This is a genomic window from Roseateles asaccharophilus (assembly GCF_031458115.1).
Taxonomy (GTDB): Bacteria; Pseudomonadota; Gammaproteobacteria; order Burkholderiales; family Burkholderiaceae_C; genus Pelomonas; species Pelomonas asaccharophilus_A.
On sequence record NZ_JAVDXV010000002.1, the window covers coordinates 170,565 to 222,750 of the forward strand.

The following is a 52,186-nucleotide window of genomic DNA, read 5'->3' on the forward strand; positions in this document are numbered from 1 at the left end:
CATGCGACGGAAGTTCCTGGCTCGGCGCCGCCGACGTCCTTCCGCGCCTATCCGGGCCGGTTGATGGACATCGGCATCAGTCCGGGCGCCTATACGAATCCGGGGCAGTCCATGGCTGCCTGCGACCCCATCAACACGGTCGTCCAAGTCGCCGGCAAGACGCCCAACGGCACCGACGACGTGAAGCGCTGCCGCGCCGTCTACGCGGCCATGCTGGACAACCTGCCGGACAGCACCAAGACCGACCTGTTTGCGCGCGGCACCTTCCGCATTGACGCCGACAACCAGTGGTTCATCGAGGCCTCGGCAGCCCGCAACCACACGACCGGCAGAGCGGCGCCCACGCCCATCGACGGCACCGCGATGAAGGTCACGGCCAACGGGTCATACCCGAGGGCGATGATGCCCATCACCAGCAAATACTTCCCGACCGCGCTGTTGACGCGCCTGGGCTATACGCCGGCCGACTATGTGACGGAAGTGAAAGATGGTGTGAGCTACACCGAAATTGCCTACCGCTCGCTGGACCGTGGCAACCGTGTCAGCGACAACACCAACGAACAGTTCCGCATGGTGGTCGGCGCCAACGGCCTGTTCTCGGGCTGGGACTACGACATCGGCCTGAACATCGCGCAGGCACGCGGCAAGCTGAACTACAGCGGCTACCTGCTGGAAGAACCCTTCCTGGCGGCGATGAGGGCCGGTATCGTCAACCCATTCGGCCCCAATGACGCCGCCGGCGTGGCTGCGCTGGATGCTGCATCGCTGGAAGGCACGGTGCGCCAGTCCAAGGGCACCACCATGGTGCTGGATGCCAAGGCCAGCCGTGAGCTGATGCCCATGGGCGGCGGCATGATGGCGTTGGCCGTCGGTATCGACCTGCGCAAAGAGAAGGCGGACGACAAGCCCACCCACCCCGAGTATTCCAAGGGCTCGCACATCGGCGGTGAAGGTTCCGTGCCGGCCACCTCGGCCAGCCGCAACATCTCGGCGGTCTACAGCGAACTGTCGCTGCCCTTCGCCAAGGGCCTGGAGGCGACCGTGGCCGCGCGCTACGACAAGTACAGCGATTTCGGTGGCAGCTTCAATCCGCGCGTGGCCATTCGCTTCCAGCCCAGCAAGGAAATGCTGTTCCGCGCCAGCGCTGGTACGGGCTTCCGCGCACCGACGCTGTGGGACGTGAACAGCCCTGTCTCCAACACCAACACCGCCGACCCGCAGGTGGATCCGGAATGCCCGCAGGCGCCTGATTCCGCGGGCAACCTGCCTGCGCTGTGCAACACGCAGTTCAACGTGCGCCTGTCCAGCGACAAGAACCTGAAGGCTGAAAAGAGCCGCCAGTTCGCGTTCGGCGCCGTGTTCGAGCCCATCCGCGACCTGAGCATCGCGCTGGACTACTGGAACATCGAGAAACGCGATCAGATCGGGCTCATCAGCGGCGACACGCTCATGGCCGAGCCGGGCCTGTACACCAAGTACAAGTCGCGCGTGAAGCGCTCGCCCACGGGCTTCATTGCCTACATCGAGACGCCGGTCGAGAACCTGGGCAAGCTGAAGACCTCTGGCATCGACATCGACATCCGCTCGGCCTTCCGTCTGGGCGACATGGGTCGTCTGGGTGTCGGCTTCTCGGCCACCCGCACGATGAAGTACGAGCTGCAGAACGGCCGTGACCTGCCGTTCACCGATTACCTGGGCAGGTCGCTGGGCGGTAACCCGCCGGTGCCGGACTGGCAGCACACGCTGTCCTTCGACTGGACGCTGGGTTCCTGGAACGTCGCGCTGGAGAACGTGTTCACCAAGGGCTGGCAGGAGTCGGCCGCCGTGGTCAACACCAACCTGGGCGTCGACGCGCCGTACAACGTGAAGGACACCAGCCGCTGGAACCTGGCCGTCACCTACAAGGGCATCAAGAACCTGCGCATGACGCTGGGCGCCCGTAACGCATTTGATCAGGATCCGCCGTTCGTCGCCTCGTCCAGCTACGGTTCGCATGCCGCGGGCTTCGCCGGTTCGTTCGCCGATCCGCGCGGTCGCTTCATCTACGGCTCGGTGACATATCAGTTCAAGTGATCTGAGGTGGCGCAGAAGGCCCGCCTTGGGCGGGCCTTTTTCGTAACTTAACGGTCAGATCGGCGAAGAAACGCGACGTAATCGCGCCTAAAAACGCTTCCATGAGGCCCGGGTTACCACCAAGGAGGGGGGTGAAACCACGGGGCTAAGATGCCGGGCGTGGCCAGGGTTTGGCCGGAGGTGTGGTTTGTGCACACCTGGTTCGTGGCGAAGAAACGCGTGCCCGACGGCGACTGCCACCGGGCAATTTTTTTGGCCGAACCACCTGTAAAGCTCGCTTTACATGCTCCGGCCGTCTGCGTGTTTTCAACGACTCTGGAACGCGGTTCCGCGATCTAGAATCCACGCCCTTCGGGAGCTAGTCGACGGCAGGAACGCAACTTCCGCCGTCCAAATGGCCGACTTCCTGAGAGTCATTGACTGTGATTTGTAGTTGCAAGAAGGAGCGCGCATGAATTTTGCGCAGGATGAGAAGCAGGGCGCGTCCCGGTTCACGGGCTTCGGTATCGTGGTCCTGATTCACGTTGTGGCCATTTGGGCGCTCGCCAGCGGCCTCGCCAAGGACATCGTGAAGAAGGTGACCGGCCCGATCGAAACCACGATCATCGAAGAGCAGGTCAAGCCGCCGCCGCCGCCCGAAAAGGTTGTGCCGCCCCCGCCGGACATCAAGGCGCCTCCGCCGCCTTTCGTGCCGCCGCCCGAGTTCCAGGTGACCGCACCGGCCCCGCCGGCCCCCGCGATCCAGTCCACCCAGGTGGCACCGCCGGCGACGGAGAACATCCGTCCGGCGCCGGCCCCGGTCCCGGCCGCGCCGCCGGCCCCGGCACCCCGCGTTGGTCCCAAGACCGCCGCGATGGTCTGCACGAAGATGGGCAAGCCCGAGATGCCGTCGGTCAACTGGAGTGGTGAAGCCCTGTACAAGGCGGTCGCCACGGTGAAGGCAGGCCGCGTGACGAGCGTGGAATTCACGTCGCTGCGTGGTGGTGTGGATCGCAAGGCCGCTCGGGCGCTGACGCAGGCCATCCAGCAGACGCTGCTCGACACTTATGAATGCCCCGGCGACCACGTCTTCGAGCAGGAGTTCCAGTTCAAGATCGAATAAGTCGCCCGTTTCGAATTCGGCACCGCGCCACGCGCGGTGCGTTCAAACCAAACATCAAACCAGAATTTTTCCGTAGGAGTTGACTCCATGATTTCTCGCATCACCGGCTTCCTTGCCGCCATCGCCATGGTTGCGACCCTGGCCGTCTCCCCCGCTCAGGCGCAAGACCAGCAGCCGGCTTCGGCTCCTGCCGCCGTTGAGGCTCCTGCTGCTGCCGCTCCGGCCGCCGCTGCCAGCGCCACCGACAACCCCTACAGCCTGGCCAACATCGTTGCCCACGGCAACGTGGTCGACCAGGTCGTGCTGGCCATCCTGGCCATCATGTCCATGGGTTCCTGGTACATCCTGGTCGTCCGCCTGTGGGACACCAGCAAGCTGCAATCGGAAGCCAAGGAAGTCCGCGCCTCCTTCTTCAAGAAGGCCAGCCTGGCTGACGGCGTGAAGGGCCTGAAGGAAGAAAGCGCATTCCGCTACATCGCTTCCACCGCCATCGAGGCTTCGGAACACCATGAAGGCGCGCTGACCGAGAACATCGACCACAGCACCTGGGTGACGATGAACGTTGACCGTGCCGTCAACGAAGTCAACTCCAAGATCTCCGCCGGCCTGGGCTTCCTGGCAACCGTCGGTTCGACCTCTCCCTTCATCGGCCTGTTCGGTACCGTGTGGGGCATTCTGAACGCGCTGACCGCCATCGGTGTTGCCGGCCAGGCTTCCATCGACAAGGTTGCCGGCCCCGTGGGCGCCGCGCTGATCATGACCGCCATCGGTCTGGTCGTCGCCGTTCCGGCCGTGCTGGGCTACAACTGGCTGGTCAATCGCAACAAGACCGTCATGGCTCAAGTCCGCGCCTTCGCGTCCGACCTGCACGGCGTGCTGATGGGCAACCGCGCTGTCGCCAAGCGCTAATCCCTGAGCTGCCGCTCGTAAAGGAGCCAATGCCATGGGCATGAACGTCGGATCCTCTTCCGGCGAGGACGAAGTCAATGCAACCATCAACACCACGCCCCTCGTGGACGTGATGTTGGTGATGCTGATCATCTTCCTCATCACCGTCCCGGTGGTGACACAGACGATTGCGGTCAACCTGCCAAAGGAGACCAACATCATCCGCGTCACCAAGCCGGAGAACATCGAACTCTCGGTCAGCAAGGACGGCGACGTCTACTGGAACACAAAGCTGGTTCCCGACATGGAGGAGCTGGTTCAGCGCCTCGGCAAGGAATCGGTCAAGAACCCGCAGCCCGAAGTGCACGTCCGCGGCGACGACAAGTCTCGTTACGAGTCGGTCGGCCGTGTGATCTACGCAGCGCAACGCGCCGGCATCATGAAGGTCAACTTCGTGACCGAGCCGCCGTCGCGTGGCGGTTGATCCCAGGAGTCAAACATGGGAATGAATGTTGGAAGTTCGTCGGGCAGCGGTGACCCCGAAGTCATGATGGACGTCAATACGACGCCGCTGATCGACGTGATGCTGGTGCTGCTGGTGATGCTGATCATCACCATCCCGATCCAGCTGCACACGATCAACCTGGACATGCCGCCGCCGAGCAATAACCCGCCGACCGAGCCGCCCGTGGTGCACACGGTGCTGATCGACTTCGACGGCACGGTGTACTGGGACGAAACCGCGCTGCCCAACATCGACGCGGTCAACGCGAAGATGCAGGAAATCGGCGCGAAGAACCTCGGCGAACAGCCCGAGGTCCACATCAAGCCGAACAAGCTGGTGGACTACGGCGTCGTTGCAGCGGTCATGGCTTCGGCCCAGCGCAACAACGTCAAGAAGATGGGCATGGTTGGTAACGAGCAATACGTCAAGTGACGTGGGCTCGGGTCAGCTGACGCCGATACTTTGAGGCGCGCTGTCCGCAAGGGCGGCGCGCTTTTGCTTTGCAGGAGAGCAAGTTGAAGACTTTGAAAACCGTGGTGGCCGTCGCCGTTGGCGCATTGGCCCTGACCCTGAATGGCGCACCCGGTGCTGAGTTCGGCTTCAGCCGGGCCAGCGCCCAGGAAAGCGTCCGCAAGGAAGTCGGCGCGCCGCTGACCGAGGCCAGCAAGCTCTACAAGGCTGGCAAGTTCAAGGACGCGCTGGCGAAGCTGCGTGATGCCGAAGCTGTCGGTGGCCGCACCCCCGCCGAGAACAACGCCATCGAAGGCCTGCGTTTCTCCGCTGCCATGGGCGCCGGTGATGCCGACGTGATGTCCCGTTCGTTCGACGTGCTGAAGGGTCTGGGCAGGCTGTCGCAGGCCCAGCAGTTCCAGTACATGGAAGCCATCGCTGGCACCTACCTGCGTGCCAACAATGCGGCCAAGGCGCTGGAATGGGCCAACAAGTACTTCGCGGCCGGCGGCACCAGCGCGACGGTCAAGCAGGTGCAGCAGACAGCCCAGTTCAAGTCGGGTGACGTGACGGCGTTCCTGAAGGACACGCTGGCCGAGGTCCAGGCCGATGAGAAGGCCGGTCGCGCGCCGGCAAAGGAAAAGCTCACCAATCTGCTTTGGGCAGCGCAGAAGAAGGGCGATCCGAACGCGGAAGCGCTCGCGACCGAGAAGCTGCTGAACTACTACCCCGATCCCAAGCTGTGGGCTCAGATCCTCGGCGGCCTGCCGGAGAAGAAGAGTTTCGACAACAACCGCTTCCAGCTGGACCTCTACCGTCTGCGCCTGGCCACGGGCAATATGCGCGAGGCCAACGACTACATGGAGATGGCCCAGCTGGCCGCCCAGGCCGGCTACCCGGCCGAGGGCAAGCAGGTCGTGGAGAAGGGCTTTGCGGCCAACGTGCTGGGTCAAGGCGCCGAAGGTGCCCGCCACAAGCGTCTGGCCGACCTGATGGTCAAGAAGATCGGCGAGGCCAAGGCCAATGCTGCGGCCGCCGAGAAGGCGGCCGACGAAGCCAAGGACGGCAACGAGTTCGTCAAGCTGGGCCTGGCCAATGCCTTCAGCGGCGAGGCCAAGAAGGGCGTCGGCCAGATCGAGCAAGGTATCGCCAAGGGCAACCTGAAGCGCCCCGAGGACGCCAAGCTCTACCTGGGCATGGCGTACCAGCTGGCCGGCGATCACGCCAAGGCCACGGCGGCCTGGCGTTCCGTCAAGGGCACGGACGGCGCCGCCGACCTCGCCCGCCTGTGGATCATCCAGTCCCGCAAGCGCTGATCGACCCGGCGACGAGCCAAACAGAAAGGGCCTGGTGCGAACCAGGCCCTTTTTTCTTGTCGCGGATGACTGTCTTGGTTCGGGGCGAGCACCGGGCCGCTCCCAAGCCGGCCCGCCGGGCGATGTGCTTGCGGTTCAACGCCGCAAGCATCGCCGTCCCCTCGGGGGACCGACCAGACCTGTCCGCGTTCAGCGGTACAGGGCTGGGCGAGGGGCTCACTACTTCGGCGCCATGCGGATCGCGCCATCCAGCCGAATGACTTCGCCGTTCAGCATGTCGTTCGTGATGATCTGGTGGACCAGCTTGGCGTAGTCGTCCGGGCGGCCCAGGCGGCTCGGGAAGGGCACGCTGGCGGCCAGCGCGTCCTGCACCTCCTGCGGCATGCCGAACAGCATGGGCGTGCCGAAGATGCCCGGCGCGATGGTCATGTTGCGGATGCCGTTGCGGGCCAGGTCGCGCGCGATGGGCAGCGTCATGCCCGCCACGCCGGCCTTGGAGGCCGAGTAGGCCGCCTGGCCGATCTGCCCATCGAAGGCGGCGACCGACGCGGTTGAGACCAGCACGCCGCGTTCGCCGGTGCTTTCCGGCTCGTTCTTCGCCATGGCTTCCGCGGCGAGGCGGATCATGTTGAAGGTGCCGATCAGGTTCACGGTGATGGTCTTGGCGAAGCTGGCCAGCGGATGTGCGCCATCCTTGCCCACCGTCTTGATCGCCGGTGCGATGCCGGCGCAGTTGACCAACCCCATCAGCTTGCCGAGGCCAGTGGCGGCCGCGACGGCGGCCTGGCCGTCGGCCTCCTGGCTGACGTCGCACTTGACGAACACACCGCCGAGTTCGGCGGCGATCTGCTGGCCGCGCTCGACCTGCAGGTCCGCGATGACGACCTTGCCGCCGTGGGCAGCCAGCATGCGGGCCGTGCCTTCGCCGAGGCCCGAGGCGCCGCCGGTGACGATGAACACCTTGTCTGCGATTTCCATGGTGAGGATCTCCTGGGTGAGGGGAAGGTTGAACAAGCCCCTCGCGGCCTGCGCATCCCGGCTGCGGGCGCATCGCGGCGTTGCAAATGCTCGCCATGGCAGCCGCCATGGCTGTGCTTTGCGCCTTGCGCTGCATCCCGCACCCGGGCGCGCATGCCCGCAGGGGCTCGTTCAGCCTTCCCGGTTGACGTAAGCGTCAATTGTCGGCCACAAAAAAGCCGCGGGGCTCGCGCCGCGCGGCTTGTCTGGAGGCCGGGCAATCAGGCCAGTGCGGCCAGCGCCTTGCGCGTGATGTCGTCGACCGAGCCCATGCCTTCGATGCGGCGGTACTTGGGCGCGCTGGCATCGCCGGTGGCGGCCCATTGCGAGTAGTAGTCGACCAGCGGACGGGTCTGCGCGGAGTAGACGTCCAGGCGCTTCTTGACAGTCTCTTCCTTGTCGTCGTCGCGCTGCACCAGCGGTTCGCCGGTCTCGTCGTCCTTGCCTTCAACCTTGGGCGGGTTGAACTTGACGTGGTAGGTGCGGCCCGAGGCCGGGTGCGAGCGACGGCCGCTCATGCGCTCGATGATGGCGTCGAAGGGCACGTCGATCTCGAGCACGAAGTCCAGCTTCACGCCGGCGGCCTTCATCGCGTCGGCCTGCGGGATGGTGCGGGGGAAACCGTCGAACAGGAAGCCGCCGGCGCAGTCGGGCTGGGCGATGCGTTCCTTGACCAGCGCGATGATCAGGTCGTCGCTCACCAGGCCGCCGGACTTCATCACGGCGTCCGCCTTCTGACCCAGCTCGGTGCCGGCCTTGACGGCGGCGCGCAGCATGTCGCCGGTCGAAATCTGCGGGATGCCGAATTGCTTGCAGATGAAGGCAGCCTGGGTGCCTTTGCCGGCGCCAGGGGCGCCCAGAAGGATCAATCGCATGGGTCTCCTCGTCCTATTCGCGCTTGAAGAGGACGGTTGAAAAGTCCCGCTTCGGTCAGCGGCGGAGTATCGCACGTGGGCTTTCTGGGGCCTGACGTGCAGAGGGGCCGTCAGCCGGCGATCAGGCGCCTGACGCGCTCCAGATCCTCGGGCGTGTCGACGCCCGGCCCCGGCAGCTGGGCGCTCACATGCACCGCGATGCGCTCGCCGTGCCACAGCACGCGCAACTGCTCCAGCGACTCGATCTGCTCCAGCGGGCTGACCGCCAGCGTCGGGAAGCGGCGCAGGAAGCCGGCGCGGTAGGCATACAGGCCCACATGGCGCAGCGCCTGGTTGGGCTGGCCCGCGCCGTCGCGCCACCAGGCGATGGGCGCACGCGAGAAATACAGCGCCCGGCCGGCCTTGTCGGTGACCAGCTTGACGACGTTGGGGTTCGCAAACTCGGAAGGATCGGTCAACGCGTGGGCCACGGTGGCCATCACGCAGTCGGGCTGGGCTGCGAGCGTCCCGGCGCAGGCGTCGATCATGGCCGGCGCGATCAGCGGCTCATCGCCCTGCACGTTGACGACGGCGGCATCGTCTGTGAGCCCCAATTGCTCGACGGCCTCGGCCAGCCGGTCGCTGCCGGAGGGATGGTCGGCGCGCGTCATCAGCGCCCGCACGCCGTGCGCCGCACAGGCGGCGGCCACTTCGGGGGCGTCGGTCGCGACGACGATCTGGCTCGCGCCGGACTGCGCGGCGCGCTGCGCGACGCGCACGATCATCGGCAGGCCGGCGATGTCCGCCAGCGGCTTGTTGGGCAGCCGGGTGGATGCCAGCCGCGCCGGGATGATGACGGCGAAGCCCATCAGCGCGTCACTCGGCCAGCGGCGCCGGAGCGCTCGCGGTGTCGGGGTCCCAGGGCTTGGCTTCGCTCTCCAGCATCAGCGGAATGCCGTCGCGGATCGGGAAGGCCAGGCGGTCGGCGCGGCAGGCCAGCGCTGGCTCGTCGCCGCGCAGCAAGGTCAGCGGCGACTTGCACAGCGGGCAGACCAGCATTTCGATCAGGCGTGAGTCCATCAGAGCAGAGTGAGTCTTGTCAGTTGAGCGTCGAAGGCCGCCTCGAAGGCCGCACCGGGCGCAAAGTCTAGCGTCACGACCCAGACGGGCGTGCTTCCCACGCGTTCGGGCGGCAGCTTGACGGCGTCCTTCTCGGTCAGCAGCACGCCCGCCGCATCGGTGGGCCAGGGCAGGTCGCTGAAGTCGGCATGGTCGGGCAGTGGCAACAGCGCGAAGGCCAGGCCCTGGGCGGTCAGCATGTCGAAGAAGCGCTGCGGGCGCGCCAGGCCGGCGCAGGCGAGCAGACCCGGCCGGCCGCGCAGCGCATGCAGCGTGTCCAGCGTGGCGGGCTGGCCGGCCCACCAGCCCGCCAGGTTCACCGCGCCCACGAGCCGGCGCTGGGCGACGAAGCCGGGCAGCGGTGTGCTGGGCGCCGGCGCGTTGTAGACCACCAGCTGGTCGCCCTGCAGCGCGGCAGGCGGCTGGCGCAGCGGGCCGGCCGGCAGCAAGCGGCCGTTGCCCAGGCCACGCTCGTCGAACACCAGCAGGCTCAAGCTGCGGGGCAGGCGCCAGTGCTGCAGGCCGTCGTCGCTGACGAGCAGGTCCAGCTCGGGATGGGCCGTCAGCAGTGCGCGTGCGGCCGCCACGCGGTCGCGGCCCACGGCCACCGGCACCTGGCCGCGCAGGTGGATGAGCAGCGGCTCGTCGCCAGCCTCGCGGGCGGTCGAGGCGCGCGTAATCAGGTGGACGCCATCGCCCTCGCGGCCGTAGCCGCGCGACACGACGCCGGTGCGCAGACCGCGCGCCCTCAACAGCTCCAGCAGCGCCAGCGTCGTGGGCGTCTTGCCGGCGCCGCCGACGATCCAGTTGCCGACGACGATGACCGGCACGGGCAGCGTCGCGGTGCGCTTGAGCCTGAGGCGGTAGGCGAGGGCGCGCAGCGCCAGCAGCCCGCGGTACAGCCAGCTCAGCGGCAGCAGCGCGGCGGACAGCGGTCCGCCAGTGAGCCACTCCCTTTGCAGCCGATCAGCGAGCGTCGGTCTGCGCGGCGAAGGTGACACGCGTCAGGCCCACGCGGCGCGCGGCGTCCATCACGTTGATGACGGCCTGGTGCGGCGTGGCGGCGTCGGCCGAGATGATGACCGACGCCTCGGCGTTGCCGCCCGAGGCCTGGCGCAGCGCGCCGATCAGGATGTCGACCGAACGGCCTTCCACGGCCTGCTTGTTGATGACGAAGCGGCCGTCGGCTGCGATTCCCACGATGACCTCCTGTGGCCGGTCCTTCAGCTTCTCCGCGTCGGCCGACGGCAGCGTGATCTGCAGTTCGGTGAACTTGGAGTAGGTGGTCGACAGCATCAGGAAGATCAGGATCACCAGCAGCACGTCGATGAACGGGATCAGGTTGATCTCCGGCGGCTCGCTGTGCGGGGAGCGGAACTTCATGTCGCCGTCCTCAAGCCGTGTAGCGGCGCAGCTGGCCCATCAGGCGGTCGGCCGCGGCTTCCAGTTCCAGCACATATTCCTCGATACGGCCGCGGAAGTAGCGGTGGAACATCAGCGCGGGGATCGCGATCATCAGGCCGAAGGCCGTGTTGTAGAGCGCGATGGAGATGCCGTGCGCCAGCTGGGCCGGGTTGTTGCCGCCGGGCGCCTGGCTGCCGAAGATCTCGATCATGCCCACCACGGTGCCCATCAGGCCCAGCAGCGGCGCAGCCGTCGCGATGGTGCCCAGCGTGTTCATGTAGCGCTCCATGCGGTGCACCGCACGGCGGCCGGCGAACTCGAACACCATTCGCAGCTTGCCTTCGGGCATCTGTGGCTCGGCGGTGACGGCGCGCAGGCCTGAGGCCAGCACCTCACCCAGCAGCGAGTTCTCGGCCAGCCGGTCCACCATCTCGGGGCTGGGCAGTTGCTGCAGGCTGACGCTCATCACGTCGTCCAGCAGGCGCTTGGGCAGGATGCGGCTGGCGCGCAGGCTGGACAGCCTTTCGATGATCAGGGCCAGGGCCACCACGGAGCACAGGAGCAAGGGCCAGATCGGCCAACCGGCGGCTTGTATGATGGAAAACAAGGGCGTCCCCGTCGAAGAAGCGTCGAAAAAGGCGGCCGCTGGCGGCCGGGAAAGTGCGCAGGATTATGACCTCAGGCCCGGCCCCCGCCGCGACTGTCAGGCGCCCGAGAAAGCGTTCCCACAATCCACCGCTGCTGTGGACAACTTTGTGGGCAACAAGGGGGCGCAGCCCGCCAGAGGCCGTCAAATCAAGGCCTTGGACAACTTGCCTCCAATTTGAGCAGCGGAAATCGAATTGAAAAACAAGGCCTTATGTGCTCATGACGGCGCCGTGACAGGCGAGATGAGCCGGAATCGCCCGCCAGCCCAGCATTGGCGCGGCTGTGGACTTCCCGGCCCGCGCCGGCATTGGGTTTGCGCGTGATTGAGGGCCGCGAAGCCGCATCAAATCGGCGTGTCTGGGGCGTGGCCGGTCTCGTCGAGGCCGTGGCGCAGAGCCTGGCCGAGCGTTTCTCGGTGGTCGTCGTGGGCGGCGAGATCGTCGGCTTTACGCGCGCGGCCAGCGGGCATTGCTATTTCACGCTGAAGGATGCCGACGGCCTGGCCGCCAGCCTGCGTTGCGCGATGTTCCGCCGCGCGGCGGCCATGCTGGACTTCAGCCCGGCCGACGGTGCGCTGGTGGAGCTGCGCGGCCGGGTGGCCGTCTACGAGCCGCGCGGCGAGCTGCAATTCGTCGTGGAGGCGATGCGTCGCGCGGGTGCGGGCACGCTGTACGAGCAGTTCCTGAAGCTGCGCGCCCGGCTGGCGGCAGAAGGCCTGTTCGATGAGGACGCCAAGCGGCCGCTACCCGCCCACCCGCGCCGCATCGGTGTCATCACCTCCACGGCCGGCGCTGCGCTTCACGACGTGCTGACCGCGCTGGCGCGCCGCGCGCCGCAGGTGGAGGTGGTGGTCTACCCCAGCCCGGTGCAGGGTGCCGACTCGCCGCCGGCGCTGGTCAACGCGCTGCGGCTGGCCAACGAGCGCGCCGAGGTGGACGTGCTGCTGCTGGTGCGCGGCGGCGGCTCGCTGGAGGACTTGTGGGCCTTCAATGACGAGCGCGTGGTGCGGGCCGTGGCCATGTCGAGCCTGCCGGTCGTCTGCGGCGTGGGCCACGAGATCGATGTGACGCTCTGCGACCTGGCCGCCGACCTGCGCGCGCCCACGCCCACCGCCGCGGCCGAACTGGCTGCGCCGTCGCGCGAAGCCTTGCTGCAGCAGCTGGCCAGCCTGGAGCGCAGCCTGCTGAGGTGTCTGGACCACCGGCTGCAGACCACCGCCCAACGACTGGACCGCCTCGCGCTGCGGCTGTCGCGCCCCAGCGACGCGCTGGCCCGCCAGCGCCGCCTGCTGGACCTGCTGGCCCAGCGCGCCGCGGCGGCGCCAGGGCGGCGCGTCGAACTGCAGCGTCAGCGGCTGGACCATCTCGCGCCCCGCCCCGGCCGCGCGCTGGCCGACACGCTGCGCCGCCAGACCGCGCGCCTGGACGCCTTGCAGGCCCGCCTGCAGGCGCTGGACCCGCAGCACGTGCTGGCGCGCGGCTATGCCTGGCTGGACGACGGGCAGGGCGGGGCGATCACCTCCGTGCACACACTGCTGCCCGGCCACGAGGTGCGCGCCGTGCTGGCCGACGGCAGCGCCGACTTGCGCGTTTTGGGGGTACTGCCTTCGCCGCAAGGGTGATCCCCGCTCCCTACAATCCGACGCCATTCCCTTCCCCCCAACACAGAGGACTCCACGATGGAACACACGCTGCCCCCGCTGCCTTACCCGATCGACTCGCTGGCCCCGCACTACAGCAAGGAAACGCTGGAGTTCCACCACGGCAAGCACCACAACGCCTATGTGGTGAACCTGAACAACCTGCAAAAGGGCACCGAGTTCGAGAGCAAGACGCTGGAAGAGATCGTCAAGACCTCCAGCGGCGGCATCTACAACAACGCCGCGCAGATCTGGAACCACACCTTCTTCTGGAACTGCATGAAGCCGCAAGGCGGCGGTGAGCCCAGCGGCGCGCTGGCCGCGGCCATCAACGCCAAGTGGGGCAGCTACGCCGCCTTCAAGGAAGCCTTCGTCAAGAGCGCCGTGGGCAATTTCGGTTCGGGCTGGACCTGGCTGGTCAAGAAGGCCGACGGTTCGGTCGACATCGTCAACACCGGCGCCGCCGGCACGCCGCTGACCACCGCCGACACCGCGCTGCTGACTGTCGACGTGTGGGAGCACGCCTACTACATCGACTACCGCAACCTGCGCCCCAAGTTCGTCGAGACCTTCCTGTCGAACCTGGTCAACTGGCAGTTCGCCGAAGCCAACTTCGCCTGAGCGGATCGCTGCTGAACGAAGGCCGGCTGATGCCGGCCTTTTTCATTGCGATACCTGGATGACGTGTCGCACCAGCGGGTAGACCTGGTGTTGCCAGCGTCGGCCGCTGAACACGCCATAGTGGCCCACGTTGGGCTGGATGTAGTGGGTGCGCATGTAGAGCTTGAGGCTGCTGGCCAGGTCTTGCGCGGCCAGCGTCTGGCCCACCGAGCAGATGTCGTCGCGCTCGCCCTCGATGGTCAGCAGCGCCGTGCGGCGTATCGCCGCGGGGTTGACCTTGCGGCCCTTGAACATCAGCTCGCCGCGCGGCAGGTCGAAGGTCTGGAACACGCGCTCCACGGTCTCCAGATAGAAGTCGGCCGACAGGTCGGCCACGGCCAGGTATTCCTCGTAGAACTGGCGCGTGGTCTCAGCCTTGTCCAGCTGGTCGGCGACGAGATGCTTGTAGAAGTCCTTGAACGCGTTGGCGTGGCGCTCCTTGTTCATGCTCATGAAGGCCGACAGCTGCACGAAGCCCGGGTAGACGCGCCGGCCCGCGCCCTTGTGGCGCCAGGTCACGTGGCTGATCAGGTTCTGGCGGAACCACTCGATGGGCTTGCTGGTGGCCAGCCGGTTGACCTCGGTGGGGCTGATGCGGCAGTCGATGGGGCCGGCCATCAGCGTCAGGCTGGCGGGCGTGGCGGGGTGGCCGTCCTCGGCCATCAGCGCCGTCGCGGCCAGCGCGCTGACGCAGGGCTGGCAGACCGCCACCAGATGCGCCTCGGGGCCTATTGCGGCCAGGAAGTCCATCAGGTGCTGGGTGTACTCGTCCAGTCCGAAGCGGCCGGCCGCGAGCGGTACGTCGCGCACGTTGTGCCAGTCGGTGATGTAGACGTCGTGGTCCTGCAGCAGCGTGCGCACCGTGTCGCGCAGCAGCGTCGCGAAGTGGCCCGACATGGGCGCGACGACCAGCACCCTGGGCGCGGGCGGCGCGCCCTCGCGGCGAAAGCGCAGCAGGTTCGCGAACGGCGTGCGGGCGGCAACCTCCTCGGTCACCGGCCAGCGTTCGCCGCCGCTGCCCGTCACCTCGGCGATGCGCCAGGGCGGGCGGCGGTGCGTGATGCGCGCGAGCTGGAACACCTGCCAGGCGGCGGACAGTTGCTTGGCCGGCAACCAGGGCTGGGTCGCCAGCGCGGGGTCTTGCAGCAGCGGTAGCCCCAGGCTGGCCGCCGCGTGCAGCGGCCACATCAGGTCGCGATGGGTTTGATAGGTGGCGTACATGGCTGTCTCCGGCCGTCCATGACCCTGCGACGCAAGGACCGAGCCAGCGTGGCACAGGGCTTGCGACGAGACGGGCGCCAGCATTGAGGAGACACTATGCCCGTCGCCGCCACCAAGAAACCCGCCGCACGCAAGACGGCGGTGCGCAAGCCGGCCGCTGTGCCCGTGACGCCGGCCGCCACGCTGACGCTGAGCAGCAAGAACTACTCGTCATGGTCCCTGCGCGGCTGGCTGCTGACGCGCTTTGCCGGCCTGGCCTTCAGCGAGCAGATGGTGTCGCCCGATGACGAGGATGCGAGGAAGGAGCTGCTGCTGCTGGCGCCGTCCATCCGGGTGCCCTGCCTGCGCCACGAAGGCGTCACGGTGTGGAACAACATGGCGATCGCCGAGTACCTGAACGAGACCTATCCCAAGGCCGGGCTGTGGCCCGCGGACCGGGTCGCCCGGGCGCATGCACGGGCCGTCTGCGGCGAGATGAACTCCGGCTTCGCCAACCTGCGCGCAGCCCTGCCCATGAACCTGAAGGGCCACTTCCCCAAGCACAAGATCTGGGCCGGCGCCAAGCCCGACATCGAGCGCATCATCGACATCTGGAGCGAATGCTTGGCCACCTATGGCGGCCCCTACCTGTTCGGCAGGCAGCGCGGTGCCGCCGACGCCTTCTTTGCGCCGGTGACGACGCGCTTTCGCACCTACGACGTGGCCTTGCCCGCGGCCTGCGCGGCCTACTGCGACACCATCCTGGCGATGCCCGAGATGCAGGCGTGGATTGCCGACGCCCGGCAGGAGCCCGAAGAGATCGAGCTGCTGGACATGGACTTCTGAGCCGGGCTCAGAGCGTCAATTCGCTCTGCGGCCAGGTCGACGGCGCCGGCACGTCGCAGGGCGCGGGCGCGTCCACCGTCTTGAAATCGGCCGGCGACACGATCTCCAGGTACTCCATGTCCGGCGAGTAGTCGAACAGGTAGTGCACGATGCCCGGGCGCTGGTGCACGCAGTCGCCGGCCTCCACCAGCGTGACCTGGTCGCCGTACATGAACTTGGCCCAGCCCTTGGTCATCAGCACGATCTGGAAGTCCGCCTCATGGCGGTGCCATCCCGTGCCCTTTTCCGGGGCCATATTCGCCTTCACGAGGTGCGCGATGACGCGCCCGCCCGTCGCGGCGGCGACACCGAGGTCGCGGTAGAGGAAGAAATCTCTCAGGCCATCCGTGCGCCAGGGCGTGTCCCCGGGCTTGACGTGGGAGAACTGCGTGGCGGACGCGTCATTCGCGGCGTCCACGGGTATCGACAGATCCGACATAGAGCCTCCTGTGATGCCAAGGCCCTCATGTCACGCAAATTGCGTTCCTAGTTGAAAGGCTGGCCCTTCAGCTTGGTGCCCGCCTTGATGCCCTTCTTCGCGAACCAGCCCTGGTTCATTTCAAGTGCAAAACGCACCGGCTTGGTCGAGCAGTGCGAGGTTTCGTCCAGCGGCTTCATGTCGGCGATGTTGACGATGCTGCCGTCGTCGGCGATGAAGGCGATGGACAGGGGCAGCAGCGTGTTGCGCATCCAGAAGCATTGCGGCTGCGCGTCTTCGAAGACGAACAGCATGCCGTTGTTGGTCGGCATGGTCTTGCGGTGCATGAGGCCGATGGCGCGCTCGCGGTCGGTCTGGGCTACCTCGGCCTGAATGACGTGCATGCCCGCGGTCAGCGGGATGCTGCGCAGCTGCTGGGCCGAGTCCTGGGCGGATGCCACGCTGGCCAGCAGGGTCAGGGCGGCGAATGCAAGAGCTTTGATGCAGGTCATGGTCGGTTCGCGAGGGTGCGACCAAGATTATCGACGTGAGTGCTGCACCCCCAGGCTTGCCCGCGGCCGAGGCCGACGCGCAGGCCCTCGCCCCCTTCACGACCTGGCCCGACGGCCCGGCCGGCGCGGCGCTGTCGCAACTGCAGGTGTCGGGCATGTACTGCGCGGCCTGTGCGGGCCTCATTGAGCAGACGCTGTTGAAGCTGCCGGGCGTGGCGGCGGCCAGCGTCAACCCGGCGTCGGCGAGGCTGGCGCTGCGCTGGCAGCCGTCGGCGCTGCCGCTGGCCGATGTGCTCGCGGCCTTGCGTGCCATCGGCTATGGCGCCGCGCCCGACACGGCGGCCCCGGCGCGCGAACTGCGCCGCCGCGAGCGCCGGCAGGCGCTGTGGCGCGTGTTCGTCGCGGGCTTCCTGATGATGCAGGTCATGATGCTGGCCACGCCGGCCTATGTGGCCGAGCCGGGCGAGCTGACGGTCGATCTCGACCGCCTGCTGCGCTGGGGCAGCTGGGTGCTGACGCTGCCGGTCCTGGTGTTCTCGGCCGGCCCGTTCTTCAGCGGCGCGTGGCGGCAGCTGCGTGCCAAACGGCTGGGGATGGATGTGCCCGTTGCACTGGGCATCGCGGTCACCTTCATCGCCAGCACCGGCGCGTTGTTCGACCCGACCGGCCCACTGGGCCACGAGGTCTATTTCGATTCGCTGACGATGTTCATCGCGCTGCTGCTGCTGGCGCGCTGGTTCGAGCTGGGCGCGCGGCACCGTGCGGCCGAGGCGCTGGAGGCGGTGGCGGGTTCGTTGCCCACGACCGCCGAGCGATTGAACGGCGACGGCACCAGCGAGCGCGTGGCGCCCGAGGCGCTGCGGCCGGGCGACCGCATCCGCGTCGCGGCCGGCGAGGCGTTCGCGGCGGACGGCACCGTGCTGCGCGGCGAGGGCTTCGTCAACGAGGCGTTGCTGACCGGCGAATCCGCGCCGGTGGCCAAGACGGTGGGCGACGCGGTCGCGGCCGGCAGCATCAACCTCGACGGTCCGTTGGTGATGGATGTGCAGCGCGTGGGTGCCGACACGACGGCGCAAGGCATCGTGCGGCTGATGCAGCAGGCGCAGAGCCAGCGGCCGCTGCTGCCGGGCCTGCTGGAGCATGTGGCCACCTGGTTCACGGTCGGCGTGCTGCTGCTGGCCCTGGGCGCCGCTGCGGCGTGGTGGTGGCTGGAGCCGTCGCGGGCGCTGGCCGTCGCGGTGGCCGTGCTCATCGTGACCTGCCCCTGCGCGCTGACTCTGGCGGCGCCCGCGGCCTGGCTGACCGCCAGCGGCGCGCTGGCGCGCCGCGGCCTGCTGCTGGTGGACCTGTCGGCGCTGGAGCGTCTGTGCGCTGTGGACACCGTCGTGTTCGACAAGACCGGCACGCTCAGCGAGGACCGGCTGCGTCTGCGCCGCCATTGGGCCGAAGGCGCGCAGGCCGACGCGCTGCTGGCCGTGGCGCGCAGCCTGGCGGCGCTGTCCCGCCATCCGCAGGCGCGGTCGCTGGCCGGTGGCGCCGAGGCAGGAGCCTGGACCGATGTGCGCGAGATGGCGGGCCGGGGCATCGAGGCGCGCGACGCCAGCGGCGGGTTGTGGCGGCTGGGCGCGCCGGCCTGGGTGCGCGAGCGGCCCGACCCCGCCGCGCGGCTGGCCTTTGGCAACGGCGACTGCGTGTTGTGGCTGGACCTGGCCGAAGCGCCGCGCGCCGATGCCGCCGACACCGTGGCCGCGCTTCGCCAGGCAGGCCTGCGCGTACGCCTGCTGTCGGGCGACCAGCCGCGGGCCGTCGCCCGCATGGCCGCCGCGCTGGACATCGCGCACTGGCAGGCCGGTGCCACGCCCGCCGCCAAGCTGGCCGCCGTGCGCGCCTGGCAGGCCGACGGCGAGCGTGTGCTGATGGTGGGCGACGGCATCAACGACGCGCCCGTGCTGGCGGCGGCCGACGTGCGCATTGCGATGGGCGAGGGTGCCATGCTGGCGCGCAGCGCGGCGGATGCGCTGCTGGTGTCCAACCGCTTGTCCGTCATCCCGCAGGCGCTGGTGCTGGCGAGGAAGACGCGCCGCGTGCTGCGGCAGAACCTCATCTGGGCTGCGGCCTACAACCTGGCTTGCGTGCCGCTGGCGCTGACCGGCTGGCTGCCGCCGCTGGCCGCCGGCATCGGCATGGCGGCGAGCTCGCTGTTCGTCGTGCTCAATGCGCAGAGGCTCGCCCGCTGATGGACATCCTCTACCTGCTCATCCCGTTCTCCGTCGTGCTGGTGCTGCTGATCGTGGCGGTGTTCGGCTGGGCCGTGAACGATGGCCAGCTGGATGGCTTCGAGCACGAGGCTGAACGCATCCTGGTTGACGAGGATCAAGGCGGCTGAAGACCCATCCACCAAGAATCGTTTCCATCAGACTGAAGGAGTCGCTGATGGCGAACGACAGGGTCCCGGTGAGCGCCGGGACGACGTACGAGGATGGGCCGGTGCGCGCCTTTGCGCTGGCCGCCGTGCTGTGGGGCTTGGTGGGCATGGCGGTGGGCGTGTTCATTGCCGCACAGCTGGCCTGGCCGGAGCTGAACTTCGGCATCTCGTGGCTGAGCTACGGCCGGCTGCGCCCGCTGCACACCAACGCGGTCATCTTCGCGTTCGGCGGCTGCACGCTGATGGCCACCAGCTACCACGTCGTGCAGCGCACCGGCCAGACGCGGCTGTTCGCACCCAAGCTCGCGTGGTTCCACTTCTGGGCCTGGCAGGCCGTCATCGTCGGTGCGGCCATCACGCTGCCGCTGGGCCTCACGCGAGGCAAGGAGTACGCGGAGCTGGAGTGGCCCATCGGCCTCTTGATCACCATCGCCTGGGTGGCCTACGCCATCGTGTTCTTCGGCACGGTGGGGCGGCGCAAGATCCGCCACATCTACGTGGCCAACTGGTTCTTCGGCGGTTTCATCCTCGCGGTGGCGCTGCTGCACGTCGTCAACGCGGCGGTGCTGCCGGTCAGCTTCTGGAAGAGTTATTCCGCCTACGCCGGCGTGCAGGACGCGATGGTGCAGTGGTGGTACGGCCATAACGCGGTGGGCTTCTTCCTCACGGCCGGCTTCCTCGGGATGATGTACTACTACATCCCCAAGCAGGCCGAGCGGCCGGTCTACAGCTACCGTCTGTCCATCGTCCACTTCTGGGCGCTGATCTTCACCTACATGTGGGCGGGCCCGCACCACCTGCACTACACGGCGCTGCCGGACTGGGCGCAGAGCGTGGGCATGCTGTTCAGCCTGGTGCTGCTGGCGCCCAGCTGGGGCGGCATGATCAACGGCGTGATGACGCTCAGCGGCGCCTGGCACAAGCTGCGCGAGAACCCCATCCTCAAGTTCCTCATCGTCGCGTTGTCGTTCTACGGCATGGCCACCTTCGAGGGCCCGCTGATGTCCATCAAGACGGTCAACGCGCTGTCGCACTACACCGACTGGACCGTGGGTCATGTGCACGCCGGCGCGCTGGGCTGGGTGGGCCTGATCTCGATGGGCTCGCTGTACCACCTGATCCCGCGCATGTACGGCCGCACCGAGATGCATTCCAAGAGCGCCATCGAGCTGCACTTCTGGATCGCGACGCTGGGCATCGTGCTCTACATCGCCGCGATGTGGATCGCCGGCGTCATGCAGGGCCTGATGTGGCGCGCGGTGAACCCGGACGGCACGCTGGTCTACACCTTCGTCGAAAGCGTCAAGGCGAGCTGGCCGTTCTATGTGATCCGACTGATCGGCGGGCTGATGTATCTGGCCGGCATGTTGGTGATGGCCTGGAACGTCGTGAAGACCATGCAGGCGGGCAAGCCGCAGCAGGTGCGCATTCCCGCCGTGCTGGCTCACGCTTGAGGAGGCCGACATGAGCCAACAAACAGAAAAGTTCACCGGACACCAGCGCATCGAGACCAGCAACCTGCTGATGATCGTGTTGGTGCTGGCCACCGTCTTCGTCGGCGGCTTCGTCGAGATCGTGCCGCTGTTCTTCCAGCGCTCGACGACGCAGGCCGCGCCCGGCCTCAAGCCCTACACGGCGCTGCAGGTGGCCGGCCGCGACATCTATGTGCGCGAGGGTTGCTACAACTGCCACTCGCAGATGATCCGCCCGCTGCTGGCCGAGACGCTGCGCTACGGCGAGTACTCCAAGGCCGGCGAGTTCGTCTACGACCGCCCCTTCCAGTGGGGCAGCAAGCGCACCGGGCCCGACCTGCACCGCGTGGGCGGCAAGTACAGCGACGACTGGCACCGCATCCACCTGATCAACCCGCGTGATCTGGTGCCCGAGTCCAACATGCCGGCCTACCCCTGGCTGGAGAAGACGCCGGTGGATGCCGCGTCCCTGCCGGCCAAGATGACCGCGCTGCGCACGCTGGGCGCGCCCTACAGCGACGCGGAGATCGAGGACGCGGCGCAGGTCGCCGCCGGCAAGACTGAGCTGGATGCGCTGGTCGCCTATCTGCAGGTGCTGGGCACCGCAGCCAAGAACAAGGAGGCCCGCAATGGGAATCAATGAACTCCGCGTGGCCGTGACGCTGGTGTCGCTGGCCGTCTTCGTGGGCATCGTCGTCTGGGCCTGGCGCGGCCGCTTCGATGCCGCCGCGCAGCTGCCGCTCGAAGGGGATGAGCCATGAGCGACTTCATCAACGAAGGCTGGTCCATCTTCGTCGCCGCCGCCACGGTGCTAGGCCTCGTCGCCTGCATCGCGCTGCTCGTCATCGCCAGCCGCCGCCAGCCCTCGGCGGCCGACAACACCACCGGCCATGTCTGGGACGAAGACCTGCGCGAACTGAACAACCCGCTGCCGCTGTGGTGGATGGGACTGTTCGTGCTGACCGTCGTGTTTTCCGGCGTCTATCTGGCGCTGTACCCCGGCCTGGGCAGCGTCACCGGCTCGCTGGGCTGGAGCAGCACCGGCGAGCATGCGGCCGACCAGGCGCAGGCCCGCGCGGCCATGGCGCCGGTCTATGCCGCCTTCACCGGCATGGCGCCCGAACAGCTGGCGCGCGACCCGCAGGCCCATGCCATCGGCGAGCGGCTGTTCTCCAACAACTGCGCCACCTGCCACGGCGCGGACGCCAAGGGCTCCAAAGGCTTCCCCAACCTGACCGACCAGGACTGGTTGTGGGGCGGCAGCTTCGAGACCATCCGCGAGACCATCACGCTGGGGCGCGCCGGCAACATGCCGCCCATGGCCGCCGCGGTGGGCGGCAGCGACGACGTGCGCAACCTCGCGCACTACGTGCTGTCGCTGTCGGGCAGTCCGCACAACACGCTGTATGCGCAGCTGGGCAAGCCCAAGTTCAGCGCCTGCGCCGCCTGCCACGGCGTCGGTGGCCGGGGCAATCCGGCGCTGGGTGCGCCGAATCTGTCCGACAAGGTCTGGCTGCACGGCTGGGGCGAGGCCGCCGTGGTCGCCATGATCAACGGCGGCAAGCACAACCAGATGCCGGCCCATGGCGAGCGGCTGACGCCGGAGCAGATCCGCGTGCTGTCGGCCTATGTCTGGGGCCTCTCGCAGTGAGCGATTCGGAAGCCGTCATCCGTCTCTACAAATCGGAGGACAAGATCCATCCGCGCGCGGTGGACGGCTTCTTCGCGCGCTGGCGCTGGGCCTGCGTGGCCCTCACACAGCTCGTGTTCTACGGCCTGCCGTGGCTGACGTGGGGAGACCGGCCCGCGGTGCTGTTCGACCTGGCCTCGCGGCGCTTCTACATCTTTGGCCTGGTGCTGTACCCGCAGGACTTCGTCTACCTGACGGCGCTGCTGCTGATCTCCGCCTACTCGCTGTTCCTGTTCACGGCGATCGCCGGCCGCGTGTGGTGCGGCTACGCCTGCCCGCAGACGGTCTACACCGAGATCTTCGTGCGCATCGAGCAGTGGTTCGAGGGAGACCGCCATGCGCGGCTCAGGCTGGACAAGGCCGGCTGGAGCGTCAACAAGTTGTGGCGCAAGGGTGGCAAGCACGGCGTGTGGATCGCGCTGTCGTTGTTCACGGGCCTGAGCTTCGTCGGCTACTTCACGCCCATCCGCGAGTTGATGAGCCTGTCTTTCAGCGGCTGGGAAGCGTTCTGGGTGCTGTTCTACGGCTTCGCCACCTACGGCAACGCGGGCTTCATGCGCGAGCAGGTCTGCAAGTACATGTGCCCCTATGCGCGCTTCCAGAGCGCGATGTTCGACCGCGACACGCTGATCGTCAGCTACGACCCCGCGCGCGGCGAACCGCGTGGCCACAACACGCAGCGGAAAAAGGGCGAGGCGCATGCGCTGGGCGATTGCATTGACTGCAAGCTCTGCGTGCAGGTCTGCCCGACCGGCATCGACATCCGCGAGGGCCTGCAATACGAGTGCATCAGCTGCGCGGCCTGCATCGACGTGTGCGACGGTGTCATGGACAAGATGGGCACATCGCGCGGCCTGATCCGCTACGACACCGAGAACGGCATGGCGCGCGGCTTCTCGCGCGGCCAGCGCCTGCGCCGCGTGCTCAGGCCGCGCGTGCTGGTCTACGGCGCGCTGCTGCTGCTGGTCGGGGGCGCGTTGATGTGGAGCCTGTGGAGCCGCCACGATTTCCGCGTGGACGTGATACGCGACCGCGCGACGTTGGCCCGCCAGGTCGAGGACGGCTGGGTGGAGAACGTCTACCGCCTGCAGCTGATGAACGCGACCGAGCGGCCGCAGCTGCTGCACGTCGAGGCCGACGGCCTTCCCGGTCTGAAGCTCAGCCAGGCCACGCAGGTGGCGCTGGCACCTGCCGAGGCGCGTTGGGTGACCGTCACGCTGCGCCTGCCGCCGCAGAGTTTGTCCGGCCTCAAGCCCGGCGCCCAACCCATGCGCTGGCGCGTCAGCAGCGACGGCGGTGACACCGTCACCGAGAAATCCACCTTCATACTGCCCCGCTGAGGAGGCTCTGCATGACCGCCCCCACCACCCGCTCATCCCCGTGGCGCGAACCCATGGTCTGGCTCGTCGTCTCGGGCCCCGTGGCCGTCATCCTGGCCAGCATCTTCACGGTGTCGCTGGCCATCCGCCACCCCGACCCGCCGCTGTCGGTGCACGCCGCCGGCAGCGCCGCGCCGGCGCACAAGGCGCGCAACCATGCGGCCACCGGCGTCGTTGCGGAGATGAAGAAATGAACGGCCCCCCCGGCCCGTCGCGCGTCGCGCGCTTCGCGATGGCGGTGGCCTGGTCGTCCTTCCTGGCCGCCGGCGTTCTGGAGGCGCTGGTGTTCTCGGTGGTGGACCCGCACGACCTGCGCTGGTTCGGCGCGGCACCGGTCGCGCTGTCGCCTCAGGCCGTCTACACGGTCAGCTTCCTGATCTTCTGGGGTGTCGTCGCCTTGGGCGCCAGCGTGGCGCTGCTGCTGGTCAGCCTGCCGGAGGATGCAAGGCGGCCGGCGCGTCATGCGCCGGGCTGGCCACGTTAGCCACCACACGCGCGCCGCGGTCGTAGGTCCAGTAGGCCCAGGCCCAGTCCATCAGCACGACGAAGCGGTTGCGGAAGCCGATCAGGAAGTACACGTGCGCGAACAGCCAGAACAGCCACGCGAAGTAGCCCGAGAAGCGCAGCGGGCCTGCTGGGGTGCCCAGGTCCACGACGGCGCTGTGCCGGCCAATGGTGGCCAGGTTGCCGTAGTCGCTGTAGCGAAAGGGCTGTGGTGTCTCGCCGCGCAGCGTGCGCCGGATGTTGGCCGCGGCGCAGCGGCCCATCTGCTTGGCGCCGGGTGACACGCCCGGCACCGGCCTGGGCTCCTTGCCCGGCGCATGGCTTTGCGCGGCGGCCAGGTCGCCGATGACCTGGATGCGTGGATGCCCGGCCAGGCTGAGGTCGGGCTGCACCACCACGCGGCCCGCGCGGTCCAGCGTGCAGCCAGTGGTGTTGGCCAGCGTGCGGCCCAGCGGCGACGCCGCCACGCCCGCCGCCCACACCACGCAGCGGCTGGCCAGCCGCTCGGCACCGGCCGCCGTCGTGAAGTCCAGCCCCTGGTCGTCGATGCTCGTCACGCGTGCGCCCAGCCGCACCTCCACGCCCAGCGCGGCAAGCTGCTCGCGGGCGCGCTCGCTCAAGGTCTCGGGCATGGACTGCAGCACACGTGGGCTGCCCTCGACGAGGATGACGCGCGCCTGGCGCGGGTCGATGCGGCGGAACTCGCCCGGCAGCGTGTGGCGCGCGATCTCGGCGAACGTGCCGGCCAGCTCCACGCCGGTGGGGCCACCGCCCACGACGACGAACTGCAGCAGCGCGGCGCGCTTGTCGGCATCGTCCTCGCGTTCGGCCGCCTCGAAGGCCATCAACACGCGGCGGCGGATCTCGAAGGCGTCGTCCAGCGTCTTCAGCCCGGGCGCGAACGGCGCCCAGTCGTCGCGGCCGAAGTAGCTGTGAGTGGCGCCGGCGGCGACGATGAGGTGGTCCCAGCGCAGCTGCGCGCCGTCCTTCAACGTGACCGTTTGTGCCTGGGCGTCAATGGCCGTGACTTCGCCCAGCAGCGTCGTCACATTGCGCTGGCGCCGGAACAGATGGCGTATCGGCGCCGCGATGGACGGCGCCGATAGCCCCGCCGTGGCGACCTGATACAGCAGCGGCTGGAACAGGTGGTGGTTGGTCTTGTCGACGACGGTGATGTCGACATCGACGGTGCGCAGCGCGCGCGCCGCCTCCAGGCCGCCGAATCCGCAGCCGATGATCAGGACTTGAGGACGCATGCGGGCCATCGTAGTCCTGCGTGTTGCGGCGCAGCATGCGTGTCGCGCATAGTCTTGCAAGACCGTTGCATCGTGATGCAAAGCCGGGCGACCTAGGGGCGGCGCCCGCGCGGCCCGCGGCCTAGCATTCGCGCGCCCGTGCGGCTTGCACGATGCCTGTGACGACACGATAGACACACATTCCGCTCCCTTGACCGCCATCCCCGGCGCGCCGCCCGCGCGCGCGGCCGGGCTGCGTGGCCTGTCCTTCCACCAGTGCCTGCTGGCCGCCTTCCTGCTCATCACCGCGCTGCTGGGCGGCGCCGCCGTGCAGGCCATGTTCGCGCTGGAGCATGTGGCCACGCAGGGCCGCCAGGCCTCGCAGGACGCCGCCGGCCTGACCACCCAGGTGCAGCGCCTGGCCGAGCGCACCGTGGCCATGGAACGCAGCGCGCGCCAGTTCCTCGTGCTGGACGACGCCGGCCTGCGCGACCGCTTCCGTGCTGCCTGGCAGGATGCCCAGGCCACGCAGGGCGAGCTGGCCCCGCTGCTGGCCGACGCTGCATCACGCCAGCTGTTCGCCGACTGGGCCGCGCAAGCCGAGTCCGCGTGGGCTGTGCTGCAAGTCCCGGCCCGCGCACGCCCACAGGCGCTGCGCCGCCTGACGCCGCTGTTCGCGCGCCTGCATGCGATCAACGAGGCGCTGACCGCGCAGAGCCAGCAGGCCATGGACAAGCGCAGCGACGCCGTGCTGGCCGAGCTGGAGCAGCAGTGGCGGCTGATCAGCGCGCTGGTTCTGGGCGCCATCGCGCTGGCCGTGCTGCTGGGCTTGAGCTTCGGCCACTGGCTGCTGCGCCCGCTGGTGCACCTGGAGGCGGCCATAGGCCGGCTGGGCGACAACCGTTTCGACCAGCCCGTGCAGGTGCGCGGCCCGGCCGACCTGCGCCGGCTGGGGCGGCAGCTGGAATGGCTGCGCCAGCGGCTGGCCACGCTGGAGTCCGACAAGACCCGCTTTGTGCGCCACATCTCGCATGAGCTGAAGACGCCCATGGCCTCTATCCGCGAGGGCGCGGCGCTGCTGCGCGACGGCGTGGCCGGGCCGCTGACGCCGGATCAGGCGGAGATCGTGCGCATCCTCGGCGACAACACGGCCGCGCTGCAGGGCCAGATCGAGGACTTGCTGCGCTACCAGGCGCTGGCGTCCGACTCGCAGCAACTGCAGCGCCGCGCCGTCGACCTGCCCGCGCTGCTGGCCCGCGTGGTGGATGACCAGCGGCTGCTGTGGCAGGCCAAGGCCTTGCAACTGCGCGTGGAGGCCCAGCCCTGCACCGCGCGGGTAGACGGCGACAAGTTGGCCATCGTGCTGGCCAACCTGCTGGGCAATGCGGTGCGCTTCAGCCCGGCGGGCGGTGTCGTTCGGTGGGTGCTGCAGAACGATGACCGCCTGCTGCGCATCGCCTGCATCGACGAGGGCCCCGGCGTGGCGCCTGAAGACGTCGAGCGCGTCTTTGACCCCTTCTACCAAGGCCGCCACCAGGCGCCCGGCGCGCGCCGCGGCAGCGGCATCGGCCTGTCCATCGTGCGCGAGATCGTGCAGGCGCATGGCGGCAGCTGCCGTCTGCTGCCCGCCGAGCGCGGCGCCCATTTCCTGATCGAGATCCCGCATGAGAAAACTGATTGAGTTGAGCCTGGTGCTGCTGCTGGCGGGCTGCCAGTCGACGCCGCTGCCGCCACCGGCGCCGCCGCCCGCGCCGGTCTGCCCGGAGCCGCCGCCCGCTCCGGAGGCCGCCGAGCTGCGCGCCGTGCTGGCCACCGCCGAGGACCTGCGCAAGGCGCTGATGCTGAGCCAGGGCCGCAACGGCGCCGAACTCGCCCAGGCCGCCGCGCAGCTGGAGGCCATCGCTGCCACGGCCGAACCGCAGACCGATCCGGTGACGGCCCTGGCCGTGCTGCTGTCGGCGCGCGTGGCCGACCAGCGCCGCCAGCAGGACGCCATCGACAAGCTGACGGCCCAACTGCGTGACGCCCAGCGGCGCAACGAGCAGCTCAACGAGAAGCTGGAGGCCTTGAAGGCCATCGAGCAGTCGCTGCCCGGCAAGCCGGGGAGGGCGCCATGAGCACTGCGCAAGCCCACATCCTGCTGGTCGACGACGACACCGACCTGCTGCGCCTGGTCACGATGCGGCTGACCGCAGCCGGCCATGCCGTGCAGGCCGTGGCCAGCGCCGAGGCGGCGCTGGCGCACCTGGCCGTGAAGCTGCCGTCGCTGTTGATCACCGATGTGCGCCTGCCGGGCATGGACGGTCTGGCGCTGTTCGACGAGGTGAGGGCGCATCACCCGTCGCTGCCAGTCATCCTGCTGACCGCGCACGGCAGCATCCCCGATGCGGTGGACGCCACGACGCGCGGCGCGCACGCCTATTTGACCAAGCCCTTCGACGGCAAGGAGCTGCTGGCCAAGGTGCAGCAGGCGCTGCGCGTGAACGCGCCGGGGCCGGCACCATTCGACGGCGATGGCGCCTGGCGCCGCGAGATCATCAGCCGCAGCCCGCGCATGGCCCAGTTGCTGGCCGAGGCGCGGCTGGTGGCCGCGACCGACGCCAGCGTGCTGATCAGCGGCGAGAGCGGTACCGGCAAGGAGCTGCTGGCCCGCGCCATCCATCAGGCCAGTCCGCGCGCGGCCAAGCCGTTCGTTGCGGTGAACTGCGCGGCCATTCCCGAGGCGCTGCTGGAGTCGGAGCTGTTCGGCCACGTGAAGGGCGCGTTCACCGGCGCGCAAGGCCATAGGCAGGGCCTGATCCCGGCGGCGCATGGCGGCACGGTGTTCCTGGACGAGATCGGCGACATGCCGCTGGCGCTGCAGGTCAAGCTGCTGCGCGTGCTGCAGGAGCGCGTGGTGCGGCCGGTGGGCAGCAATGAGGCGGTGGCGGTGGACGTGCGCGTGCTGTCGGCCACGCACCGCGACCTGGAGCTGGCGATGGCCGACGGCCAGTTCCGTCCCGACCTCTACTACCGCCTCAACGTCGTCAAGCTGATGCTGCCGCCGCTGGCCGAGCGGCGCGAGGACATCGCGCTGCTGGCCCAGCATTTCCTCGGCACGCTGGCGGCGCGGCACCGCAAGCCCGTCAAGGGCTTCGCGCCTGATGCGCTGGAGGCGCTGGTGACGGCGCCCTGGCCCGGCAACGCGCGCCAGCTCTACAACGTCGTGGAGCAGGTCTGCGTGCTGGCCACGGCGCCGCTGGTGCCGCTGGCCCAGGTGCAGCGGGCACTGCAGGCGCCGGCCAGCGAGGTGCTGAACTACCAGCACGCCAAGCAGCGCTTCGAGCGCGACTACCTGAACCAGCTGCTCAAGCTCACGTCGGGCCAGGTGGCCGAGGCCGCGCGGCTGGCCGATCGCAACCGCACGGAGTTCTACCGGCTGATGCAAAAGCACGGGCTGGACCCGCAGCTGTTCCGCGACCAAGGCGACCCCCTAGCCGATGCGTCGGATTCTGGCGACAGGAAACCTTCCGCTGAATCAGGCACTTAGCGTTGCCTGGGCGGGACCTGTCGCCGTGCGGCGACAAAAACAGGGGTTGCGGGGCGGTTCGCGCCGGCGATTGCCGTGCGTGCACGGCTAAGTGGTTGATATGCCTAACGAATCCAGAACTGGCACAGCCTTTGCGCTAAGGCTGGGTGTGGTGCCGTCCGGCATCGCGTTTGATTCAGCATCCTCAGGAGATCTGCATGCAACAAACCACCCGCCTCGTCCGTCTGCTGTCCGCCGCCCTGATGGCGACAGCCGGTTCTGCCGCCTTTGCCGCCGACCCCGCGCCAGCCCAGCCCGCGCCTCAACAGGTGGCCCAGGCCCAGCCCGCGGACCCGGCCGTTGCCGCCCAGGCCGCCGCGGTCCTGCAACAGGACAAGGACTTGCAGGCCCTGCCGCTGACCGTCAGCAGCACCGCCGCCGGCGTCATCGTCGTGAAGGGTGCAGCGCCCAGCGCCGACCTGGCACAGAAGGCCATCAAGCTCGTGGCCGCCGTGCCCGGCGTGAAGGAAGTTCGCAACGAGATCAAGGTCGGCTGAAGCGCCAGCCCGCTCTGATCTCGAGGCCCCGCGTGCCCCCCGCGGGGCTTTTTTGTGGAAGCGCTGAGCCCATCCCGCGCGATGCGCGCGAGGGATTGGCTCAGCGTTTCCTTAGCAGCGAGAGTTGTTGACGAGCGCTTGCAGGCCCGCCTGATCCAGGATGCGTAGCTGCCGCTGCTTGACCTCCATCAGCCCGTCGTCCTGGAACTTGGAGAAGGTGCGACTCACGGTCTCCAGCTTCAGGCCCAGGTAGCTGCCGATCTCCTCGCGCGTCATGCGCAGCACCAGGCTGGACGGCGAGAAGCCGCGTGCCTGCAGGCGTTGCGTCAGGTTCAGCAGGAAGGCGGCCAGCCGCTCTTCCGCGCGCATATTGCCCAGCAGCAGCATGACACCGTGGTCGCGCACGATCTCGCGGCTCATGATCTTGTGGAAGGAGTGCTGCAGCGACGTGAACTCGCGCGACAGCTCCTCCAGCTGGCTGTAGGGGATCACGCAGACGGATGAATCCTCCAGCGCGACCGCGTCGCAGTGGTGGTGGTCGCTGCTGATGCCGTCCAGCCCCAGCAGTTCGCCGGCCATCTGGAAGCCGGTGACCTGGTCGCGGCCGTCCTCGCTGCCCACGCAGGTCTTGAAGAAACCGGTGCGCACCGCGTACAGCGCCTGGAAACGCTCGCCGTTGCGGAACAGATGGTCTCCGCGCGGCACGGTGCGGCGCGTGCTGACGAGGCCGTCGAGCTGGTCCAGCTCACCGGCGTTCAGCCCGACGGGCAGGCACAGCTCGCGCAGGTTGCAGCTGGCACAGGCGACCTTGAGCGGCTCGACGGTGTTGGGAACATTGACCATGTCGGAGATTATCGGCATGGTCATCGCGCGGGGCAGGGTGGTCAGCATGAAAAGGATTCTTCGCCGGATGACCCGCGCTGTCCTTGACCTGGATCAAGGCCTGCCGCCGCCGCCGCCGGCACCATGCCGCCATGGCTGCTGTGACCGACCGCCCTTTCGATGCCGACCTGCTTGACGCCAACATGAGGCGCCACGACGTGGCCGGCCCGCGCTACACGTCCTACCCCACGGCCGACCGCTTCGTGGAGGCCCACCAGGGCGCCCAGCACCTGCAGGCGCTGGCGCAGCGCGGCACGGCCCAGCCGCTGTCGGTCTACGTGCACATCCCGTTCTGCGAGCAGCTCTGCTACTACTGCGCCTGCAACAAGATCATCACCAAGCACCACGAACGCGCCCAGCCCTACCTGCTGGCGCTGGAGTGCGAGATGGACCTGGTGGCACAGGCGGTGGGAGGCCAGGCGCCGGTGTCGCAACTGCACCTGGGCGGCGGCTCGCCCACCTTCCTGTCCGACGCGGAGCTTGGCGCACTGATGGCCGCGCTGCGCCAGCGCTTCCGGCTGCTGCCGGGCGCGGAGCTGTCCATCGAGGTGGACCCGCGCACGGTGGACGCCGCACGGCTGGCGCACCTGAAGGCGCTGGGCTTCAACCGGCTCTCCTTCGGCGTGCAGGACTTCGACGCCGCCGTGCAGAAGGCCGTGCACCGCGTGCAGCCGCTGGAATCCGTCGCCGCGCTGATGCAGGCGGCGCGCGATCTGGGCTTCGCCTCCGTCAGCGTGGACCTGATCTACGGCCTGCCGCTGCAGACGCCCGCCAGCTTCGCCCGCACGATCGAACAGGTGTCGCGGCTGCGGCCCGATCGCATTGCGATGTATGCCTATGCCCACCTGCCGCAGCGCTTCAAGCCGCAGCGGCGCATCGTGGCGGAGCTGCTGCCGCCGGCGGGCGACAAACTGGCCATGCTGTCCGGCGCCATCAGCGCGCTGCTGGGCGAGGGCTACAGCTACATCGGCATGGACCACTTCGCGCTGCCCGACGACCCGCTGGCCGTGGCCAAGCGGCAAGGGCTGCTGCATCGCGGCTTCCAGGGCTACTCCACGCAGCCGGACTGCGACCTGGTCGGGTTGGGTGTCAGCGCGATCAGCCGCGTGGGCGCCACCTATGCGCAGAACGCGAAGACGCTGGAGGAGTACGAAGACGCGCTGGGCCAGCAGCAGCTGCCGGTGCAGCGCGGCCTGGCGCTGACACGCGACGACCTGCTGCGCCGCGCGGTCATCATGGCGCTGATGTGCCAGGGGCGCGTGGAGTACGAGTCCATCGCGGCGTCCTACCTCGTCGACATGCCGCGCTACTTCGCGCCGGAGCTGGCGCGGCTGGCACAGCTGGCGGGGCAGGGGCTGGTGGTGCTGGAGATGGGCGCCATCCAGGTCACGCCGCTGGGCTGGTACTTCGTGCGTGCGATTGCGATGGTCTTCGACCGCTATCTGCAGTCCGACGCGAGCCGCGAGCGCTTCTCCAAGATCATCTGATGGATGCCGCGCTGGTGGCCTCCGCCACGCTGATGGGCCTGGCCGGCATGCCGCACTGCACGGCCATGTGCAGCGCGCCCTGTGCGTTGGCCGGCGGCCGGCGGCCCGTGAAGCTGCTGGCCGGCCGCGTGCTGGGCTATGCGCTGGGCGGCGCGGCGGCGGCGGCCTCCGCGGAGGCGCTGGCGCGTGCCTCGCAGGGCGCCACGCTGCTGCAGCCTGCCTGGGCGCTGCTGCAGTCGGCGCTGCTGCTGCTGGGCTTGACGCTGCTGGTGCGCGGCCGCATGCCGCTGTGGCTGAGCGCCGTGCCGCGACAGGCGCAGCCGCGGCATGTGTTCTTCAAGGGCACGGCCTGGGTGGCCATGCCTTGCGGCCTGCTGCATGCGGCGCTGCTGCTGGCGAGCCTGTCCGGCTCGGTGGCCGGCGGCGCGGCGGCCATGGGTGGCTTCGCGCTGGCCAGCACGCCCGGGCTGCTCATGGCGCCGCTGTGGCGGGCCAAGCTGCTCAAGCGCGGCGAGGGCGGTGATGTGCTGGCCCTGCGCCTGGCCGGCCTCGCACTCGCGGCGGGCGCGGGCTGGGGGCTGGCCCACGGTGTGTGGCAGCGAGTGCTGCTGGCCTGCTGACCCCGCCATAAACTCGCCGGGTTTTTGGAATTCCCGGAGCCCTCCAGTCATGTCCCACATCACGGTGCCCGCAGGCGGCCAGAAGATAACCGTCAACGCCGACCTGTCGCTGAACGTGCCCGACCAGCCCATCATCCCGTTCATTGAGGGCGATGGCGTCGGCGTGGACGTCACGCCCGTCATGCTGAAGGTCGTCGACGCGGCCGTCGAGAAGGCCTATGGCGGCGCGAAGAAGATCCACTGGATGGAGGTCTATGCCGGTGAGAAGTGCACCCGCGTCTATGGTGCCGACGTGTGGCTGCCCGACGAGACCATCCAGGCCGTGAAGGACCACCCGGTCTCCATCAAGGGGCCGCTGACGACGCCGGTGGGCGGCGGCATCCGCTCGCTGAACGTGACGCTGCGCCAAGAGCTGGACCTGTACGTCTGCCTGCGGCCCGTGCGCTATTTCGACGGCGTGCCCAGCCCGGTGAAGGAGCCACACAAGGTCGACATGGTCATCTTCCGCGAGAACTCGGAGGACATCTACGCCGGCATCGAGTACGAGGCCGGCAGCGACAAGGCCAGGAAGCTCATCGCCTTCCTGCGCGACGAGCTGGGCGCGAAGAAGCTGCGCTTCCCCGAAAGCTCTGGCCTGGGCGTCAAGCCCGTGTCGCGCGAAGGCACGGAGCGGCTGGTGCGCAAGGCCATCCAGTACGCGATCGACCACGACAAGCCCAGCGTCACGCTGGTGCACAAGGGCAACATCATGAAGTTCACGGAAGGCGCCTTCCGTGACTGGGGCTATGCGCTGGCGCAGAAGGAGTTCGGCGCCGAGCCCATCGACGGCGGCCCGTGGTGCCGCCTGAAGAACCCGCGCACGGGCAAGATCATCACGATCAAGGACGTCATCGCCGACGCCTTCCTGCAGCAGATCATCCTGCGCCCGGTGGAGTACAGCGTCATCGCGACGCTGAACCTGAACGGCGACTACATCTCCGACGCGCTGGCCGCGCAGGTGGGCGGCATCGGCATCGCGCCGGGCGCCAACATGAGCGACTCGGTCGCGATGTTCGAAGCCACCCATGGCACCGCGCCCAAGTACGCCGGCAAGGACTACGTGAACCCCGGCTCCTCCATCCTCTCCGCCGAGATGATGCTGCGCCACATGGGCTGGACGGCGGCTGCCGACCTCATCATCAGCGCGATGGAAAAGGCCATCCTGAGCAAGAAGGTCACCTATGACTTCGCGCGGCTGATGGACGGCGCGACGCAGGTGTCGTGCTCGGGGTTCGGCGACGTCATGATTGCCCAGATGGAATGACCCAAAAAAAACCCCGGCGCGTAGGGCCGGGGCGGGGCGCCTCGTGGTGCTTCACGCGGCGCCGATGGTCGGCGGTTGCAGGAGCTAACGCCTGGGACAAACTGTAAGCCTTGAAGCTGGCTGAGGGCTTGCTGTTTGATGAAGGCAATCATGCAGTAGTGGGCATTTCCGGCCCGCCAACGGAAACGGGGCGCCGCTGGCGCCCCGTTGTCATGGGAAGGCTGGGATTACGCCAGTGTCTTCAGCACGGCGTTGAACGTGGCGCTGGGGCGCATGACGACGTCCAGCTTGGCGGTGTCCGGCAGGAAGTAGCCGCCGATGTCCACCGGCTTGCCCTGCACGGCCTTCAGCTCGTCGGCGATCTTGGCTTCGTTGGCGGTCAGGCTCTCGGCCACGGCCTTGAACTTGGCGGCCAGCTCGGCGTCTTCCGTCTGTGCGGCCAGCGCCTGGGCCCAGTACAGCGTCAGGTAGAAGTGGCTGCCGCGATTGTCGATCTCGCCGGTCTTGGGGCTGGGGCCCTTGCCGTTGTCCATCAGCTTGCCGGTGGCGGCGTCCAGCGCCTTGGCCAGCAGCTTGGCCTTGGCGTTGCCGGTCTTCAGGCCCAGTTCCTCCAGGCTCACGGCCAGCGCCAGGAACTCGCCCAGCGAGTCCCAGCGCAGGTGGTTTTCTTCCACCAGCTGCTGCACGTGCTTCGGCGCAGAGCCACCGGCACCCGTTTCGTACATGCCGCCGCCGGCCATCAGCGGCACGATGGACAGCATCTTGGCCGAGGTGCCCAGCTCCATGATGGGGAACAGATCGGTCAGGTAGTCGCGCAGGATGTTGCCGGTGGCGCTGATGGTGTCCAGACCGCGGATGACGCGCTCCAGCGTGTAACGCATCGCACGCACCTGGCTCATGATCTGGATGTCCAGGCCGGTGGTGTCGTGCTCATGCAGGTACATCTTGACCTTGCGGATCAGCTGCGCCTCGTGCGGGCGGTAGCTGTCCAGCCAGAAGACCACCGGCATGCCGGAGTTGCGCGCACGGTTGACGGCCAGCTTGACCCAGTCGCGGATGGCGGCGTCCTTGCACTGGCACATGCGCCAGATGTCGCCCTTCTCGACGTTCTGGCTCAGCAGCACCTCGCCCGTTTCCAGGTCGGTGATGTTGGCGATGCCGTCTTCGGTGATTTCAAACGTCTTGTCGTGCGAGCCGTACTCCTCGGCCTGCTGGGCCATCAGGCCCACGTTGGGCACCGTGCCCATGGTCTTGGGGTCGAACGCGCCGTGCCACTTGCAGAAGTTGATGATCTCCTGATAGATGCGGGCGAAGGTCGACTCGGGCATCACGGCCTTCACGTCCTTCAGGCGGCCGTCGGCACCGTACATCTTGCCGCCGCTGCGGATCATGGCGGGCATGGAGGCGTCCACGATGATGTCGTTGGGCGAGTGGAAGTTGGTGATGCCCTTGGCCGAGTCCACCATGGCCAGCTCGGGGCGGTGCTCGTGGCAGGCGTGCAGGTCGCGCTTGATCTCTTCCTGCTTGCTGGCGGGCAGCGTGGCGATCTTGGTGTACAGATCGACCATGCCGTTGTTGACGTTGACGCCCAGTTCGTCGAACAGCTTGCCGTGCTTCTCGAAGGCCTCGCGGTAGAAGATGCGCACGCAGTGGCCGAACACGATGGGGTGGCTCACCTTCATCATGGTGGCCTTCACGTGCAGCGAGAACATCACGCCGGTCTTGCGCGCGTCCTCGATCTCCTTTTCATAGAAGGCCAGCAGCGCCTTCTTGCTCATGAACATGGAGTCGACGACTTCGCGGTCCAGCAGCGAGACCTTTTGCTTCAGCACGATGGTCTTGCCGCTCTTGGTGATCAGCTCCATCTTCACGTCACGGGCGCGGTCCATCGTCATGGACTTTTCGCCGTGATAGAAGTCGCCGTCATGCATGTGCGACACGTGCGAGCGCGAGGCCTGGCTCCACTCGTCCATGCGGTGCGGGTTCTTGCGGGCGTATTCCTTGACGGCCTTGGGCGCGCGGCGGTCGGAGTTGCCTTCGCGCAGCACCGGGTTCACGGCCGAGCCGATGCACTTGTTGTAGCGGGCGCGGATGTCCTTCTCTTCGTCCGTCTCGGGCTTTTCGGGGAAGTTCGGGATCTTGTAGCCCTTGTCCTGCAGCTCCTTGATGGCGGCCTTCAATTGAGCCACGGAGGCGCTGATGTTGGGCAGCTTGATGATGTTGGCTTCGGGCTTCAGCGTCAGCTTGCCCAATGCGGCCAGGTTGTCGGGCACGCGCTGCTCTTCGCTCAGCAGCTCGGGGAACTGGCCCAGGATGCGGCCGGCCACGGAGATGTCGCTGGTGACCACGTCGATGCCGGCTTGAGCGGCAAAGCGCTGGACGACCGGCAGCAGCGAGGCGGTGGCCAGGCGGGGGGCTTCATCGGTCAGGGTGTAGACGATCTTGGGCGTTTCGGCGGTCATGAGAGTGTTCCGTTGAATGTCGAATCTCGGCAGCGTGTGGCGGCCTTGCGGCTGCGCGCAAGGTGTGAACTCTAGCAAGCCGGTTCGCTGCGGCGGTGAGTGAGCCTTCGCCGAGCCTGCAGACGGCCCGCTCCAACGCAAAAGCCCCGTGGGCCGTCAGGCCACGGGGCTCGGGGATCAGGCCTTCGTGGCCCGGTGTGGGGGTCAGGAGGCCAGCGGCTGGACGTCCAGGCCGCGGGCGGCTTCCATCGGCGTGATGTTCTGCGCCAGCTGACCCTTGGGGCCCTGCACCAGCTCGAACTGCACCTGGCTGCCTTGCTTCAGCGTCCGGAAACCTTCCATCTGGATCGCCGAAAAATGGGCGAAGACATCATCGCCGCCGGCATCCGGCTCGATGAATCCAAAGCCCTTGGCATCGTTGAACCACTTGACTTTGCCCAGCGCCATCGTTTTGTCTCCATTGTTGTGGCACCTCCCGGGGAGGCGGACAGGATTCTGGTAGCGCAAAAAAAAGCGTCAATTCGGGACCTTCCCGGCCGGGTTCACCCGAGGATGCTTGCAATTTGGGCGTCCGTCGCCAACTGCCCGCGGTCGGCGGGGGAATACCCCCGCTCGATAGAATCAACTCATGCCTGTGCACCCCGTTTCTCCACCGCGAAATCAGTCGGCTCCGCCCCCGCCCACGCCTCCTTTGAAGCCGGGCCGGGACGAGGGGGACGGGGCGGTCGTCGTCGAGCGCCAGACCCAGAAGACGGAGCCGCCGCGGCTCTACCAGGTCCTGCTGCTGAACGACGATTTCACGCCGATGGAGTTTGTTGTCATGGTTCTGCAGGAATTTTTCCGCCATGACCTCGATACGGCGACGCAGATCATGCTCAAAATCCACCATGAGGGTCGCGGGGTTTGCGGTGTGTTCACCAAGGACGTCGCCGCGACCAAGGTGGAGCTGGTACTGGCCGCCTCACGGCGCGCCGGCCACCCCCTGCAGTGCATTATGGAGGCCGCATGATTGCGCAAGAGCTTGAAGTCAGTTTGCACATGGCGTTCGTCGAAGCGCGCCAGCAGCGGCACGAATTCATCACCGTCGAGCACCTGCTGCTCGCGCTGCTCGACAACCCCAGCGCCGCGGAGGTGCTACGCGCCTGCGCCGCCAACCTCGATGACCTGCGCAAGAGCCTGACGCAGTTCATCAAGGAAAACACGCCCATGGTGGGCGGCAGCGACGAGGTGGACACCCAGCCCACGCTGGGCTTCCAGCGCGTCATCCAGCGCGCCATCATGCACGTGCAGAGCACGGGCAGCGGCAAGAAGGAGGTCACCGGCGCCAACGTGCTGGTGGCCATCTTCGGCGAGAAGGATTCGCACGCCGTCTACTACCTGCACCAGCAGGGCGTCACGCGGCTGGATGTCGTCAACTTCATCGCCCACGGCATCAAGAAGACCGACCCCGAGCCGCCCAAATCTCCCGAAGGCCAGAACCCTGGCAATCAAGAGAACGAGCGCGAGGAAGGCGAGGGCGGTGCCAGCAAGGCATCGCCGCTGGAGCAATACACGCAGAACCTGAACCAGCACGCCAAGGACGGGAAGATCGATCCGCTGATCGGCCGCGAGTCCGAGGTGGAGCGCGTGGTGCAGGTGCTGTGCCGGCGCCGCAAGAACAACCCGCTGCTGGTCGGTGAGGCCGGCGTGGGCAAGACGGCCATCGCCGAAGGCCTGGCCTGGCGCATCACCGAAGGCGAGGTGCCCGAGGTGCTGGCCGATGCCATCGTCTACTCGCTGGACATGGGCGCGCTGCTGGCGGGCACCAAGTACCGGGGCGACTTCGAGCAGCGCCTGAAGGCGGTTCTGAAGGCGCTGAAGGACCAGCCCAACGCCGTGCTGTTCATCGACGAGATCCACACGTTGATCGGCGCCGGCGCGGCGTCGGGCGGCACGCTGGACGCCAGCAACCTGCTGAAGCCGGCGCTGAGCTCCGGCGCGATGAAGTGCATCGGCGCGACGACGTTCACCGAGTACCGCGGCATCTTCGAGAAGGACGCCGCGCTGAGCCGCCGCTTCCAGAAGGTCGACGTCGCCGAGCCGTCGGTCGAGCAGACCATCGAGATCTTGAAGGGGCTGAAGAGCCGCTTTGAGGAGCACCATTCGGTGAAATACGCGCTGGGCGCGCTGCAGGCCGCGGCCGAACTGTCGGCCAAGTACATCAACGACCGCCACCTGCCAGACAAGGCCATCGACGTCATCGACGAGGCCGGCGCCGCGCAGCGCATCCTGCCCAAGAGCAAGCAGAAGAAGACCATCACGCGCACAGAGGTCGAAGACATCGTCGCGAAGATCGCGCGCATCCCGCCCGCGTCGGTCAACAGCGATGACCGCAGCAAGCTCAAGACGCTGGACCGCGACCTGAAGAGCGTCGTGTTCGGCCAAGACCCGGCCATCGACGCGCTGGCCGCCGCCATCAAGATGGCGCGTTCCGGCCTGGGCCGGCCCGACAAGCCCATCGGCAGCTTCCTGTTCAGCGGCCCCACGGGCGTCGGCAAGACCGAGGTCGCCAAGCAGCTGGCCTACATCCTGGGCATCGAGCTGCAGCGCTTCGACATGTCCGAATACATGGAGCGCCACGCGGTCAGCCGCCTGATCGGCGCGCCTCCGGGCTATGTGGGCTTCGACCAGGGCGGCCTGCTGACCGAGGCCGTCACGAAGAAGCCGCACGCGGTGCTGCTGCTGGACGAGATCGAGAAGGCCCACCCGGATGTCTTCAACGTGCTGCTGCAGGTCATGGACCACGGCACGCTGACCGACAACAACGGACGCAAGGCCGACTTCCGCAACGTCATCATCATCATGACGACCAACGCGGGCGCCGAGGCGCTGAACAAGTCCACCATCGGCTTCACGACCCAGCGCCAGCAGGGCGACGAGATGGCCGACATCAAGCGCCTGTTCACGCCGGAGTTCCGCAACCGGCTGGATGCCATCGTGTCCTTCCGCCCGCTGGACGAGGAAATCATCCTGCGCGTGGTCGACAAGTTCCTGCTGCAGCTGGAGAGCCAACTGGCCGAGAAGAAGGTCGAGGTCAGCTTCTCCGACGCGTTGCGCAAGCATCTCGCCAAGAAGGGCTTCGATCCGCTGATGGGCGCACGGCCGATGCAGCGCCTGATCCAGGACACCATCCGCCGCGCGCTGGCCGACGAGCTGCTGTTCGGCAAGCTGGTGGACGGCGGCCGCCTCAGCGTGGACGTGGACGACAAGGGCGAGACGGTGCTGGACATCCAGCCGCACCAGAAGCCGACCAAGGACGGCAAGCCCAAGGCGGAACCCGCCACGGCTTAGCCCACCCCCTACCGGCTTCGCCGGCCCCCTCAAGGGGGCGCCGTCAGTGGCCCGGCAAAGCCGGTTCCACGACGGCCGCTTGGGAAGGCACTACGTGCTCGGCGCCGGGTCTTGCTTGAAGAAGCCGGCCAGCAGTTCGTACATCGCCGGTTCCTCGGCGCGCATCGCGGCCGGGGCAACGAAGAAGGCCTCGACGGCGACGGCGAAGAACTCCTCGACGGCTTCGCCGCCGTAGGGGTCGATCAGCGTGTGCTCGCCGGCGTCGAGGCGCTGGCAGAACTTCTCCCACTCGGCATCGATGGTGGCGATCCAACGCTCGCGATCGCCGCTGTCCATCGGCGGCACGCCGTCGGCCAGGCCGTCGCGCATGTCGATGACGTGGGCGAACTCGTGCACCACCACGTTGAACACCTCGTCCGCGCCGAAATGCGCCGGATCGTGGCCGACGGCGATGGCGTTCCAGGCCAGCATCAGCGGGCCGCCTTCCATCGCCTCGCCGGCCAGCTCCTCGTCGTACTCGTGCACGACGCCGTTCTCGTCCTCGTAGCGCCGCTGCGCGACGACCTCGCCGGCGTGCATGACGATGCCGACGAAGCCGTCGTACCAGGACAGGCCCAGCCGCAGCACCGGCAGGCAGGCCTGGGCCGCGACGGCCACGGCCACCTCGTCGGTGACCTCGAAGCCGTCCACGCCGTGGAATTCCTTCGTGGACAGGAACAGGCTGCACAGCCGGCGCAGCTCGGCGAGGTCGTCCTCGCTGCGCTGGGCCAGGAAGGGGTAGCGCAGCAGCGTCAGCTGCCAGAGCGCGTCAGGAATCGCGTAGCGTTCGACGGCGCGCTGCTCGCGCCAGTTCTGGATGGCCTTGAGGATCACAGCGGCAGGCGTTGCAGGCCGGCGGCCGACAGGCGTATCACGTCGCCGCGCGGCGGCAGGGCGTCCAGGTCCCAGTCGGACAGCACGACGCGACGCATGCCGTCGCCCAGGTCGTGCTCGGCGGGGCGGTGCGTGTGGCCGTGGATCAGCGTCGCCGCACCGGCCTCGCGCAGCAGGCCGCGACAGGCCTCGGCGTCAAGGTCGGTGGCCATCAGTTGCGCCGCTTGCGAGGCACGGCTTTGCGCGCGCGCCTGGCGGCCGAAAGCCTGGCGTGCGTCCAATCGTTTGGACAGGAAATCGGCTTGCCAGGCCGTGGAGCGGCTGGTAGCGCGCCAGGCCTGGTAGTTCGCATCCGCCACGCACTGCGCATCGCCATGCGCGAGCAGCCAACGCCGGCCGAACGCGTCCAGCACGGTGGGGTCGGGCAGGGCGGTCATGCCGGCGTCCGCCAGCAGGTCGGCTCCGACGAGGAAGTCGCGGTTGCCGGCCATGAAGAACAGGTCGAGCCGCTGGCTGGCGTCGCGCAGCATCGCGACAACGCCGGCCTCGAAGGGCTCGTGGCGGGCATCGTCGCCCACCCAGACCTCGAAGATGTCGCCCAGCAGCAGCACGGCGTCGGCCGTGGTCTGGGCGAGGTGCTGTTCAAGCCGGGCCAGCGTGCCCGGCGTGTCCGGCCCCAGGTGCAGGTCGGACAGCAGGTCGACCTGCTGCCACCGCCCAGGGGCCGTCAGCGTGTGGATCAAACCTCGATGGCCTTCTCGATGACCACGGCCTCGACCGGCACGTCGTCATGGAAGCCGGAACGGCTGGTCTTGACCTTCTCGATCTTGTCGACGACGTCCTGGCCCTCGACGACCTTGCCGAACACGGCATAGCCCCAGCCCGACGGGCTCTCGGACTTGAAGTCCAGGAAGCCGTTGTTGGTCGTGTTGATGAAGAACTGCGCGGTGGCCGAGTGCGGAGCGTTGGTGCGCGCCATGGCCAGCGTGTAGTGGGCGTTCTTCAGGCCGTTGTTGGCCTCGTTCTGGATCGGGGCCTCGGTGGGCTTTTGCTTCATGCCCTGCTCGAAGCCGCCGCCCTGGATCATGAAGCCCTTGATGACGCGGTGGAACACCGTGCCGTCGTAGTGGCCGGCGCGCACGTACTGCAGGAAGTTGGCGACGGACAGCGGCGCTGCGGCGGCGTCCAGCTCGATGAGGATGTCGCCGTGGTTGGTGGTGAGTTTGACTTGGCTCATTTGGGTGTGGGCTCGATGAGAGCCTTGTTGATGACGATGGCTTTGACGGGCAGGTGCTGGTGCACGTCGTAGGGGGCAACCTCGGCCATGCGGATCTTGTCCACGACCTCCATGCCCTCGATGACTTGCCCGAACACGGCATAGCCGGTGGCCGGATTGTCGGGCTCGCCGTCCAGCGGCCGGTTGTCGGCGACGTTGATGAAGAACTGCGACGACGCCGAATGCGGATGGTTGGTGCGCGCCATCGCGATGCTGCCGCGCACATTGGTCAGGCCATTGTGCGATTCCAGCGGGATGGGCGCCTTGGTCGGGCGCGGGTGGGGCGACTTGGCAGGCCGGTCGTTCAGCTTGCGGTCGTAGCCGCCGCTCTGGATCATGAAGCCGTCGATGACGCGGTGGAACACGACGCCGTTGTAGTGTCCGGCCTTCACGTACTGGATGAAGTTGGCCACCGTCTTGGGCGCCTTTTCGGCGTCCAGCGCGATGCGGATGTCGCCTTCGGTGGTCTGCAGCTTGACCGTCTGGGCGGTGGCGCTGCCCAGCATCAGCAGGCCGGCGAGCAGGAGGGGGAGGGTCTTGGTCATGGTGGCGTTCAGCGGGTGCGCAGTTCGCGCGTCAGTGACAGCGTGCGGTTGATCTTGCCGGCCAGCGCCTCGCTGGGCGCGATGGCGGCCTTCTGTGCGCGCTGGTAGGCGCGCAGCGCCAGCCGCACCAGCACGTCGCCAAGGTTCTCTTGAGCCTGTGCATGTTCCGGCTGCAGGCGCAGCGCCTGCTCCAGCGCCGATTGGGCGGCATCGAGGTCGCCCGCGGCGGCGTGCAGCACGGCCAGGTTGTTGAAGGGGTCGGCCAGGTCGGGGAAGTCCTGGGTCAGCCGCGTGAAGATCGTCAGGGCCTTGGCGGTCTCGCCCAGTTCCATGCGCATGACGCCCAGTGCGAAGCGCAGCTGAAGGTCGTCCGGTGCACGGGTCAGGGCCTGCTCGACCAGTTCGACGGCTTGGGTCTTCTGGCCGGCCAGCCACAGGCGCTGCGCGCTGGCCAGATCGGTCGCGAAGGCAGGAGCAGCGGCCAGCGCCAACAGCAGCGCGAGGGAGGGGAGGATCAGGCGCATGAGGGTTGTAGCGGGGAGCGGCCTCGGGGGTGACCGCTATACTGAAATCATTCTATGAGCCCCGCCTGGCCGGTCCCGGTGCGGGGCTTCTTGTTGGTGGCGCTGCCCCACGTTTCTGCTTCACATGTCCCTGCGCGTCTACAACTCCCTCAGTCGCAATCTCGAAGACTTTCAGCCGCTCGTGCCTGGCCAGGTGCGCATGTATGTGTGCGGCATCACGGTCTACGACTTGTGCCACATGGGGCACCTGCGCATGAACATGGCGTTCGACGTCATTTACCGCTGGCTGCGCGCCAGCGGCCTGAGCGTCACCTATGTTCGCAACGTGACGGACATCGACGACAAGATCATCAAGCGCGCCGTCGAGCGTGGCATCACGATCCGCCAGCTCACCGAGGAGATGACGGCCGCGATGCATGAGGACTTCGCCGCCGTGGGCCTGCTGCGCCCCGATCACGAGCCGCGCGCGACCGAGTACGTGCCGCAGATGCTGTCGCTGATCGAGCGCCTGGAAGAACGCGGCCTGGCCTATCGCGCCGAAGGCGGCGACGTGAACTACGCGGTGCGCAAGTTCGACGGCTACGGCAAGTTGAGTGGCAAAAGCGTCGACGACCTGCGCGCCGGCGAGCGCGTGGCCGTGGACGACGGCAAGCTGGACCCGCTGGACTTCGTGCTATGGAAGGCCGCCAAGGCCGAGGAACCCGCCGATGCCAAGTGGGCCGCGCCGTTCGGCGAAGGCCGCCCGGGCTGGCACATCGAGTGCTCGGCGATGAGCTGTGCGCTGCTGGGCGAGAGCTTCGACATCCACGGCGGCGGTGCCGACCTGCAGTTCCCGCACCACGAGAACGAGATCGCGCAGAGCCAGGGTGCCGGCTACGACTTCGCGACCTACTGGCTGCACAACGGCTTCCTGAATGTTGACGGCGAGAAGATGTCCAAGAGCCTGGGCAACTTCTTCACCATCCGCGACGTGCTGCAGAAGTTCGACGGCGAGACGCTGCGCTTCTTCATGCTGCGCACGCACTACCGCCGGCCGTTCAATTTCAGCGACTCGCACCTGGAAGACGCGCGCACCGCGCTGACGCGCCTCTACACCGCGCTGGATGCCGTGCCGCCCGCCGACGTCGCCATCGACTGGACCGAGCCCAGCGCCGCCGCCTTCAAGACAGCGATGGATGAGGACTTCGGTACGCCGGGCGCCGTGGCCGTGCTGTTCGACCTGGTCAACGAGGTCAACCGCGACCGCTCGCCGCAACGGGCCGGCTTGCTGAAGGCGCTCGCTGGCGTGCTGGGCATCCTGCAGCAGGCCCCGCGTGCCTACTTGCAAGGCGGCTCCGGCGGTGATGAGTCGGCCTGGATCGAAGAACGCATTGCCGCCCGCGCGGCCGCCAAGGCGGCCAAGGACTTTGCCGGCGCCGACGCGATCCGTGCCGAACTGTCGGCCAAGGGCATCACGCTGAAGGACGGTGCCGGCGGCACGACCTGGGTGAAGAGCTGATGGCTCCTGCCGACGTGATCCCTCCCTACTGGGACGAGGCCTGCAAGCATCTGGTCAAGCGCGACCGGGTCATGAAGAAGCTCATCCCGCAGTTCGGCGAGGCCCGACTTCAAAGCCGCGGCGACGCGTTCGCGACGCTGGCGCGGTCCATCGTGGGCCAGCAGATTTCCGTGAAGGCGGCGCAGTCCGTCTGGGGGCGCTGGGTCGAGCTGATGCCCAAGCTGCAGCCGGCGGCCGTTCTGGCGCTGGCCGTGGACGAGCAACGGGCGGCCGGCCTGTCGGCGCGCAAGGTCGAGTACCTGCGCGACCTGGCCGAACATTTCGACTCCGGGCGGGTGCATGTGCGCCAATGGGCGCAGATGGACGACGAAGCCATCATTGAAGAACTGGTCGCGATCCGCGGCATCGGTCGCTGGACGGCCGAGATGTTCTTGATTTTTCACCTGATGCGCCCCAACGTGATGCCCCTGGACGACGTGGGCCTGTTGAAGGGCATCAGCCTGAACTATTTCTCCGGCGAGCCGGTGTCCCGGGCCGAAGCGCGCGAAGTCGGCGACGCCTGGGCCCCCTACCGTTCGGTAGCCGTTTGGTACATTTGGCGCAGCCTCGACCCACTCCCCGTGGACTACTGATGAGCAAAAAACACTTCCTGGAGTTCGAGCAGCCCATTGCCGAACTCGAGACCAAGATCGAAGAGCTGCGCTACGTGCAGAGCGAGTCGGCCGTCGACATCTCCGAGGAGATCGACCGTCTCTCCAAGAAAAGCCAGCAGCTGACCAAGGAGGTCTACTCCAACGTCGCGCCCTGGCAGGTCTACCAGATCGCCCGCCATCCGCAGCGCCCGCAGACGCTGGACTACTGCTCGGAAGTCTTCACCGAGTTCCAGGAACTGCACGGTGACCGCCACTTCGCGGACGACGCCGCCATCGTCGGCGGCATTGCGCGCTTCAACGGCCAGGCCTGCATGGTCATCGGCCACCAGCGCGGCGGTGACGCCAAGGAGCGCACGCTGCGCAACTTCGGCATGCCTCGCCCCGAGGGCTACCGCAAGGCGCTGCGCCTGATGAAGTTGGCCGAGAAGTTCGGCCTGCCGGTGTTCACCTTCATCGACACCATGGGGGCCTACCCTGGCATCGGTGCCGAAGAGCGCGGCCAGTCCGAGGCCATCGGCCGCAACATCCTCGAGATGGCGCAGCTGGAGGTGCCGATCATCGCGACGGTCATCGGCGAAGGCGGCTCCGGTGGCGCGCTGGCCATCGGCGTGGCCGACCAGGTGCTGATGCTGCAGTTCGCCGCCTATTCCGTCATCTCCCCCGAAGGCTGCGCGTCCATCCTGTGGAAGAGCAGCGAGCGCGCGTCCGACGCCGCCGAGGCGCTGGGCATCACGGCGCATCGCCTGAAGGCGCTGAACCTGATCGACAAGATCGTCAGCGAGCCGGTCGGTGGCGCGCATCGCGACCCCAAGCAGATGGCGTCCAACCTCAAGCGCGCGCTGTCGGACTCGCTGCGCCAGGTCAGCGACCTGAAGACCCGCGAGCTGCTGGACCGCCGCTACGAGCGCGTCCAGGCCTATGGCCGATTCGGCGACACCAAGAACCGCTGATACCGTAGCTGTCGCCTTCAGCGGCGGCCTCGATTCGACCGCGCTGCTGCATGCCACCATCCGCGCGGCGGTGGATGAGCAGCGGGTTCTTGCCTTTCATGTGCACCATGGCCTGCTCCCCGAGGCCGATGGCTGGGCCGCGCATTGCGAAGCCGTCGCGCAGGAGCTGGGCGCGGGTTTCGCATGCACCCGGCTGGACGGTGCGCCGGGGCGCGGCGACAGCGTCGAAGCCTGGGCCCGCGACGGGCGGCATCGTGCACTGCACGACATGACGCTGGCGGCCGGTGCCGACCTGCTGCTGCTGGCCCACCATAGACAAGACCAGGCCGAGACCTTCCTGCTGCAGGCCATGCGCGGTGCCGGCAGTGCCGGGCTGGCCGCGATGCCGCGTGCGCAATGGCGCGACGGCATCTGCTGGGCACGTCCCTGGCTGGACCAGCCGCGTGCGTTGATCCACGCCTATGCGCTGCAGCATGGGCTGCGCTGGATCGAGGATCCGAGCAATGGCGATGCCCGCTATGCCCGCAATCGCCTGCGCCAATCACTGTGGCCGGCTTTCCCGGCGGCGGAGGCGGGGCTGGCCCAGGCGGCGCGATGGGCGCAGCAGGCGCATGACCTGGCGACGGAAGTGGCGGCCGAAGATCTCGCCGGCATCGCAACACCGGAGCGCCTGGACCTGACCCGGCTGGCTTCGCTGTCGCCGGCCCGTGCCCGCAATGCGCTGCGCGCCTGGCTGGCCGGCCACATGCAGGCGCCCGCCAGCCTCGTGGAGCGATTGCTGAGCGAATGGCGGCCGGGTCTGACGGCGTCGTGGCCGGCGCCGGGCGGCGAGGTGCATGCTTATCGCGATGGCCTGTTCTGGGCGGCTGCCAGCCCGCAGCCGTCGCAGGCTGAGGTCGTCGACCTCGCCCGGCCGGGCCTGCACTTCCAGCCCCGATGGGGCGGTGCCTGGCTGGTGGAGGCCGCCAACCCAGGAATTGCTGCTCAGCGCCTGACAAGGTTGACTCAACGCGGCCGCAGAGGCGGCGAGCAGTTCCAGCGCGCGTTCGGCACGGTGGCGCGCAGCCTGAAGAAGGCGTGTCAGGAGGCCGGGCTGCCACCTTGGCGGCGCAGCGGCCCGCTGCTGTTCGACGCCGCCGGCCAACTGGTCGCCGTCGCCGGGCTGGGCATGGATGCCCGTGCCTTCGCCGATCAAGATGAGCCAGGCCTGTCTGTACGCTGGCTGGAGGACTCAGCCTTGCTTCAGAGCGAAGGCGCGGCGCCTAAGCCCGCATAAAATCAGGGGTTTGCGAGCATGCCGTCCCGGCGGCTCCGTCTTCAGCCTTCGCTCAATCTCATGGCTCTGATCGTCCACAAGTACGGCGGCACCTCGATGGGTTCCACCGATCGCATCCGCAACGTCGCCAAGCGCGTCGCCAAATGGGTGCGCGCCGGCCACCAACTGGTGGTCGTGCCCTCGGCGATGAGCGGCGAGACCAACCGCCTGCTGGGCCTGGCCAAGGAACTGTCTCCCGCCACGTCGTCGCCCGAGGTCATGCGCGAGCTGGACATGATCGCGGCGACCGGTGAGCAGGTGTCGGTGGGCCTGCTGGCCATCGCGCTGCAGGCCGAAGGCGTGCCCTCGGTCAGCTACACGGGCTGGCAGGTGCCGGTCGCGACCGACTCTTCCTACACCAAGGCCCGCATCGAGAGCATCGATGACAAGCGTGTGCGCGAGGACCTCGCCGCCGGCAAGGTCGTCGTGGTGGCGGGCTTCCAGGGCATCGACGCCGACAACAACATCACGACGCTGGGCCGTGGCGGCTCCGACACCTCGGCCGTCGCCATCGCCGCCGCGATGAAGGCCGACGAGTGCCTGATCTACACCGACGTGGACGGCGTCTACACGACGGACCCGCGCGTGGTGCCCGAGGCGCGCCGCCTCAGCTCCATCACCTTCGAGGAAATGCTGGAGATGGCGTCGCTTGGCTCCAAGATCCTGCAGATCCGCTCGGTGGAGTTCGCCGGCAAGTACCGCGTGCCGCTGCGCGTGCTGTCCAGCTTCACCGCCTGGGACATCGACATCAATGAAGAAGCCGCTTCCGGCACGCTGATCACTTTCGAAGAGGACGAGAACATGGAACAAGCCGTCGTTTCGGGCATTGCCTTCAACCGTGACGAGGCCAAGGTGACGCTGCTGGGCGTGCCCGACAAGCCCGGCATCGCCTTCCAGATCCTGGGCCCGGTGGCCGAGGCCAACATCGACATCGACGTCATCATCCAGAACGTCTCCCACGACGGGAAGACCGACTTCTCGTTCACCGTGCACCGCAACGACTACCAGCGCACGATGGACCTGCTGAAGAACACCGTGGGCCCGGCGACCAACGCCAGCCAGGTGCTGGGCGACCCCAAGATCTGCAAGGTCTCCATCGTCGGCATCGGCATGCGCTCGCACGTGGGCGTGGCCAGCAAGATGTTCCGCGCGCTGTCGGAAGAGGGCATCAACATCCAGATGATCTCCACCAGCGAGATCAAGACCAGCGTCGTCATCGACGAGAAGTACATGGAACTGGCCGTGCGCGCGCTGCACAAGGCCTTCGACCTGGATCAGGAAGCCGCCTGAGCTTTCTTTTCCGGAGAGCCCGCGCAGTTGGTATAGAATGCGCGGCTGTGCTGGAGTCGTGACCGAGTGGCCGAAGGTGCTCCCCTGCTAAGGGAGTATGTGGGCAAAACCTGCATCGAGGGTTCGAATCCCTCCGACTCCGCCAGCACACTCCCTCCCCAAGGTGCACTGAGGTGCAATTGAGGTGCAGGGTTCGGGTGCTGCAAGTCATTGAATTGACTGACTTTTCTCCCTGAAACACACTCCCCAAGGTGCACCGAACGTGCATCACCGTGCGCCAAGCACGCGCCAACTTCTGGCGGACTGGCTGGCGGACAGAAGGGGAAACGGGGAATGGCTACCACCTCCCGCCGGACGGCGGCAAGGCTTCACCTGCTGACTGCCAAGCAGGTTCAACACGCGCCGGAAGGCGATCTCTCTGACGGCGGCGGTCTGCTGCTGCGGGTGCGCGGGTCCTCCGCGTCCTGGGTGTTCCGATTCACTGCGCCGAGTGGCAAGCGCCGCGAGATGGGCCTCGGCGTCTGCCATCGGGGTAGCCCTGGACAGGCCGGTGACAGCCTCACAGGCGCCCGCGATGCGGCCCACAAGGGGCGCGAGCTGCTCCGCAGCGGCATCGACCCGCTGAAGCAGAAGGAAGACGCCCGCCAGGCCGAGCGTGAGGCCGAGCTGGCCCGCAAGGCTGACAAGGCGCGCGACCGGCGGACGCTGGCCCGCTGCGCCCGCGACTACCACGAGCGGGCTATCGAGCCCCGTCTCAGCTCCAAGCACTCGGCGCAGTGGATCGCGAGCCTGGAGAACCATGTCCCGGCCGCGCTATGGCACAAGCCCATTGCCGACGTCACCGCCCCCGAACTGCTGGCCGCCCTGGCCGAGGTCAAGCCTCATGAGCGCGCCCGGAATCTGCCGGCCGAGCGAGTGCACGAGACGCTGACGCGGATCCGCCAGCGCCTCGACGCGGTGTTTGAGGACGCGATCTTCCACCGCTACTGCGACGGCAACCCGGCCGCCGCCATCCGGCGCAAGCTGCGCGAGGCGATGCCGCGCCAAAAGCCGGGCCAGTTCGCAGCGCTGCCATTCCAAGATGCCCCTGCCTTCCTCGCCCAGTTGCGCGATGCACAGGGCACTGCTGCGCGCTGCCTGGAGTTTGCGGTGTTGTGTGCCGCGCGCACCTCCGAAGCTCTGCTTGCGACCTGGTCCGAGTTCGACCTCGAGGCGGGCGTCTGGACGGTCCCGGCCGAGCGCATGAAGGGTGAGGAGGAGCACGTCGTGTTCCTGTCGGAGCGCGCCATTGCGATCCTGCAAGGCCAGGCCGGCCTGCACGCCTCTCTGGTGTTCCCTTCGACGGTGCTGGAGGACAAGCCGATGAGCAACATGGCCATGCTGGCGGTGCTCGACCGGCTGCAGATGCGCGGCTGCACGACCGTGCACGGGCTGTGCCGCTCGACTTTCAGCACCTGGGCAAACGAGACCGCGGCGGCACGGCCAGACGTCATCGAGGCGTGCCTCGCCCACAAGGAGCAGGACAAGGTGAGGGCGGCCTACAACCGGGCCCAGTTCAACTTGGAGCGGCGCGCGCTACTGGCCGCGTGGGCTGCGTATCTGGAGCGGCCGGCGGCCCAGGTGTTGACGTTCGAGCGCGCTGCCTAGACGAATATACGGCTACAAAAATTCCTTGCAATCGGAAAATAAGCGGCTACGATAATGTCCATGGACAAGAAGCAGCCGGCACAGAAAACCCGCGGACGCCCCGCCATCCAGGCAGGGCAAGACACGGTGCCGATCACGATCCGCATGACGGCGCAGCAACGCGACAAGCTGCAGCGCCTGGGCGGTGCACAGTGGGTCCGTTCGAAGATCGACAAGGCCCGCGACCCGGAGGCAAAAGCATGAGCACCCGTCGCAGCACTCGCAGCCTCATCTTCCCGGCCGTCTGGTTGGGTTGCGCCCCCGGCCTCGTTGCCATGAGCGTGCTGTTCAAGCTCGGTATGCCCGCTGGCCTTGCCGCCCTGTGCGGCCTGCCGGCAGGCATCGCGGCCGCGATGTTGCTGCTGAAGAAGATCTGACCCCTGGCGCTAGGTACCGGCTGGCCAAGACGATGGATCGCGTGAAGGACCCGCAATGAGCTACTTCGAGTTCCTGGACAAGTGGATGATGCTGTCGGCCTTCGCCAAGGCGCTGGCCTGCATCGTTCCCGCGTTCGTGATCGTCCGGCTGGCGACCGGTGCAAAGCCGGCGGACGTCGCTCGCCATGTCGGCATTGCGCTGTTGACCGTCGGCGTGCCAGCGCTGCTCTTCGCGATCCTCGGTTCTGGCATCTACCTTGGCCAGCACCTCGGTTTCGGCAAGGCGTGGGGCGTGCTTGTCGGCCTGGTCGCCATGCTGGGCACGCCGCTGCTGATCGCGCGCATCGGACATCGCCCGCGCCGCGTCGCGCATTGAATCCGGCGCCTCAGCGGTCCTGAGGCAAAGCGGCCGAGCGCAGGGGGTAGGAGCCCTGTGCCCGACCTGACCACAACGCACACACCGTGAAAGGACCGTGCACCATGGCTACCCAGACTGTACCCACCGCGCCCCTGGCCGGCGCCGAAGCTTGCCGCGTCATGCTGGCGAGCCTTGCTGCGCTCCAGCGCGTCAAGGTTGAGCCCAATCCGAGCGTCGTAGACGGGCAGGACGACGGCAACCGCTACGACTACTGCGGCGCAGACCGCGCCATCGCCTCAGCCCTCGACAGCTTTGGCAACAACGTCGGCTTTCGACACGCCCTTTCGCACTACCTGCTTTCCATCATGATGGACGGCATCGTGCCTGACCCTTCAGCGCTGCGAGCCGATGCGATGCTCACCGACAACGGGTATCGCCCCCGCGGCGCTCTGCCGGATGCGCCGGGGCGGGCCGATGGTGCACTCAGCTTGGATGATGAGCAGGTTGGCGCGGGCTTATCTGCCACCTGGGAAATTGAGGCTCTTTGCGAGAGCGGTCGCGACATGGCGGCCCGCTTGGGCGCGATGGACGACGCGGCGGCGATGCGCACCGAACTGAAGTTGCGCGGCCTGTTCGTGCGCATCGAGCAGCTGAGCATGGCCCTGATGTCCCTGCTCGACGAGGACATCGACACCGCGCACTTGCAGCGCAAGGTGTTTGGTCGCGAGCTGGCGAAGGAGGTGGCCCATGCCTGACCTCATCGATCAAGCCAGCGCGGTGACCGCGATCCACAACGCCATCCGCGTCACCGGGCCCGATGCCGTCGTTTTCAACCCTGCTGCGAGCCCGGTCGACCTGCTCGCTTATGCGCAGGGACAGATGACTATCCTGAGCGAGATGCTGCTGGCGCTGCAGGACGCCGACGAAACGGCCCTGCCATACGCACTTCGTTCCGTGCTCGAACTTGCTACGGCCGCGGTCGAGCTTGCTGCTTCGCGGCTGCTGAAGGAGGCTCGTCATGGCTAGCCCAGCCTTGCGGCTCGTCGGCGGCCGGGACTTCAGGCCTTGCCAAAGGCCACAGCAGGTGCTCCCCGGCGCAACGAAAGCGGGTGGGTGGCCGTTCACGCCAGAGCTCCTGGCCGCATTGCAGAACGCTGATCCCAAGACACTGAAGCGCGCGCAGACCGCGGTGATGATCGCGCTGGATTGGGACATGGCCCCAACGGAGCCGCTATGAGCGCCGCCCCAATGCTCCGCCGCCCAATCATGGGTGGCGTCTTCGGTCAGGGCGAGTTCG

At 67.8% G+C, this 52,186-nt stretch carries 59 protein-coding genes and 1 tRNA gene (2 of these 60 only partly in view); 41 read left to right on the plus strand and 19 right to left on the minus strand.

Annotated features, from left to right (window positions below):
* The 6 genes from J2X21_RS05265 to J2X21_RS05290 form a co-directional block, all read left to right on the plus strand.
* Positions 1-2,073: the 3' portion of a TonB-dependent receptor plug domain-containing protein gene (locus J2X21_RS05265; protein ID WP_310325796.1), read on the plus strand. It extends 681 nt beyond the left edge of the window; only the last 2,073 of its 2,754 coding nucleotides appear in the window; its start codon lies beyond the left edge, outside the window; it ends in the stop codon at positions 2,071-2,073.
* Between the two features lie 451 nt (positions 2,074-2,524).
* The gene (locus tag J2X21_RS05270) at positions 2,525-3,175 is read left to right on the plus strand and encodes an ABC transporter substrate-binding protein (protein WP_310325798.1); all 651 of its coding nucleotides are present in this window, start codon (positions 2,525-2,527) and stop codon (positions 3,173-3,175) included.
* An 87-nt stretch (positions 3,176-3,262) separates the two neighbouring features.
* On the plus strand, positions 3,263-4,084 hold the full coding sequence (locus tag J2X21_RS05275) for a MotA/TolQ/ExbB proton channel family protein (RefSeq protein WP_310325800.1): 822 nt from the start codon (positions 3,263-3,265) through the stop codon (positions 4,082-4,084).
* Between the two features lie 34 nt (positions 4,085-4,118).
* Positions 4,119-4,547 (plus strand): ExbD/TolR family protein, encoded by a 429-nt coding sequence (locus J2X21_RS05280; RefSeq protein ID WP_310325802.1) that lies wholly within the window; start codon positions 4,119-4,121, stop codon positions 4,545-4,547.
* Between the two features lie 15 nt (positions 4,548-4,562).
* Positions 4,563-5,000, plus strand: a complete 438-nt coding sequence (locus J2X21_RS05285; RefSeq protein ID WP_310325807.1) for an ExbD/TolR family protein — start codon at positions 4,563-4,565, stop codon at positions 4,998-5,000.
* A gap of 83 nt (positions 5,001-5,083) precedes the next feature.
* Positions 5,084-6,334, plus strand: coding sequence for a hypothetical protein (locus tag J2X21_RS05290; protein WP_310325810.1), 1,251 nt, complete (start codon positions 5,084-5,086; stop codon positions 6,332-6,334).
* 219 nt (positions 6,335-6,553) lie between these two features.
* On the opposite strand, the gene J2X21_RS05295 is transcribed toward J2X21_RS05290, so the two are convergent.
* The 7 genes from J2X21_RS05295 to J2X21_RS05325 all read right to left on the minus strand — a co-directional run bounded on the left by J2X21_RS05295 (position 6,554) and on the right by J2X21_RS05325 (position 11,335).
* Positions 6,554-7,312: a 3-hydroxyacyl-CoA dehydrogenase gene (locus J2X21_RS05295; protein WP_310325813.1), complete on the minus strand. Its 759-nt coding sequence runs from the start codon at positions 7,310-7,312 to the stop codon at positions 6,554-6,556.
* A gap of 260 nt (positions 7,313-7,572) precedes the next feature.
* Complete coding sequence (gene adk / locus J2X21_RS05300; RefSeq protein ID WP_310325816.1) at positions 7,573-8,226, minus strand: adenylate kinase; 654 nt, start codon at positions 8,224-8,226, stop codon at positions 7,573-7,575.
* A gap of 110 nt (positions 8,227-8,336) precedes the next feature.
* Entirely contained in the window at positions 8,337-9,074 is a 738-nt protein-coding gene (gene kdsB / locus J2X21_RS05305; protein WP_310325819.1) for a 3-deoxy-manno-octulosonate cytidylyltransferase, read from the minus strand.
* Between the two features lie 7 nt (positions 9,075-9,081).
* A complete protein-coding gene (locus J2X21_RS05310; RefSeq protein WP_310325821.1) occupies positions 9,082-9,285 on the minus strand; it encodes a Trm112 family protein in 204 nt (67 codons plus the stop codon).
* A complete protein-coding gene (gene lpxK, locus J2X21_RS05315; RefSeq protein WP_310325823.1) occupies positions 9,285-10,325 on the minus strand; it encodes a tetraacyldisaccharide 4'-kinase in 1,041 nt (346 codons plus the stop codon). The genes J2X21_RS05310 and lpxK overlap by 1 nt, the downstream gene beginning before the upstream one ends.
* Positions 10,291-10,707 carry an ExbD/TolR family protein gene (locus J2X21_RS05320; protein ID WP_310325826.1) on the minus strand — a complete coding sequence of 139 codons (417 nt, stop codon included), beginning with the start codon at positions 10,705-10,707 and terminating at the stop codon, positions 10,291-10,293. The genes lpxK and J2X21_RS05320 overlap by 35 nt, the downstream gene beginning before the upstream one ends.
* Positions 10,708-10,717: 10 nt before the next feature.
* A complete protein-coding gene (locus tag J2X21_RS05325; protein ID WP_310325829.1) occupies positions 10,718-11,335 on the minus strand; it encodes a MotA/TolQ/ExbB proton channel family protein in 618 nt (205 codons plus the stop codon).
* On the opposite strand from J2X21_RS05325, the gene J2X21_RS05330 reads away from it, so the two are divergent.
* The 3 genes from J2X21_RS05330 to J2X21_RS05340 all read left to right on the plus strand — a co-directional run bounded on the left by J2X21_RS05330 (position 11,322) and on the right by J2X21_RS05340 (position 13,636).
* Positions 11,322-11,555: a hypothetical protein gene (locus J2X21_RS05330; RefSeq protein WP_310325832.1), complete on the plus strand. Its 234-nt coding sequence runs from the start codon at positions 11,322-11,324 to the stop codon at positions 11,553-11,555. The two genes, J2X21_RS05325 and J2X21_RS05330, sit on opposite strands and share 14 nt — an antisense overlap.
* Before the next feature lie 140 nt (positions 11,556-11,695).
* On the plus strand, positions 11,696-12,997 hold the full coding sequence (gene xseA, locus J2X21_RS05335) for an exodeoxyribonuclease VII large subunit (protein ID WP_310325833.1): 1,302 nt from the start codon (positions 11,696-11,698) through the stop codon (positions 12,995-12,997).
* 57 nt (positions 12,998-13,054) lie between these two features.
* A complete protein-coding gene (locus J2X21_RS05340) occupies positions 13,055-13,636 on the plus strand; it encodes a superoxide dismutase (protein ID WP_310325836.1) in 582 nt (193 codons plus the stop codon).
* A 42-nt stretch (positions 13,637-13,678) separates the two neighbouring features.
* Here the strand turns inward: J2X21_RS05340 and J2X21_RS05345 are convergent, their stop codons facing one another.
* On the minus strand, positions 13,679-14,896 hold the full coding sequence (locus J2X21_RS05345; protein ID WP_310325838.1) for a polyhydroxyalkanoate depolymerase: 1,218 nt from the start codon (positions 14,894-14,896) through the stop codon (positions 13,679-13,681).
* Positions 14,897-14,992: 96 nt separating this feature from the next.
* Here J2X21_RS05345 and J2X21_RS05350 point away from each other — a divergent pair, with 96 nt between their 5' ends.
* The gene (locus tag J2X21_RS05350; RefSeq protein WP_310325840.1) at positions 14,993-15,721 is read left to right on the plus strand and encodes a glutathione S-transferase family protein; all 729 of its coding nucleotides are present in this window, start codon (positions 14,993-14,995) and stop codon (positions 15,719-15,721) included.
* Between the two features lie 7 nt (positions 15,722-15,728).
* On the opposite strand, the gene J2X21_RS05355 is transcribed toward J2X21_RS05350, so the two are convergent.
* Complete coding sequence (locus tag J2X21_RS05355; RefSeq protein ID WP_310325843.1) at positions 15,729-16,199, minus strand: cupin domain-containing protein; 471 nt, start codon at positions 16,197-16,199, stop codon at positions 15,729-15,731.
* Between the two features lie 47 nt (positions 16,200-16,246).
* Positions 16,247-16,690, minus strand: a complete 444-nt coding sequence (locus J2X21_RS05360; protein ID WP_310325846.1) for a DUF192 domain-containing protein — start codon at positions 16,688-16,690, stop codon at positions 16,247-16,249.
* Positions 16,691-16,725: 35 nt separating this feature from the next.
* Between J2X21_RS05360 and J2X21_RS05365 the strand changes: the two genes are divergently transcribed.
* Genes J2X21_RS05365 through J2X21_RS05405 form a run of 9 tightly spaced genes read left to right on the plus strand, consistent with a single transcriptional unit; the run spans position 16,726 to position 24,140 of the window.
* Complete coding sequence (locus J2X21_RS05365; RefSeq protein ID WP_310325847.1) at positions 16,726-18,927, plus strand: heavy metal translocating P-type ATPase; 2,202 nt, start codon at positions 16,726-16,728, stop codon at positions 18,925-18,927.
* On the plus strand, positions 18,927-19,076 hold the full coding sequence (gene ccoS / locus J2X21_RS05370; RefSeq protein WP_310325849.1) for a cbb3-type cytochrome oxidase assembly protein CcoS: 150 nt from the start codon (positions 18,927-18,929) through the stop codon (positions 19,074-19,076). The genes J2X21_RS05365 and ccoS overlap by 1 nt, the downstream gene beginning before the upstream one ends.
* 47 nt (positions 19,077-19,123) lie before the next feature.
* Positions 19,124-20,569 (plus strand): cytochrome-c oxidase, cbb3-type subunit I, encoded by a 1,446-nt coding sequence (gene ccoN, locus J2X21_RS05375; protein WP_310325851.1) that lies wholly within the window; start codon positions 19,124-19,126, stop codon positions 20,567-20,569.
* A gap of 10 nt (positions 20,570-20,579) precedes the next feature.
* A complete protein-coding gene (ccoO, locus tag J2X21_RS05380; RefSeq protein WP_310325853.1) occupies positions 20,580-21,230 on the plus strand; it encodes a cytochrome-c oxidase, cbb3-type subunit II in 651 nt (216 codons plus the stop codon).
* A complete protein-coding gene (locus J2X21_RS05385) occupies positions 21,217-21,348 on the plus strand; it encodes a cbb3-type cytochrome oxidase subunit 3 (RefSeq protein ID WP_310325856.1) in 132 nt (43 codons plus the stop codon). Before ccoO ends, J2X21_RS05385 begins: the two co-directional genes overlap by 14 nt.
* Complete coding sequence (gene ccoP / locus J2X21_RS05390; protein ID WP_310325859.1) at positions 21,345-22,238, plus strand: cytochrome-c oxidase, cbb3-type subunit III; 894 nt, start codon at positions 21,345-21,347, stop codon at positions 22,236-22,238. The genes J2X21_RS05385 and ccoP overlap by 4 nt, the downstream gene beginning before the upstream one ends.
* Positions 22,220-23,617: a cytochrome c oxidase accessory protein CcoG gene (gene ccoG, locus J2X21_RS05395; RefSeq protein ID WP_310327211.1), complete on the plus strand. Its 1,398-nt coding sequence runs from the start codon at positions 22,220-22,222 to the stop codon at positions 23,615-23,617. Before ccoP ends, ccoG begins: the two co-directional genes overlap by 19 nt.
* 11 nt (positions 23,618-23,628) lie before the next feature.
* Positions 23,629-23,850: a hypothetical protein gene (locus J2X21_RS05400; RefSeq protein ID WP_310325862.1), complete on the plus strand. Its 222-nt coding sequence runs from the start codon at positions 23,629-23,631 to the stop codon at positions 23,848-23,850.
* Complete coding sequence (locus J2X21_RS05405) at positions 23,847-24,140, plus strand: hypothetical protein (RefSeq protein ID WP_310325863.1); 294 nt, start codon at positions 23,847-23,849, stop codon at positions 24,138-24,140. The genes J2X21_RS05400 and J2X21_RS05405 overlap by 4 nt, the downstream gene beginning before the upstream one ends.
* Here the strand turns inward: J2X21_RS05405 and J2X21_RS05410 are convergent.
* Entirely contained in the window at positions 24,082-25,416 is a 1,335-nt protein-coding gene (locus J2X21_RS05410; protein ID WP_310325866.1) for an NAD(P)/FAD-dependent oxidoreductase, read from the minus strand. The genes J2X21_RS05405 and J2X21_RS05410 overlap by 59 nt on opposite strands.
* Positions 25,417-25,606: 190 nt before the next feature.
* On the opposite strand from J2X21_RS05410, the gene J2X21_RS05415 reads away from it, so the two are divergent.
* From J2X21_RS05415 to J2X21_RS05430, 4 genes are all read left to right on the plus strand, one after another.
* Positions 25,607-27,076 carry a sensor histidine kinase gene (locus J2X21_RS05415; RefSeq protein WP_310325869.1) on the plus strand — a complete coding sequence of 490 codons (1,470 nt, stop codon included), beginning with the start codon at positions 25,607-25,609 and terminating at the stop codon, positions 27,074-27,076.
* Positions 27,060-27,512 (plus strand): hypothetical protein, encoded by a 453-nt coding sequence (locus tag J2X21_RS05420; RefSeq protein ID WP_310325871.1) that lies wholly within the window; start codon positions 27,060-27,062, stop codon positions 27,510-27,512. Before J2X21_RS05415 ends, J2X21_RS05420 begins: the two co-directional genes overlap by 17 nt.
* Positions 27,509-28,924: a sigma 54-interacting transcriptional regulator gene (locus J2X21_RS05425; protein ID WP_310325874.1), complete on the plus strand. Its 1,416-nt coding sequence runs from the start codon at positions 27,509-27,511 to the stop codon at positions 28,922-28,924. The genes J2X21_RS05420 and J2X21_RS05425 overlap by 4 nt, the downstream gene beginning before the upstream one ends.
* 197 nt (positions 28,925-29,121) lie before the next feature.
* On the plus strand, positions 29,122-29,460 hold the full coding sequence (locus tag J2X21_RS05430) for a BON domain-containing protein (RefSeq protein ID WP_310325878.1): 339 nt from the start codon (positions 29,122-29,124) through the stop codon (positions 29,458-29,460).
* Positions 29,461-29,571: 111 nt separating this feature from the next.
* Here the strand turns inward: J2X21_RS05430 and fnr are convergent, their stop codons facing one another.
* On the minus strand, positions 29,572-30,303 hold the full coding sequence (fnr, locus tag J2X21_RS05435; protein WP_310327213.1) for a fumarate/nitrate reduction transcriptional regulator Fnr: 732 nt from the start codon (positions 30,301-30,303) through the stop codon (positions 29,572-29,574).
* A 131-nt stretch (positions 30,304-30,434) separates the two neighbouring features.
* Between fnr and hemN the strand changes: the two genes are divergently transcribed.
* The 3 genes from hemN to icd are packed head-to-tail and all read left to right on the plus strand — an operon-like array spanning position 30,435 to position 33,752.
* The gene (hemN, locus tag J2X21_RS05440) at positions 30,435-31,829 is read left to right on the plus strand and encodes an oxygen-independent coproporphyrinogen III oxidase (RefSeq protein ID WP_310325880.1); all 1,395 of its coding nucleotides are present in this window, start codon (positions 30,435-30,437) and stop codon (positions 31,827-31,829) included.
* Positions 31,829-32,449 (plus strand): urease accessory protein UreH domain-containing protein, encoded by a 621-nt coding sequence (locus J2X21_RS05445; RefSeq protein ID WP_310325882.1) that lies wholly within the window; start codon positions 31,829-31,831, stop codon positions 32,447-32,449. The genes hemN and J2X21_RS05445 overlap by 1 nt, the downstream gene beginning before the upstream one ends.
* A gap of 49 nt (positions 32,450-32,498) precedes the next feature.
* On the plus strand, positions 32,499-33,752 hold the full coding sequence (gene icd / locus J2X21_RS05450) for an NADP-dependent isocitrate dehydrogenase (RefSeq protein WP_310325885.1): 1,254 nt from the start codon (positions 32,499-32,501) through the stop codon (positions 33,750-33,752).
* A 227-nt stretch (positions 33,753-33,979) separates the two neighbouring features.
* Here icd and J2X21_RS05455 read toward each other — a convergent pair whose 3' ends face one another.
* Together J2X21_RS05455 and J2X21_RS05460 are read right to left on the minus strand one after the other, a co-directional pair.
* Positions 33,980-36,214, minus strand: coding sequence for an NADP-dependent isocitrate dehydrogenase (locus J2X21_RS05455; RefSeq protein ID WP_310325887.1), 2,235 nt, complete (start codon positions 36,212-36,214; stop codon positions 33,980-33,982).
* Positions 36,215-36,418: 204 nt separating this feature from the next.
* On the minus strand, positions 36,419-36,661 hold the full coding sequence (locus J2X21_RS05460) for a cold shock domain-containing protein (protein ID WP_310325889.1): 243 nt from the start codon (positions 36,659-36,661) through the stop codon (positions 36,419-36,421).
* Positions 36,662-36,842: 181 nt separating this feature from the next.
* On the opposite strand from J2X21_RS05460, the gene clpS reads away from it, so the two are divergent.
* Both clpS and clpA read left to right on the plus strand, forming a co-directional pair.
* Positions 36,843-37,223 (plus strand): ATP-dependent Clp protease adapter ClpS, encoded by a 381-nt coding sequence (gene clpS / locus J2X21_RS05465; RefSeq protein ID WP_310325890.1) that lies wholly within the window; start codon positions 36,843-36,845, stop codon positions 37,221-37,223.
* The gene (gene clpA / locus J2X21_RS05470; protein ID WP_310325893.1) at positions 37,220-39,544 is read left to right on the plus strand and encodes an ATP-dependent Clp protease ATP-binding subunit ClpA; all 2,325 of its coding nucleotides are present in this window, start codon (positions 37,220-37,222) and stop codon (positions 39,542-39,544) included. The genes clpS and clpA overlap by 4 nt, the downstream gene beginning before the upstream one ends.
* 90 nt (positions 39,545-39,634) lie before the next feature.
* Here the strand turns inward: clpA and J2X21_RS05475 are convergent, their stop codons facing one another.
* From J2X21_RS05475 to J2X21_RS05495, 5 genes are read right to left on the minus strand one after another with little or no spacing between them, the layout of a single operon-like run.
* Positions 39,635-40,417 carry a M90 family metallopeptidase gene (locus tag J2X21_RS05475; RefSeq protein ID WP_310325895.1) on the minus strand — a complete coding sequence of 261 codons (783 nt, stop codon included), beginning with the start codon at positions 40,415-40,417 and terminating at the stop codon, positions 39,635-39,637.
* Positions 40,414-41,160 (minus strand): UDP-2,3-diacylglucosamine diphosphatase, encoded by a 747-nt coding sequence (locus J2X21_RS05480; RefSeq protein WP_310325897.1) that lies wholly within the window; start codon positions 41,158-41,160, stop codon positions 40,414-40,416. Before J2X21_RS05480 ends, J2X21_RS05475 begins: the two co-directional genes overlap by 4 nt.
* Positions 41,157-41,654, minus strand: coding sequence for a peptidylprolyl isomerase (locus J2X21_RS05485; RefSeq protein WP_310325900.1), 498 nt, complete (start codon positions 41,652-41,654; stop codon positions 41,157-41,159). Before J2X21_RS05485 ends, J2X21_RS05480 begins: the two co-directional genes overlap by 4 nt.
* A complete protein-coding gene (locus J2X21_RS05490; protein ID WP_310327214.1) occupies positions 41,651-42,199 on the minus strand; it encodes a peptidylprolyl isomerase in 549 nt (182 codons plus the stop codon). Before J2X21_RS05490 ends, J2X21_RS05485 begins: the two co-directional genes overlap by 4 nt.
* A gap of 47 nt (positions 42,200-42,246) precedes the next feature.
* Positions 42,247-42,762, minus strand: a complete 516-nt coding sequence (locus J2X21_RS05495) for a tetratricopeptide repeat protein (RefSeq protein WP_310325902.1) — start codon at positions 42,760-42,762, stop codon at positions 42,247-42,249.
* A gap of 124 nt (positions 42,763-42,886) precedes the next feature.
* Here J2X21_RS05495 and cysS point away from each other — a divergent pair, with 124 nt between their 5' ends.
* The 13 genes from cysS to J2X21_RS05560 form a co-directional block, all read left to right on the plus strand.
* Positions 42,887-44,260 carry a cysteine--tRNA ligase gene (gene cysS / locus J2X21_RS05500; protein ID WP_310325906.1) on the plus strand — a complete coding sequence of 458 codons (1,374 nt, stop codon included), beginning with the start codon at positions 42,887-42,889 and terminating at the stop codon, positions 44,258-44,260.
* Entirely contained in the window at positions 44,260-44,892 is a 633-nt protein-coding gene (locus J2X21_RS05505; RefSeq protein ID WP_310325908.1) for a DNA-3-methyladenine glycosylase family protein, read from the plus strand. The genes cysS and J2X21_RS05505 overlap by 1 nt, the downstream gene beginning before the upstream one ends.
* Positions 44,892-45,863, plus strand: coding sequence for an acetyl-CoA carboxylase carboxyltransferase subunit alpha (locus J2X21_RS05510; RefSeq protein ID WP_310325911.1), 972 nt, complete (start codon positions 44,892-44,894; stop codon positions 45,861-45,863). Before J2X21_RS05505 ends, J2X21_RS05510 begins: the two co-directional genes overlap by 1 nt.
* A complete protein-coding gene (gene tilS, locus J2X21_RS05515) occupies positions 45,832-47,139 on the plus strand; it encodes a tRNA lysidine(34) synthetase TilS (RefSeq protein ID WP_310325912.1) in 1,308 nt (435 codons plus the stop codon). The genes J2X21_RS05510 and tilS overlap by 32 nt, the downstream gene beginning before the upstream one ends.
* Positions 47,140-47,199: 60 nt before the next feature.
* Positions 47,200-48,468: an aspartate kinase gene (locus J2X21_RS05520; RefSeq protein ID WP_310325914.1), complete on the plus strand. Its 1,269-nt coding sequence runs from the start codon at positions 47,200-47,202 to the stop codon at positions 48,466-48,468.
* Between the two features lie 52 nt (positions 48,469-48,520).
* Positions 48,521-48,613 (plus strand) — tRNA-Ser (locus J2X21_RS05525).
* A 188-nt stretch (positions 48,614-48,801) separates the two neighbouring features.
* Complete coding sequence (locus tag J2X21_RS05530; RefSeq protein WP_310325915.1) at positions 48,802-50,115, plus strand: tyrosine-type recombinase/integrase; 1,314 nt, start codon at positions 48,802-48,804, stop codon at positions 50,113-50,115.
* A 60-nt stretch (positions 50,116-50,175) separates the two neighbouring features.
* Entirely contained in the window at positions 50,176-50,358 is a 183-nt protein-coding gene (locus J2X21_RS05535; protein WP_310325917.1) for a hypothetical protein, read from the plus strand.
* Positions 50,355-50,531, plus strand: coding sequence for a hypothetical protein (locus J2X21_RS05540; protein ID WP_310325918.1), 177 nt, complete (start codon positions 50,355-50,357; stop codon positions 50,529-50,531). Before J2X21_RS05535 ends, J2X21_RS05540 begins: the two co-directional genes overlap by 4 nt.
* Positions 50,532-50,586: 55 nt before the next feature.
* Positions 50,587-50,907, plus strand: a complete 321-nt coding sequence (locus tag J2X21_RS05545) for a hypothetical protein (RefSeq protein ID WP_310325920.1) — start codon at positions 50,587-50,589, stop codon at positions 50,905-50,907.
* Between the two features lie 104 nt (positions 50,908-51,011).
* Entirely contained in the window at positions 51,012-51,644 is a 633-nt protein-coding gene (locus J2X21_RS05550) for a hypothetical protein (protein WP_310325922.1), read from the plus strand.
* On the plus strand, positions 51,637-51,915 hold the full coding sequence (locus J2X21_RS05555; protein ID WP_310325924.1) for a hypothetical protein: 279 nt from the start codon (positions 51,637-51,639) through the stop codon (positions 51,913-51,915). Before J2X21_RS05550 ends, J2X21_RS05555 begins: the two co-directional genes overlap by 8 nt.
* Positions 51,916-52,122: 207 nt before the next feature.
* Positions 52,123-52,186, plus strand: partial view of an HNH endonuclease gene (locus J2X21_RS05560; protein WP_310325927.1) — the start only. It continues 458 nt past the right edge of the window; the window shows 64 of its 522 coding nt (coding positions 1-64); the start codon lies at positions 52,123-52,125; its stop codon lies beyond the right edge, outside the window.

What these genes read in the sequence shown, in the direction of transcription:
- J2X21_RS05270 (WP_310325798.1), top strand. Translation starts at nt 2,525, where the DNA reads ATGAATTTTGCGCAGGATGAGAAGCAGGGCGCGTCCCGGTTCACGGGC.
- J2X21_RS05275 (WP_310325800.1), top strand. Translation starts at nt 3,263, where the DNA reads ATGATTTCTCGCATCACCGGCTTCCTTGCCGCCATCGCCATGGTTGCG.
- J2X21_RS05280 (WP_310325802.1), top strand. Translation starts at nt 4,119, where the DNA reads ATGGGCATGAACGTCGGATCCTCTTCCGGCGAGGACGAAGTCAATGCA.
- J2X21_RS05285 (WP_310325807.1), top strand. Translation starts at nt 4,563, where the DNA reads ATGGGAATGAATGTTGGAAGTTCGTCGGGCAGCGGTGACCCCGAAGTC.
- J2X21_RS05295 (WP_310325813.1), bottom strand. Translation starts at nt 7,312, where the DNA reads ATGGAAATCGCAGACAAGGTGTTCATCGTCACCGGCGGCGCCTCGGGC.
- adk (WP_310325816.1), bottom strand. Translation starts at nt 8,226, where the DNA reads ATGCGATTGATCCTTCTGGGCGCCCCTGGCGCCGGCAAAGGCACCCAG.
- kdsB (WP_310325819.1), bottom strand. Translation starts at nt 9,074, where the DNA reads ATGGGCTTCGCCGTCATCATCCCGGCGCGGCTGGCATCCACCCGGCTG.
- J2X21_RS05310 (WP_310325821.1), bottom strand. Translation starts at nt 9,285, where the DNA reads ATGGACTCACGCCTGATCGAAATGCTGGTCTGCCCGCTGTGCAAGTCG.
- J2X21_RS05320 (WP_310325826.1), bottom strand. Translation starts at nt 10,707, where the DNA reads ATGAAGTTCCGCTCCCCGCACAGCGAGCCGCCGGAGATCAACCTGATC.
- J2X21_RS05330 (WP_310325832.1), top strand. Translation starts at nt 11,322, where the DNA reads ATGATGGAAAACAAGGGCGTCCCCGTCGAAGAAGCGTCGAAAAAGGCG.
- J2X21_RS05340 (WP_310325836.1), top strand. Translation starts at nt 13,055, where the DNA reads ATGGAACACACGCTGCCCCCGCTGCCTTACCCGATCGACTCGCTGGCC.
- J2X21_RS05345 (WP_310325838.1), bottom strand. Translation starts at nt 14,896, where the DNA reads ATGTACGCCACCTATCAAACCCATCGCGACCTGATGTGGCCGCTGCAC.
- J2X21_RS05350 (WP_310325840.1), top strand. Translation starts at nt 14,993, where the DNA reads ATGCCCGTCGCCGCCACCAAGAAACCCGCCGCACGCAAGACGGCGGTG.
- J2X21_RS05355 (WP_310325843.1), bottom strand. Translation starts at nt 16,199, where the DNA reads ATGTCGGATCTGTCGATACCCGTGGACGCCGCGAATGACGCGTCCGCC.
- J2X21_RS05360 (WP_310325846.1), bottom strand. Translation starts at nt 16,690, where the DNA reads ATGACCTGCATCAAAGCTCTTGCATTCGCCGCCCTGACCCTGCTGGCC.
- ccoS (WP_310325849.1), top strand. Translation starts at nt 18,927, where the DNA reads ATGGACATCCTCTACCTGCTCATCCCGTTCTCCGTCGTGCTGGTGCTG.
- ccoN (WP_310325851.1), top strand. Translation starts at nt 19,124, where the DNA reads ATGGCGAACGACAGGGTCCCGGTGAGCGCCGGGACGACGTACGAGGAT.
- ccoO (WP_310325853.1), top strand. Translation starts at nt 20,580, where the DNA reads ATGAGCCAACAAACAGAAAAGTTCACCGGACACCAGCGCATCGAGACC.
- J2X21_RS05385 (WP_310325856.1), top strand. Translation starts at nt 21,217, where the DNA reads ATGGGAATCAATGAACTCCGCGTGGCCGTGACGCTGGTGTCGCTGGCC.
- ccoP (WP_310325859.1), top strand. Translation starts at nt 21,345, where the DNA reads ATGAGCGACTTCATCAACGAAGGCTGGTCCATCTTCGTCGCCGCCGCC.
- J2X21_RS05400 (WP_310325862.1), top strand. Translation starts at nt 23,629, where the DNA reads ATGACCGCCCCCACCACCCGCTCATCCCCGTGGCGCGAACCCATGGTC.
- J2X21_RS05405 (WP_310325863.1), top strand. Translation starts at nt 23,847, where the DNA reads ATGAACGGCCCCCCCGGCCCGTCGCGCGTCGCGCGCTTCGCGATGGCG.
- J2X21_RS05410 (WP_310325866.1), bottom strand. Translation starts at nt 25,416, where the DNA reads ATGCGTCCTCAAGTCCTGATCATCGGCTGCGGATTCGGCGGCCTGGAG.
- J2X21_RS05420 (WP_310325871.1), top strand. Translation starts at nt 27,060, where the DNA reads ATGAGAAAACTGATTGAGTTGAGCCTGGTGCTGCTGCTGGCGGGCTGC.
- J2X21_RS05425 (WP_310325874.1), top strand. Translation starts at nt 27,509, where the DNA reads ATGAGCACTGCGCAAGCCCACATCCTGCTGGTCGACGACGACACCGAC.
- J2X21_RS05430 (WP_310325878.1), top strand. Translation starts at nt 29,122, where the DNA reads ATGCAACAAACCACCCGCCTCGTCCGTCTGCTGTCCGCCGCCCTGATG.
- fnr (WP_310327213.1), bottom strand. Translation starts at nt 30,303, where the DNA reads ATGGTCAATGTTCCCAACACCGTCGAGCCGCTCAAGGTCGCCTGTGCC.
- hemN (WP_310325880.1), top strand. Translation starts at nt 30,435, where the DNA reads ATGGCTGCTGTGACCGACCGCCCTTTCGATGCCGACCTGCTTGACGCC.
- J2X21_RS05445 (WP_310325882.1), top strand. Translation starts at nt 31,829, where the DNA reads ATGGATGCCGCGCTGGTGGCCTCCGCCACGCTGATGGGCCTGGCCGGC.
- icd (WP_310325885.1), top strand. Translation starts at nt 32,499, where the DNA reads ATGTCCCACATCACGGTGCCCGCAGGCGGCCAGAAGATAACCGTCAAC.
- J2X21_RS05455 (WP_310325887.1), bottom strand. Translation starts at nt 36,214, where the DNA reads ATGACCGCCGAAACGCCCAAGATCGTCTACACCCTGACCGATGAAGCC.
- J2X21_RS05460 (WP_310325889.1), bottom strand. Translation starts at nt 36,661, where the DNA reads ATGGCGCTGGGCAAAGTCAAGTGGTTCAACGATGCCAAGGGCTTTGGA.
- clpS (WP_310325890.1), top strand. Translation starts at nt 36,843, where the DNA reads ATGCCTGTGCACCCCGTTTCTCCACCGCGAAATCAGTCGGCTCCGCCC.
- clpA (WP_310325893.1), top strand. Translation starts at nt 37,220, where the DNA reads ATGATTGCGCAAGAGCTTGAAGTCAGTTTGCACATGGCGTTCGTCGAA.
- J2X21_RS05485 (WP_310325900.1), bottom strand. Translation starts at nt 41,654, where the DNA reads ATGAGCCAAGTCAAACTCACCACCAACCACGGCGACATCCTCATCGAG.
- J2X21_RS05490 (WP_310327214.1), bottom strand. Translation starts at nt 42,199, where the DNA reads ATGCTGGGCAGCGCCACCGCCCAGACGGTCAAGCTGCAGACCACCGAA.
- J2X21_RS05495 (WP_310325902.1), bottom strand. Translation starts at nt 42,762, where the DNA reads ATGCGCCTGATCCTCCCCTCCCTCGCGCTGCTGTTGGCGCTGGCCGCT.
- cysS (WP_310325906.1), top strand. Translation starts at nt 42,887, where the DNA reads ATGTCCCTGCGCGTCTACAACTCCCTCAGTCGCAATCTCGAAGACTTT.
- J2X21_RS05505 (WP_310325908.1), top strand. Translation starts at nt 44,260, where the DNA reads ATGGCTCCTGCCGACGTGATCCCTCCCTACTGGGACGAGGCCTGCAAG.
- J2X21_RS05510 (WP_310325911.1), top strand. Translation starts at nt 44,892, where the DNA reads ATGAGCAAAAAACACTTCCTGGAGTTCGAGCAGCCCATTGCCGAACTC.
- tilS (WP_310325912.1), top strand. Translation starts at nt 45,832, where the DNA reads ATGGCCGATTCGGCGACACCAAGAACCGCTGATACCGTAGCTGTCGCC.
- J2X21_RS05520 (WP_310325914.1), top strand. Translation starts at nt 47,200, where the DNA reads ATGGCTCTGATCGTCCACAAGTACGGCGGCACCTCGATGGGTTCCACC.
- J2X21_RS05530 (WP_310325915.1), top strand. Translation starts at nt 48,802, where the DNA reads ATGGCTACCACCTCCCGCCGGACGGCGGCAAGGCTTCACCTGCTGACT.
- J2X21_RS05535 (WP_310325917.1), top strand. Translation starts at nt 50,176, where the DNA reads ATGGACAAGAAGCAGCCGGCACAGAAAACCCGCGGACGCCCCGCCATC.
- J2X21_RS05540 (WP_310325918.1), top strand. Translation starts at nt 50,355, where the DNA reads ATGAGCACCCGTCGCAGCACTCGCAGCCTCATCTTCCCGGCCGTCTGG.
- J2X21_RS05545 (WP_310325920.1), top strand. Translation starts at nt 50,587, where the DNA reads ATGAGCTACTTCGAGTTCCTGGACAAGTGGATGATGCTGTCGGCCTTC.
- J2X21_RS05550 (WP_310325922.1), top strand. Translation starts at nt 51,012, where the DNA reads ATGGCTACCCAGACTGTACCCACCGCGCCCCTGGCCGGCGCCGAAGCT.
- J2X21_RS05555 (WP_310325924.1), top strand. Translation starts at nt 51,637, where the DNA reads ATGCCTGACCTCATCGATCAAGCCAGCGCGGTGACCGCGATCCACAAC.